Source organism: Sphingomonas sp. STIS6.2, assembly GCF_000732685.2.
GTDB lineage: Bacteria > Pseudomonadota > Alphaproteobacteria > Sphingomonadales > Sphingomonadaceae > Sphingomonas > Sphingomonas aerolata.
In genome coordinates this window covers 1-48,270 of the sequence record NZ_JPDP02000126.1, presented here as the reverse complement: position 1 = coordinate 48,270, position 48,270 = coordinate 1, and the positions used below count along the sequence as shown (strand labels likewise).

Annotated in this window: 45 protein-coding genes and 2 pseudogenes; 25 read left to right on the top strand and 22 right to left on the bottom strand. The window is 68.4% G+C overall.

Annotated features, from left to right (window positions below; all coding sequences use genetic code 11):
- From sphst_RS14035 to sphst_RS14020, 4 genes and pseudogenes are all read left to right on the top strand, one after another.
- A pseudogene (locus tag sphst_RS14035) lies at positions 1–479 on the top strand (polysaccharide biosynthesis C-terminal domain-containing protein); the annotation flags it as partial.
- Positions 472–1,542, top strand: a complete 1,071-nt coding sequence (locus sphst_RS14030; RefSeq protein WP_031396238.1) for a hypothetical protein — start codon at positions 472–474, stop codon at positions 1,540–1,542. The pseudogene sphst_RS14035 and the gene sphst_RS14030, both read left to right, overlap by 8 nt.
- 296 nt (positions 1,543–1,838) lie before the next feature.
- On the top strand, positions 1,839–2,081 hold the full coding sequence (locus tag sphst_RS14025; RefSeq protein WP_031396237.1) for an XrtV sorting system accessory protein: 243 nt from the start codon (positions 1,839–1,841) through the stop codon (positions 2,079–2,081).
- 150 nt (positions 2,082–2,231) lie between these two features.
- Positions 2,232–2,636 (top strand): hypothetical protein, encoded by a 405-nt coding sequence (locus sphst_RS14020; RefSeq protein WP_031396236.1) that lies wholly within the window; start codon positions 2,232–2,234, stop codon positions 2,634–2,636.
- Positions 2,637–2,702: 66 nt separating this feature from the next.
- On the opposite strand, the gene sphst_RS14015 is transcribed toward sphst_RS14020, so the two are convergent.
- Both sphst_RS14015 and sphst_RS14010 read right to left on the bottom strand, forming a co-directional pair.
- Positions 2,703–4,004 (bottom strand): UDP-glucose dehydrogenase family protein, encoded by a 1,302-nt coding sequence (locus sphst_RS14015; RefSeq protein WP_031396235.1) that lies wholly within the window; start codon positions 4,002–4,004, stop codon positions 2,703–2,705.
- 223 nt (positions 4,005–4,227) lie between these two features.
- Positions 4,228–5,382: a GumK N-terminal domain-containing glycosyltransferase gene (locus tag sphst_RS14010; protein WP_031394406.1), complete on the bottom strand. Its 1,155-nt coding sequence runs from the start codon at positions 5,380–5,382 to the stop codon at positions 4,228–4,230.
- A gap of 84 nt (positions 5,383–5,466) precedes the next feature.
- On the opposite strand from sphst_RS14010, the gene sphst_RS14005 reads away from it, so the two are divergent.
- A complete protein-coding gene (locus sphst_RS14005; RefSeq protein ID WP_031394407.1) occupies positions 5,467–6,597 on the top strand; it encodes a glycosyltransferase family 4 protein in 1,131 nt (376 codons plus the stop codon).
- A gap of 287 nt (positions 6,598–6,884) precedes the next feature.
- On the opposite strand, the gene sphst_RS20665 is transcribed toward sphst_RS14005, so the two are convergent.
- From sphst_RS20665 to sphst_RS13995, 4 genes are all read right to left on the bottom strand, one after another.
- Positions 6,885–7,025, bottom strand: coding sequence for a hypothetical protein (locus sphst_RS20665; protein WP_156360375.1), 141 nt, complete (start codon positions 7,023–7,025; stop codon positions 6,885–6,887).
- Positions 7,026–7,227: 202 nt separating this feature from the next.
- Entirely contained in the window at positions 7,228–7,728 is a 501-nt protein-coding gene (locus tag sphst_RS20660; RefSeq protein WP_031394408.1) for a PilZ domain-containing protein, read from the bottom strand.
- A gap of 1 nt (position 7,729) precedes the next feature.
- Positions 7,730–8,053: a hypothetical protein gene (locus sphst_RS20655; RefSeq protein WP_031394409.1), complete on the bottom strand. Its 324-nt coding sequence runs from the start codon at positions 8,051–8,053 to the stop codon at positions 7,730–7,732.
- An 83-nt stretch (positions 8,054–8,136) separates the two neighbouring features.
- A complete protein-coding gene (locus sphst_RS13995; RefSeq protein WP_234387659.1) occupies positions 8,137–9,528 on the bottom strand; it encodes an exopolysaccharide biosynthesis polyprenyl glycosylphosphotransferase in 1,392 nt (463 codons plus the stop codon).
- Between the two features lie 549 nt (positions 9,529–10,077).
- Between sphst_RS13995 and sphst_RS13990 the strand changes: the two genes are divergently transcribed.
- Both sphst_RS13990 and sphst_RS13985 read left to right on the top strand, forming a co-directional pair.
- Complete coding sequence (locus sphst_RS13990) at positions 10,078–11,022, top strand: GGDEF domain-containing protein (protein WP_031394411.1); 945 nt, start codon at positions 10,078–10,080, stop codon at positions 11,020–11,022.
- A 102-nt stretch (positions 11,023–11,124) separates the two neighbouring features.
- Complete coding sequence (locus sphst_RS13985) at positions 11,125–12,006, top strand: polysaccharide deacetylase family protein (RefSeq protein WP_031394412.1); 882 nt, start codon at positions 11,125–11,127, stop codon at positions 12,004–12,006.
- A 12-nt stretch (positions 12,007–12,018) separates the two neighbouring features.
- Here the strand turns inward: sphst_RS13985 and sphst_RS13980 are convergent, their stop codons facing one another.
- From sphst_RS13980 to sphst_RS21680, 4 genes and pseudogenes are all read right to left on the bottom strand, one after another.
- A complete protein-coding gene (locus tag sphst_RS13980; protein ID WP_056673914.1) occupies positions 12,019–13,332 on the bottom strand; it encodes an HlyD family type I secretion periplasmic adaptor subunit in 1,314 nt (437 codons plus the stop codon).
- On the bottom strand, positions 13,329–15,089 hold the full coding sequence (locus sphst_RS13975) for a type I secretion system permease/ATPase (protein WP_107045711.1): 1,761 nt from the start codon (positions 15,087–15,089) through the stop codon (positions 13,329–13,331). The genes sphst_RS13980 and sphst_RS13975 overlap by 4 nt, the downstream gene beginning before the upstream one ends.
- Before the next feature lie 3 nt (positions 15,090–15,092).
- The gene (locus tag sphst_RS13970; protein WP_051916407.1) at positions 15,093–16,568 is read right to left on the bottom strand and encodes a calcium-binding protein; all 1,476 of its coding nucleotides are present in this window, start codon (positions 16,566–16,568) and stop codon (positions 15,093–15,095) included.
- Between the two features lie 24 nt (positions 16,569–16,592).
- Positions 16,593–16,790: pseudogene (locus tag sphst_RS21680) on the bottom strand (calcium-binding protein); the annotation flags it as partial.
- A 522-nt stretch (positions 16,791–17,312) separates the two neighbouring features.
- Here sphst_RS21680 and sphst_RS13965 point away from each other — a divergent pair.
- From sphst_RS13965 to sphst_RS13945, 5 genes are all read left to right on the top strand, one after another.
- Complete coding sequence (locus tag sphst_RS13965; protein ID WP_159043642.1) at positions 17,313–18,770, top strand: sensor histidine kinase; 1,458 nt, start codon at positions 17,313–17,315, stop codon at positions 18,768–18,770.
- The gene (locus tag sphst_RS13960; RefSeq protein ID WP_031394609.1) at positions 18,760–19,362 is read left to right on the top strand and encodes a response regulator transcription factor; all 603 of its coding nucleotides are present in this window, start codon (positions 18,760–18,762) and stop codon (positions 19,360–19,362) included. Before sphst_RS13965 ends, sphst_RS13960 begins: the two co-directional genes overlap by 11 nt.
- A gap of 68 nt (positions 19,363–19,430) precedes the next feature.
- The gene (locus sphst_RS13955) at positions 19,431–19,799 is read left to right on the top strand and encodes a phosphonate transporter (protein ID WP_031394610.1); all 369 of its coding nucleotides are present in this window, start codon (positions 19,431–19,433) and stop codon (positions 19,797–19,799) included.
- Positions 19,800–19,808: 9 nt separating this feature from the next.
- A complete protein-coding gene (locus tag sphst_RS13950; RefSeq protein WP_107045709.1) occupies positions 19,809–21,098 on the top strand; it encodes a sensor domain-containing diguanylate cyclase in 1,290 nt (429 codons plus the stop codon).
- Entirely contained in the window at positions 21,095–22,264 is a 1,170-nt protein-coding gene (locus sphst_RS13945; RefSeq protein ID WP_107045708.1) for an AMP-binding protein, read from the top strand. Before sphst_RS13950 ends, sphst_RS13945 begins: the two co-directional genes overlap by 4 nt.
- A gap of 17 nt (positions 22,265–22,281) precedes the next feature.
- Here sphst_RS13945 and sphst_RS20650 read toward each other — a convergent pair whose 3' ends face one another.
- Entirely contained in the window at positions 22,282–22,449 is a 168-nt protein-coding gene (locus sphst_RS20650; RefSeq protein WP_156360373.1) for a hypothetical protein, read from the bottom strand.
- Positions 22,450–23,291: 842 nt separating this feature from the next.
- Here sphst_RS20650 and sphst_RS13940 point away from each other — a divergent pair.
- Entirely contained in the window at positions 23,292–24,251 is a 960-nt protein-coding gene (locus tag sphst_RS13940; protein ID WP_107045707.1) for an alpha/beta hydrolase, read from the top strand.
- 9 nt (positions 24,252–24,260) lie between these two features.
- Here the strand turns inward: sphst_RS13940 and sphst_RS21575 are convergent, their stop codons facing one another.
- The 3 genes from sphst_RS21575 to sphst_RS13930 are packed head-to-tail and all read right to left on the bottom strand — an operon-like array spanning position 24,261 to position 26,045.
- Entirely contained in the window at positions 24,261–24,563 is a 303-nt protein-coding gene (locus sphst_RS21575; protein ID WP_325049490.1) for an alpha/beta fold hydrolase, read from the bottom strand.
- Positions 24,530–25,273: an alpha/beta fold hydrolase gene (locus sphst_RS13935; RefSeq protein WP_325049489.1), complete on the bottom strand. Its 744-nt coding sequence runs from the start codon at positions 25,271–25,273 to the stop codon at positions 24,530–24,532. The genes sphst_RS21575 and sphst_RS13935 overlap by 34 nt, the downstream gene beginning before the upstream one ends.
- A 37-nt stretch (positions 25,274–25,310) precedes the next feature.
- Positions 25,311–26,045 carry a hypothetical protein gene (locus tag sphst_RS13930; protein ID WP_159043641.1) on the bottom strand — a complete coding sequence of 245 codons (735 nt, stop codon included), beginning with the start codon at positions 26,043–26,045 and terminating at the stop codon, positions 25,311–25,313.
- A gap of 202 nt (positions 26,046–26,247) precedes the next feature.
- Between sphst_RS13930 and sphst_RS13925 the strand changes: the two genes are divergently transcribed.
- The 8 genes from sphst_RS13925 to sphst_RS13890 all read left to right on the top strand — a co-directional run bounded on the left by sphst_RS13925 (position 26,248) and on the right by sphst_RS13890 (position 34,850).
- Entirely contained in the window at positions 26,248–27,606 is a 1,359-nt protein-coding gene (locus sphst_RS13925) for an alpha/beta hydrolase (RefSeq protein ID WP_199848982.1), read from the top strand.
- Positions 27,603–29,141 carry a GMC family oxidoreductase gene (locus sphst_RS13920; protein ID WP_107045714.1) on the top strand — a complete coding sequence of 513 codons (1,539 nt, stop codon included), beginning with the start codon at positions 27,603–27,605 and terminating at the stop codon, positions 29,139–29,141. The genes sphst_RS13925 and sphst_RS13920 overlap by 4 nt, the downstream gene beginning before the upstream one ends.
- A 10-nt stretch (positions 29,142–29,151) precedes the next feature.
- Complete coding sequence (locus sphst_RS13915) at positions 29,152–29,955, top strand: SDR family NAD(P)-dependent oxidoreductase (protein WP_031395313.1); 804 nt, start codon at positions 29,152–29,154, stop codon at positions 29,953–29,955.
- Positions 29,952–30,464 carry a peptide-methionine (S)-S-oxide reductase gene (locus tag sphst_RS13910; protein WP_031395312.1) on the top strand — a complete coding sequence of 171 codons (513 nt, stop codon included), beginning with the start codon at positions 29,952–29,954 and terminating at the stop codon, positions 30,462–30,464. The genes sphst_RS13915 and sphst_RS13910 overlap by 4 nt, the downstream gene beginning before the upstream one ends.
- The gene (locus sphst_RS13905; protein WP_031395311.1) at positions 30,461–30,958 is read left to right on the top strand and encodes a metallophosphoesterase family protein; all 498 of its coding nucleotides are present in this window, start codon (positions 30,461–30,463) and stop codon (positions 30,956–30,958) included. Before sphst_RS13910 ends, sphst_RS13905 begins: the two co-directional genes overlap by 4 nt.
- 31 nt (positions 30,959–30,989) lie before the next feature.
- Positions 30,990–31,331, top strand: a complete 342-nt coding sequence (locus sphst_RS13900) for an HNH endonuclease (protein ID WP_031395310.1) — start codon at positions 30,990–30,992, stop codon at positions 31,329–31,331.
- Between the two features lie 132 nt (positions 31,332–31,463).
- Positions 31,464–34,334, top strand: a complete 2,871-nt coding sequence (locus sphst_RS13895) for a TonB-dependent receptor domain-containing protein (RefSeq protein WP_325049488.1) — start codon at positions 31,464–31,466, stop codon at positions 34,332–34,334.
- A 150-nt stretch (positions 34,335–34,484) separates the two neighbouring features.
- Entirely contained in the window at positions 34,485–34,850 is a 366-nt protein-coding gene (locus sphst_RS13890; protein ID WP_031395307.1) for a DUF4440 domain-containing protein, read from the top strand.
- A 38-nt stretch (positions 34,851–34,888) separates the two neighbouring features.
- Here sphst_RS13890 and sphst_RS13885 read toward each other — a convergent pair whose 3' ends face one another.
- From sphst_RS13885 to sphst_RS13875, 3 genes are read right to left on the bottom strand one after another with little or no spacing between them, the layout of a single operon-like run.
- Positions 34,889–37,108 (bottom strand): molybdopterin cofactor-binding domain-containing protein, encoded by a 2,220-nt coding sequence (locus sphst_RS13885; protein ID WP_107045704.1) that lies wholly within the window; start codon positions 37,106–37,108, stop codon positions 34,889–34,891.
- Complete coding sequence (locus sphst_RS13880; RefSeq protein WP_107045703.1) at positions 37,105–37,596, bottom strand: (2Fe-2S)-binding protein; 492 nt, start codon at positions 37,594–37,596, stop codon at positions 37,105–37,107. Before sphst_RS13880 ends, sphst_RS13885 begins: the two co-directional genes overlap by 4 nt.
- Positions 37,593–38,882 carry a cytochrome c gene (locus sphst_RS13875; RefSeq protein WP_107045702.1) on the bottom strand — a complete coding sequence of 430 codons (1,290 nt, stop codon included), beginning with the start codon at positions 38,880–38,882 and terminating at the stop codon, positions 37,593–37,595. Before sphst_RS13875 ends, sphst_RS13880 begins: the two co-directional genes overlap by 4 nt.
- A gap of 210 nt (positions 38,883–39,092) precedes the next feature.
- Between sphst_RS13875 and sphst_RS13870 the strand changes: the two genes are divergently transcribed.
- On the top strand, positions 39,093–40,097 hold the full coding sequence (locus tag sphst_RS13870; protein WP_051916311.1) for an alpha/beta hydrolase: 1,005 nt from the start codon (positions 39,093–39,095) through the stop codon (positions 40,095–40,097).
- Here the strand turns inward: sphst_RS13870 and sphst_RS13865 are convergent.
- Complete coding sequence (locus tag sphst_RS13865; RefSeq protein WP_043156658.1) at positions 40,063–41,004, bottom strand: 3-keto-disaccharide hydrolase; 942 nt, start codon at positions 41,002–41,004, stop codon at positions 40,063–40,065. The two genes, sphst_RS13870 and sphst_RS13865, sit on opposite strands and share 35 nt — an antisense overlap.
- Before the next feature lie 105 nt (positions 41,005–41,109).
- Between sphst_RS13865 and sphst_RS13860 the strand changes: the two genes are divergently transcribed.
- Positions 41,110–41,904: a ThuA domain-containing protein gene (locus sphst_RS13860; protein ID WP_031393643.1), complete on the top strand. Its 795-nt coding sequence runs from the start codon at positions 41,110–41,112 to the stop codon at positions 41,902–41,904.
- Between the two features lie 2 nt (positions 41,905–41,906).
- Here sphst_RS13860 and sphst_RS13855 read toward each other — a convergent pair whose 3' ends face one another.
- Complete coding sequence (locus sphst_RS13855) at positions 41,907–42,578, bottom strand: DUF6445 family protein (protein WP_107045701.1); 672 nt, start codon at positions 42,576–42,578, stop codon at positions 41,907–41,909.
- A gap of 113 nt (positions 42,579–42,691) precedes the next feature.
- On the opposite strand from sphst_RS13855, the gene sphst_RS13850 reads away from it, so the two are divergent.
- Positions 42,692–43,375, top strand: a complete 684-nt coding sequence (locus sphst_RS13850; RefSeq protein ID WP_107045700.1) for an HPP family protein — start codon at positions 42,692–42,694, stop codon at positions 43,373–43,375.
- A 38-nt stretch (positions 43,376–43,413) separates the two neighbouring features.
- On the opposite strand, the gene sphst_RS13845 is transcribed toward sphst_RS13850, so the two are convergent.
- The 3 genes from sphst_RS13845 to sphst_RS13835 are packed head-to-tail and all read right to left on the bottom strand — an operon-like array spanning position 43,414 to position 47,754.
- Positions 43,414–45,234, bottom strand: a complete 1,821-nt coding sequence (locus tag sphst_RS13845) for a methyl-accepting chemotaxis protein (RefSeq protein ID WP_159043640.1) — start codon at positions 45,232–45,234, stop codon at positions 43,414–43,416.
- Entirely contained in the window at positions 45,224–47,263 is a 2,040-nt protein-coding gene (locus tag sphst_RS13840) for a TonB-dependent receptor plug domain-containing protein (protein ID WP_031394851.1), read from the bottom strand. The genes sphst_RS13845 and sphst_RS13840 overlap by 11 nt, the downstream gene beginning before the upstream one ends.
- A gap of 2 nt (positions 47,264–47,265) precedes the next feature.
- The gene (locus tag sphst_RS13835; RefSeq protein ID WP_159043639.1) at positions 47,266–47,754 is read right to left on the bottom strand and encodes a YfiR/HmsC family protein; all 489 of its coding nucleotides are present in this window, start codon (positions 47,752–47,754) and stop codon (positions 47,266–47,268) included.
- Between the two features lie 243 nt (positions 47,755–47,997).
- On the opposite strand from sphst_RS13835, the gene sphst_RS13830 reads away from it, so the two are divergent.
- Positions 47,998–48,270, top strand: a 273-nt coding sequence (locus tag sphst_RS13830; RefSeq protein ID WP_234387658.1) for a Ca2+-dependent phosphoinositide-specific phospholipase C, incomplete at its 3' end; no start/stop codon positions are given.

Here is a 48,270-nt window from a genome sequence, read left to right as displayed (position 1 = left end):
CGATCATCTCGATCATCGCCGGCACCGCCTATCTGACGACGATCGGCCAGTATAATCAGGCGATCATCCTGGTGAAGGACAAGCCGCACTGGCAGACGGTCCTCACCTCGATCTACGCGGTCAGCAACATATCGCTGTTCCTCGTCGTCGTGCGCTATGGTCTCCAGGCGCTCGCGATCGGCTTCACCGTCCGCGCCGTCCTGCTTTACCCGCTCTCGGTCGGCGCGGCCCTCCACCTGCTGAGGATAAAACCGATGGCCTATGCCGCCCGCATAGCACCCTCGCTTGCCGCATCCGCGGTGATGGTCGGGGCGCTGCTTCTGCTGCACCGGACGATCGACGTCCCCTCCCCGCTGCTCGCGCTGGTCATCCACGTCGCGGTCGGCGCGGTCGTCTATGCCGCCGCGCTGTTCGTGATCGGCCGCCGCGACATGCTCGCGCTCATCCGCTTCGCGCGGACGGCGGTGGCCCGTGGCTGATCCGCTGCGCATCCTCGCCTGGCCCGCCGGTGATCCGAGCGACCTCAACCCCTATGTCCGCCGCATGTACGGCGCGTTCCGCGCGCCCGCGGCCTCGGTCACCGCGTTCCGTCCGCTGATGCGGCGCATCCCCGCCGCGGACATCTTCCATATCCACTGGCCCGAGGGGATCTTCGAAGGCTCGGGCAGCAACAACCCGGCGATCGTCGCAGCCAAGGCCGCGCGCGTGCTGAACGCGGCGCGGGGGATCCGTCGATCGGGCGGCAAGCTCGTAGTCACCGCGCACAATGTCGCGCCGCACCGCGACCTGACCGGCTGGCGGCACCGGGTCTGGCACGCCTATCAAGCACGGCTTCTCGGCCAGATCGATCACCTGATCGGCCTGTCCGCCGCCTCGCTCGAGCGCTATCGCGCCGCGCATCCGGCGATCGCCGCGGTCGCGGGGACGATCATTCCTCACCCGCATTATCGTGAGGACTATCCGGCGATCCCTCGTGCCGAAGCGCGCGCGGCCTGGGCGATTCCCGACGGTATCTGGGTGCTCGGCATGATCGGGTCGCTCCGCCCCAGCAAGAACCTCGTCGAGGCCGCCGAGGCGTTCCTCGCGATCCGCCGGCCCGATGAGATGCTGCTGATCGCCGGCGATGCGGGCAATGACGACATCGCCGCGCAGTTGGCCGGCGTCGCGGCGCGATCCGACGGGACGATCCGTATCGTGACGGGTCCGCTCGACGACACGCGCTTCGCCTCGGCGATCGCCGCCTGCGACGCCTGTATGATGAACCAGATTTCGACGCTCAATTCGGGCACCGCGCTTGTCACGCTGTCGCTCGACCGCCCGCTGCTGGCCCCGGCGGTCGGCACGCTGCCCAGCCTGGCGGCGGAGATCGCCGGCGGCTGGGTCACGCTGTTCGATCCTCCGCTCGCGCCGCCGGCGCTGCGCGCGAACATCGACACGCTTCGCACCAGCCCACCGCGCGGCCGCCCCGATCTGGAGCCGCTCGACCCGATGCGGCTGTCCGAGGCGATGCTCGCGCGGTTCGGGGATCTGGCGTCGGGCTGACCTTGGGCGCGAGGCCTTTCGCACAGTCGATCTTTGCCGCCTTGCACAGCACCGCCTGACGCTCGCTGATTCCCGATTGCAGCTACTCGGTCGCGAGCGAGCCAGGCCTCGACGTCGCGCCCGTTCTCGGTCTGGCGCAGCGCCGCGGTCGTCGTCAGGGCAGTCCCACCGCGAGAGCGGGGGCAAGATACTGCATTTGCCCGAGACGATGAGAAAATCTAGAAGGACCGGGCATAGGGATCGCCTCTGACGGAATGTGGCGCCGGCCGGGTTCCGGGCGGCTTGGGAAGTATATCATGGAAACAATTTACGATTGGCTGAGCGTCGCGGTATTTGCGGGCCTGGCGCTGCTCTATCTGCAACGCTCGATGGAGGATGAGCCGGTCGATACGGTGTGGCATTATCTGCCGCCCGCGATCGCCTGTGCGCTGAGCAACTGGCTCGGCAACGAAGGCTATGCGATCCCCGCCGTGCTCGTGCTTGCGGCCAGTGTCGGCTATATCATCTACGTGCTGCGCCCATCCCTGCCCGGGCGCTGATCCGGCCGGCCGGACGCGCCGGCCCCGGCAGCAGCGGTCGATCATGGTAGAACAGGATCTCCATTACCCTAAACCCGCCGCTAACCAGGTTTGAAGAGACCTCCTTTGCATCGGCCGAGTGAAGGATCGGGTGCCAACGGAGAATTTCCAATGCCCCTGATCCACGACGCGCATCGCGCCGTCGCGTCCGCCGCGACGGCCCCGGCCGCTCGCCCGCATGCCCTGAACCGTGTCCTGACGGACTCTCTTTATGATGGTGGCCGACCCGCGCGCGCCGGCGCTGCCCTGCGCGGCATGGTCGGCATCGCAGCGCTGGCGATGCTCGCCGCCTGCGGATCCGCGGTCGAAGCGCCCGAGCAGGCGGGGATCGTCGTCGTCAGATCGGGGGCCGGACCGAGCGAGTCCGCTCTTGCGGTTGCAGCAGCGGCATCGCCTGCAGCGGCGACCGGCGCCGACGCGGGCACACCGGCCACCAGCGATACCGACGATGCGGTCATCCCTCCCGACACGATGCGGGACCCGGATCATATGCAATATGCCAGCCTGGTCGAATAACCGGACTGGCCCTTGGCTTGATTAGACAGGCGGCGCACCGATCGGCGCGCCGCCTGTCCCGGTCGATCAGCGGCCGACCGCGTGATAGGTCAGCCCGGCCTTCTCGACCATGTCGCGCGGATAGATGTTGCGCAGGTCGACAAGCACCGGCGATGCCAGCAACGACTTGACGCGCTTGAAGTCGAGCGCGCGGAAGATGTCCCATTCGGTCACGATGACAAGCGCCTCGGCGCCCTCCATCGTCTCATAGGGACCGGTGCAATAGGTCACATCCTTGATGACCGCCTTCGCCTGCTCATGACCCTCGGGATCATAGACGTTGATCGTCGCGCCGGCATCCTGCAGCGTCTGGATCAGCGCGATCGCCGGGCTGTCGCGCATGTCGTCGGTGTTCGGCTTGAACGTCAGGCCGAGCACCGCGATCGTCTTGCCGCGAACGTCGCCACCGACGGCGGCGATGACCTTGCGGCCCATTGCGCGCTTGCGATTGTCGTTCACCGCTACGACCGCCTCGACGATGCGCTGCGGCGCGTCGTGATCCTGCGCGGTCTTGAGCAGCGCGAGCGTGTCCTTGGGGAAGCACGAACCGCCATAGCCGGGGCCGGCATGCAGGAACTTGGAGCCGATACGGTTGTCGAGGCCGATGCCGCGCGCAACGTCCTGCACGTCCGCGCCGACCTTCTCGCACAGATCGGCGATCTCGTTGATGAAGGTGATCTTGGTCGCAAGGAACGCGTTGCCGGCATATTTCGTCAGCTCGGCGGCACGGCGGCTCATCTCGACGAGCGGCGAACGACCGAGGGCGAGCGGACGGTAGATCTCGCGCATGACCGCAAGACCCTTCTCGTCGTCGCTGCCGATCACGACGCGGTCGGGACGCTTGAAATCGTCGATCGCGGCGCCTTCGCGCAGGAATTCGGGGTTCGACACGACCGCGAAATCGGCATCCGGATTGACCCGGCGGATGATCCGCTCGACCTCGTCGCCAGTGCCGACCGGGACCGTTGACTTGTCGACGATCGCGGTGAAGCCGTCGATCGCACCGGCAATTTCCTCGGCGGCGGCATAGACATAGGACAGGTCGGCATGACCGTCACCGCGCCGCGACGGCGTGCCGACGGCGATGAAGACCGCGTCGACGCCCTTCACGCTCGCGGCAAGATCGGTACCGAAGCGCAACCGCCCGGCCTCGACGCCGCGCGCCACCAGTGCATCGAGACCGGGCTCGTAGATCGGCATGATGCCGTTTTCGAGCGCCGCGATCTTGCCGGCATCCTTGTCGATGCAGATCACGTCATGTCCGAAATCGGCGAAACATGCGCCCGACACCAAACCAACGTAACCCGATCCCACCATCGCTATGCGCATTATAATCCCTCAGACGATGTTGGTCCCTACGATCGTCGTACGGACATTGATATTCGGCGGAACTCCTAGAAGATGAACCGCCGGCCATCAATAAGGTGGTTCACCTGATGCGGCGGGCCGGTACGCTGCTCCAGCGATCCGTGCCGATACCGATCAAACGCCGATATCCGAGAGGGTTGGCGGGCCGGCCCGCGCCCGCGGGCGACGCGCCGGCCCCGCCGATTTAGTCCGCGACGATGCGGGCGTCAGGGTAGTTTTCGGGACGAAGCACGCGGTCGGCGACCTCTGTCCAGGTCGAGAAATGCCGCGCGGGCACCTGCCCCGCCAGCGCCAGCGCCTTTTCGGTCGCCGCGATCATCGACGCCGGATCGTTCGACACATAGCCCGCGCGGAACGGGTTCGTCCCGACCGCGAAATCGGGGCAGACCGCGGGGATCTGCAGATATTCATATTGTCCCAATTTCAGACTCGACTCGGCAAGATACTCGACCCCCGGCGCCAGCCGGTAGGGGGCGATGCCAATGCTCGCATGCTTGATATAGGGCAGCGTGGCGCGGAACGGCATTTCCTTGTGGACGAACACGTTGTCGGGCCCCTTGAAGCTCTTCCCGCAGCCGATCACGTGGAAATGCACATCGGGAAACTGCGGCGCGACCGCATGGAAGAAGCTTTCGTCGAACAGCATCGACCCGACCGCGACGGCATTGCGCTGCGCGGTATAGGGCGACGGCCCGACGGTCTCGAAGTCGGCGGGATCGATCCCGAATTCGGCACGGTACAGGCGATCCTTCGCCCACAGGAAATCCGACACCATCTTGGTCGACCGCAGGCAGACATGGTCGATATGCCGCGCGTTCTTCACCAGATGGCGGCGGACATAGGGATGCGCGCCGACGGTATCGAGCCGGTCGGTGGCGTAATAGATGATCTTGGCGGTCGGGTTGAGCCGCTTGATCCGGTCGATGAAGATCGCTGCGACGCTCGATTCGATGACGATAAAGTCCGCCGCCTGGAACGCGCCGTCGATATCGGCATTGGGCAGCCTGGCGAACAGCGGAAACAGCTTCGCCATCACCGCATCGGCGACCGCGTTGTTGGTCGCAAAGGGATGCAGCGGCGTCCGCCACAGATAGCAATTGACGCCGTCCACCTTGTGCCAGGCATTGGCCTGGTCCCACAGGAACAGGCGCGAATCGCCCTTCTTCTTCGAGATCAGGCTGAACCGCGTCGAGATGAACGACACGTCGCAGCCATCCTGCGCCAGCGCATGCGCGACCTGGTGGATGCTGGCGCGCTTGGGCGTCCGGTAATCCTGAAATGCCGACAGGATGACGACACGGGAACGCTTTGGCTGCGCCGGCGCTGGCTTATCGGACATGCATGACACTCCATCGACTTTGGGCTGGACGGTTGGCCGTAATCAGACAAAGGGGCTGGCAATCTGGATCACGTTGGGAAGCCGATGCACGTTCTTCACGTCGTTCGTCAATTTTATCCGGCCATTGGCGGGCTGGAAGACGCCGTCAGCAATCTCGCGGTCGCGCTCAAGCGGGACTGCGGAATCACGACGTCGGTGGTCACGCTCGACCGGCAGTTTTCGCGTCTCGACGCGACGCTGCCGCCGCGCGACACCTATCAGGGCGTGCCCGTGCAGCGGATCCCGTTCCGCGGCTCGACGCGCTATCCGCTCGCACCCACCGTACTGCAGCATCTCGGCCAAGCGGACATCGTCCATGTCCATGCGATCGATTCGTTCTTCGACGGCATGGCGCTCACCCGCCCGCTCCACCGCCGGCCGATGGTCGCCTCGACGCATGGCGGTTTCTTCCACACGGATTTCGCCAGCCGGCTGAAGCTCGCCTATTTCGCCAGCGTCACGCGCGCGTCGTCGCTCGCCTATGACCGGATCATCGCCTCGAGCGAAAGCGACGCCGCCCGGTTCAACGAGATCGCCGCGAGCAAGACGGTGACGATCGAGAATGGCGTCAATATCGGCAAGTGGCAGGGTGCAGGGTCGCCGCAGCCGACGCGGACGATGATCTATATCGGCCGCTTTTCCTCGAACAAGAACATCACCGGCCTGATCGACCTCGTCGCTGCGCTCGGCCGGCTTCACGGCGACTGGCGGCTGATCATCGCGGGCGGCCCGGCCGACGTCACGCCTGCGCAGATCGAGGAGCATATGCGCCGGACCGGTACCGAACGAGCGGTCACGCTCGTGCCCTCGCCCAGCGACGAGGGTATCAAGGCGTTGATCGGCGAGGCCAGCTATATCGGCTCGGCGTCACGCTACGAAGGCTTCGGGCTGAGCGTGGTCGAAGGCCTGTCCGCAGGCCTGACCCCGATCGTCAGCGACATCCCGCCCTTCCGCCGGCTGGTCCGCTCGTCCGGCAGCGGCATCCTCTTCGACATTGACGATGTCGAGGCTGGTGCGGGCCGGATCGAAGCCGCGCACCGCGATTCAAGCGCCGCCTATGAGTCGAACCGTGCGAATAACATCGCCGCGAGTCTGGCCTATGACTGGCGTAGCGTCGCGCGGCAGTTCGCCGATGTGTATCAAGATGTCCTGCGGAAACGCGGCGCGCGGGGCTGACAACGCCGGGGTGCCGCGCCCCGTATTCCGGGGCGATTCGGCAAGGAGAAGCGTATCGTCGCTCGGGATCGATCACGATGCCCGCATCGCCCAAGCCGAGTTTACCGCGAGCGTACAGGCCCTGTTGCTTCAAGCGGGTCGGGCGAACGCTCAAGCCTGAGGATCACCGCAGCCCTACGGCGAAGGCGCATCGCCATATCCCGGGCGCCCAAACACTTTGGCGATCCGACGGCCGGGATCGTCAGACACAGGCGGACGCGAAATAGCGACCGCCCATGTGCTTGAAATCAGGCCAGGAAAAACGCCATCAGGACGATCAATGCCCAGAGCGCAACGCTGACCGCGAGGCCAGTGATAAGACCGAGCACGGCCGAGGGGATTTCGGGATAGGATGGGGCCTGGATAGCCGGGCCGGGAAGCGCAGTCATGAACACTCTCCTCAGCGGTCGTTTCAACCGTCTTGTCTCAACATGGGACAGGGGTCATAAATAATCAATACTAATATCTAGACTAGCGCAAAATTAGCTAAGATCCTGAAAATCTTGTGCGTTCAGCGGGTCGGCAAGGCCGGCAAACGCCCCCGGAGCAGGCCTGCACCTCGCAGACCACTACACCGGCGTCAGCGTCGGTTCAGAACGATGCAAGTCCGCGCAGGAGCAGCGTCGCCAGGGCCCAGCATGCGCAGCTCGCCACGACCAGCAGGATAAGCCGCACCGGCGCTGCAAAGCGCTGCGGCGGCGCCAGTGCCGCACCCGCGGCGGGCATGGACACCACCGCGCTGTCGGGGATCAACGACAGGACCGCAGACTCGCAGATCGTGTGCGTGAAGGCCGACTGGATCTGGTCGTTCGTCAGCAGGGGCTGGAATGCGCAGCCATGCGCTTCGCCGTCGCGCCATGCGATCCGCGCGGTCGCCTGCCCCGCACCGGCCAGGCCGACGCGGATATGGGCACCGACCGGCAGGACGCTGGCGCTGGAAAAACGGAAACCGCCTTCGGACAGGTCCTCGACACGGACGTCGATCGCCCGTGCATCGGCCGCACGGACCGTGCTCGCGCGCGCTATTGCCGCACGACTCGGCTTTCGCCGGCGCTCGGCCACCGGCTCGATCACCGTCATCTCCGCACGCACGCTAGATGATCCAGGCAAGGACACCAGCGAGCGCCGCGGCGAAGACCGCCACGCCGGCGATGGTCGAACCGGCCCGGATCGCGCGTTCACCCAGCGAGGCGGGCTCGACCGGAAGGAGCCAGTTCTCGTAGTCGATCCGGTCGCCGGCCAACGGGTTGGCGGCACGCGGGTCGACGACCTGAAGCTCGGCCGCGAGCGGGTCTGCGACGGAACGCGCCCCGTCGAACGAATCCGTCGTAGCGCCGGAAAGCGGATCGCCGCCACGAAACGCCGCATGTGGCGATACGGGGTCAGCCAGGTTAGCAAGAGGTGCGTGAAGGGGCATGACGACACCATGCCATACTGGTGGTTAAGAAAGCGTATGTTAAATTGCTGTCGCGGCATTTTTTGTACGTGTTTTACGGTGTACTAGAACGCGTTGCGGTGCACAACGACCCGTACCGTAGACACGAGAATGCCAAAGTCGCGCCATACGGACCAGCCCAGGATATACTCCAGATCGGCCTGAAGGCGCTGCGTCAGATCGTCGCGGCGATGCGTCGCACCCCGGAATCCGCGCACCTGCGCGAGACCGGTGATCCCCGGCTTGAGCGCGTGACGGTGCCAATAGCGTTCATCGACCTCCCAGAACAGCTGCTGTCCCGCCAGCGACCCAAGTGCATGCGGTCGCGGCCCGACGATGCTCATCGATCCGAGCAGCACGTTCAGCAGCTGGGGCAGCTCGTCGACGCTGGTCGCGCGGATCACGCGACCGACGCGCGTGATCCGGTCGTCGGTGCGCGACGCCGAAACGCTGCCGCTGGCGTCCGACTGCTCGACCCGCATCGACCGGAACTTGAACACCTTGAACAGCGCGTTGCCGCGGCCGACGCGATCCTGCCGGAAGAAGACCGGTCCGCGGCTGTCGATCTTGATCGCCGCGGCGGTGATCAGCAGCAGCGGCAGCACGACGATCAGCGCGGGCACCGCGAAGGCCAGGTCGAACGTCCGCTTGATCATCCGGTTACGCGTGCTCAGCGGTCCGACCGCCACGACCAGCGTCGACCGCCCGACGAAAGTGTCGAGCCCGATCGCGCCGACCTGGTCGATTTCGTTCGAAATAATCTCGCCGCGAATGCCCGCGCCCTTCAGCAGCATCGCCCATTCGCGCTCCTTGTCGGGCCGGCAGGCGATCACGACGCGGTCGACACCGCGCAATTGGCGCGCGAGTCGATCGAGCATCATCGGATCCTGCATGTTCGGGCGAAGGTTCGCGGCCCGCGTCTCGACGACTTTGCAATGTGCAGGCACCGCGAATTCGACGTCGTCCAAGATCACCAGATCGGTGGTCACGTTGCCGCCAATCGTCAGGCGGACAAACCGATCGATGACCAATCGAAAGACTGCGAGAAGCACGAAGCTGCCGAGCATTCCGATGCTGATGACGCCACGGGATTCCGCCTGCACCGCCCGGAAATAGTAGGAGATGAACAAAAAGCTTGAAAAGGCTAGTAAAAGCGCTGTCGCCGAGCGCATGATGCCGGCCCGGGCCTTGCGCAGCACGTCGATCGAGTAGGCGCCATTATTGAACGCCGTCAGCACATATATCGGCGCCGTGACGATGACGACGTTCATATGCGACGTAACAGCAAAACGGCCATATTTTGCAAATATACCGAGCTCGAATGCAGCAACCACCGCGAGCAGATCAGCAAACACCAACAGGATATAAAGCGCGATGCGCAGTTGGTGACGATGCGAGGTCGAGCCAAAACGATCGAACACTGCACCGCGCGTGCCGGTAACTTTAGTATTTTCCACAGTGCCAGCTCCCTGCCCGCCACAATCTCGACTTATGCTCAGCAGGGCCAAGGCTCTGCCATAGGCGGTTTGAAGAAACCAGAGCCGAGATGCGCGGCTCACCCCATCGGAGCGCCACCCGGTCGGCACGCACCGCGCCGCGTGCGCAATGCCGCCCGCCGCAGCTATGCCACCGCCACCACCTTGCCGTCGCCGCAGCACCCCCAGCATGCGCGCAGCAGCGTCCAGCAGCCCGGTGCGGCTATTCCGGCAATGGACTGAAACCGGTACGACCGGACTCTCCCCTTGGCGCAACATATCCCTCTATAGCGGACAACCGGCGCCGGCGGGCCGTCCCATCCCGGAACATGCCCCCCATCATAAGAAAAACCGCGCCGCTGCCGCCCGCGATCAGCCGCCACCCGTCGCAGCGACACGCCCCCGAACGCGGAACCGATCGCCGCGCAAGGATTGATCGCGCGCTCTTTCGCGCTAGGGGGCGTCGGAATGAAACAGACGCGCGCGATCCCGCGTTGTACAATCCAGTACATAAAAAGGTTCGAGACAAGCATGCCAGAGGCTTTTCGTGCGGCGCGCGACGCGCTCGCCTTTCTCGAGGCACATCGTCTCGCACCGGTTGCTGAAAATTATACCTTCGCGCTTGCCGTGGTCGCCGATCCCGGATCGGACCTGGCGCGCGCCGTGGCGGCCGAGACGGATGGCGGCCTGAGGCTGACCGCACGCGCGCTCGAAACGCTCAGCGAACGCCATCTTGCGATCAAGCGCGACACGACCGCCGAACGCGACAGCGCGGTCACCGCACGCGCGAACCAGCTCGGCGCGCTGACCACCGATGCGCAGACGCTGACGCGGTCGCTTAGCCACGACGTCAGCGCGATGGCGAGCGAGGCGGAGAACTGGCCCGATGCGACACTGCTCGTGACGCGACTGGCCGATGCCGAACGCGAGCTGGCCGAGCTGCGCCGCGACGTCGCCCGGCTCCAGTCCGACCTCGGCTCGCTCGGTACGGCGCGGCACGATCCGATGCGCGACGCAGCCACCGGCGCGCTGACGTCCGAGGGCGCGCGGCCGATCTTCGCACAACTCGCCGAACAGGCGCGAAGCTATGTCCTCATGATCTTCAGCGTCGCCGATCTGGCCGGGGTCAATCAGCGCTTCGGCCACGCCGTCGGCGACAATGTGCTGAGCGCCTTTGTCGCGAACCTGCGACGGGTGTTTCCCGACGAGGAGATCATTCGCTGGACCGGCAATGAATTCGTCGTGGTCGTGACCGACGTCGCCCTGACGGCGGCCCGCGATCTCGCCGACGAAGCCATCGCCGCCTTCGAAACCCGCCGCCTCAAGCTGCGCGGCAGCGGCGCATGGATCGGCCCGGTCCGCGCGCTCGCGGGACTGGTCGTCGGCCAGGGCGACGACCAGGACGCCGCCCTGAGCCAGGCCCGCGCCGATCTGTACCGTGCCACCGTCGAGGGTTTCGCCCCTGTGGACGGCTGAGCGGGTCGGATTCGACGGTTCGCTTGCTCCGGCCGCGATCATGGATTCGATAAGTATCTGCATTATGGCGTTTCTATCCCGCGATCCACGCGTTCCAGCGCGATGAGCATCTCGCACCATGGCCGCTACGCCTATCGCCCGATCGTCGACCGCCCGGACTATGACTGGCCCGACGGCCGCCGCCTCGCCATCTATTTCGGGGTGAATTACGAGGTGTTCGATTTCGGCGGCGGGCTGGGTCCGGAACTGGCCCCCGCGCAGACCGACCCGGACGTGATGAACTATGCCTGGCGCGATTATGGCAACCGGGTCGGGGCGTGGCGATTGTTCGATCTGTTCGATCGGCTGGGCCTGCGCACCACCGCGCTGCTCAACGCCGACGTCCTCGATCGCTGCCCCGGACTGGCCGAGGCATGCCGCGACCGCGGCGACGAGATCGCGGCGCATGGCGGCACCAACGCGACCGCGCAAGGATCCCTTGCGCACCCGCGCGAGACCCAGATGATCGCCGACGTGACCGAGCGGCTGGCGACACTCGGCGTACGTCCCACCGGCTGGCTGGGGCCGTGGATATCGGAGAGCGACATCACGCCGGACCTGCTCGCCGAAAATGGCTATCGCTATGTCCTCGACTGGGCGCATGACGACCAGCCGACCCGGCTCGCCACCCCTCATGGCGGACTGCTCTCCATCCCCTATTCCCAGGAAATCAACGACCTGCCCGCGATCATCGCGCGCAAGCAGGAGGCGGTGACGTTCGCCGCCATGATCCGCGACGGCGTCGAACAGCTGCTGTCCGAATGCGACCGGCGTCCACTCGTCCTCGGCATCGCGCTCCATCCCTATATCATGGGACAGGCACACCGCGTCCCCGCACTGGCCCGCGTGTTGACTGACCTCCGCGCGGCGAACGATCCACGCATCTGGTGGACCACCGCCGGCGACATCGCCACGCATGTCGAGGCGAACGGGCTGGCCGCCTGACCCCGCACTCACTCAGGCTTCACGACCGCCGCGCCACAGGCTCTCCTTCAACGGGCCGATCAGATAGTCGAGCGCAGACCGTTTCCGGAGGGGCACGAGGATCTCGGCGGGCATGCCCGGCGTCAGTGCGCCGGGCCCCTTCAGCGCGACGAGCGTCCGATAGCTTTCCGGCAGCAACGACGCCTCCGCCCGGAAGAAGCGGTTGCCGGTCCGCTCCTCGGTGAAGCTGTCCGCCGACACCGTGTCGATCCGGGCGTCGAGCGCGGGCATCGCGCGGTCGTGAAAGCCGGTGAAGCGGACCTGTGTCGTCTGGCCGGGGCGCATGTCGTCGGCATCGTCGGGCGAAACCTGCACCTCGATGACCAGCGCCCTGCGATCGGGGACGATCTCCATGAGCGTCTGCCCCGGCGAGACCACGCCGCCGATGGTGTAGATCGTCGGGCCGACGATCGTGCCGGCCACCGGCGCGCGCACCATCGAGCGGGCGAGCTGTTCGCGCGCCGCGAGCAATTTGGGCTGCAGCTCGTTCATCCGCACCAGCAGATCGCGCAGGCTCCCCTCCACCTCCTCGATCTGGCGACGATCAACGCCCGCGGCCGAGAGTTCGGCTTCCCCGATCGCATCGCGCGTCTGGAGGATCTGCGCGCCCAGTGCGCCATGCTCGCCGTCGAGCGCGGCCTGCGTACGCTCGAGCGCGCGGATCCGGTTGATCGAGGCAAAGCCCTTGGCGGCGATGACCCTCATCCCCGTCAGCTCGTCGTCGAGCAGCGCGCGTTGCCGGCGGTTCGCCGCGATCTGTTCGCCGAACCCGCCAATCTGTTCGGCATTGGCGTGGGCACGCCGCATCCACACCGCCTTCTCGGTCTGCGCGGTCCGCAGCCGCGCCGCCAGCAGCAACCGCTGCCCGCGCAGGGCATCCTCCGCCAGCACCCGGTCCGCCGCCGGCAGCGCGCGGAATTCGACCGGCTCGGCCATCACCGCGCGCCGGTCGCGTTCGGCGAGCAGGCGTTCGCGCTGCGCAAACAGCATCATCAGCTCGGCGGTCATCCCGCGTTCGAGCGCGTGCAGGTCCGCCGATGCGATTTCGAGCAGCACCTGCCCGCGCGCGACCTTCTGGCCTTCGACGGCGCGCAATGCCGTGACGATGCCGCCGTCGCGATTCTGCACCGCCTGCCGCTTGCCCGACACGATCACCGCGCCGCGGGCATAGACGCCGGCGTCGAGCGGCATCATCGACGCGCCCCCCAGCAGCCCGATGAAGAACAGCGCCGCGACGCGCAGGCCGCGCCGGATCTCCACCCGCGCCGAATCGTCGATCATGCTCATGACACCGCCCCCTTCAGTCCGACGACATTGCCGCGGCTTCCACCGGCGCGGCGCGCCAGCTCGGCCAGAACCTCCTCAGCCGGACCTTCGCAGTCGACCGACCCGGCGTTGAGGACGAGCAGCCGATCCGCGGCGGCCAGCACGCTGGTGCGATGCGCCGCGATCACGATCGTCGCGCCGCGCTGGCGACTGGTCTCCAGCGCGCGCATCAGCGCCGCCTCGCCCTCCGCGTCCAGCGCGGCATTGGGTTCGTCGAGCAGAAGGATCGGTGGGTCGTCGAACATCGCCCGCGCCAGCGCGATCCGCTGCCGCTGCCCCGCCGACAGCGCCAGGCCGCCGCGCCCGATCGGACAGTCATAGCCGCCGGGCAGCGACAGGATCAGCGCATGGCACCCCGCGACCTTGGCCGCGTCGATCACCCGCCGGTCGAACGAGACCGGGTCCACCGCGTTCGGATCGGCGAACCGGGCGATGTTCTGCGCCACCGTGCCCGTCAGGAAGCCGGGCTCCTGCGGCACATAACCGCGGTACCGCGCGAGCCGCTGCGCATCCCAGAGGATCGAGTCCGCGCCATCGAGCAGCACCTGTCCGGCCTCGGGCGCGATCCCACCGGCGAGGATGCGGATCAGCGTCGTCTTGCCCGCCCCCGATGCCCCGACGATGCCCAGCATCTGCCCCGCCTGCAGGTCGAAGCTCACCCCTTTCAGCAGCATCGCCGCGCCATCGGCGCTGCGCGTGGTGACCTTGCGCGCGGTGATCCGGCCGAGCGGCGCCGGCAGGACGGTCGCGGGCGCCGCCGCCGCGTCCGTGTCGAACAGCTGCTTCAGCGATTTCAGCGCCTCGTTCGCGCTCTGCAGGTTCGACCAACCGCCGATCAGCAACTCGACCGGTTGCAGCGCGCGGCTGAGCAGCACCGAGGCGGCGATGATCGATCCGACCGAGATCTGCCGCTCGACCGCGAGGACCGCGGCGAGCCCGAGCGCCAGCGACTGGAGGAACAGCCGCATGAACTTGGCGATCGCGGCATAGCGCGCGGTCGCCATCTGCGCCGCAGCCAGCGCCGCCTGCCCGTCGCCGCGTTCGACGATCTGCCGGTCGACCATCGCCCGGCCCATGCCCAGCGCGCGGACGAGCTCGGCCTGCTGGGCGATATCCTCCTGGACGATCGCCGACCGGGCATTGGCGGTGTGCGCGACGGTCATCAGCCCGCGCGTCCCCCGCTCGGACATCCATGTCAGCACCGCGAGGCACGCGCCCGCGGCGATGATGAACAGCCCCAGCAGCGGATGGATCAGCACCGCGGCCAGGACATAGATCGGCGTCCAGGGCGCATCGAAGATCCCGACCAGCGTCGGCGCGGTGATCACCTGCCGCAGCGTGTCGAACTCGCGCATCGCCTGTGCGGTCGTCGGGTCGCGCTGCCGGGTGTGGCCGCGCTCGATCAGCCGCGCCAGGATCGCCCGGGACACGCGCTGGTCGAGCCGCAGCGACACCTTGACCATCAGCCGCGACCGCAGGGACTCCAGCACCCCGATCGTGGCGATCGCCGCCCCCAGCACCAGCGTCAGGATCACCAAGGTGACGACGCCCCCGGTCGGCACCACCCGGTCATAGACCTGCATCATGTACAGCGTCGGCGCGAGGTACAGGATGTTGACCAGCGCGCTGAACAGCAGAGCGGCCACCACATGCGACCGGCAGTGCCTGACCGCGTCACGTACCGGCAGTGGCAGCCGGTCCTCGAACATCTGCATCATCGATCAGAACCCGAAATCGCTGTGGTCGATCGTCGTCGCGTTCACCCCGGTGAGCGTGATCGTCTGCGTGCCGATCGTGATCACCGTGTTGACGCCGACCTGCGAGATCAGCACCTGCGCCCCGAAATTGGCGGCGGTGATGCCGCAACCCGAAACATCGAGCAGGTCCTGTCCCCCGGCCGCATCGAAGTCGAAATCGACCACCGTGTCATTGCCCTGCCCGGTCACGAACACGAACACGTCGTCGCCCGTGCCCCCAGTCAGCCGGTCGCTGCCCGTGCCGCCGACGAGCCGGTCCTGACCCGCGCCGCCCAGCAGCTGGTCATTGCCCCCCAGCCCCTGCAACAGGTCGTCGCCGTCGAACCCGGACAGGATATTGCCCGCGCTATTGCCCGTCAGTGCGTTCGCGCCGGCATTGCCGTTGCCGTGCACCCCGGAAGTGCCCGTCAGCGTCAGGTTTTCGAGCCCGTCGGCCAGCGTGAAGGTGATGCTGCTGGTGACGAGATCGACGCCGTCCCCGTCGGTCTCGTCGACGCTGTCGCCCAGAGTGTCGACGATGTAGATATCGTCGCCCAGGCCACCCGCCATCACGTCCGCGCCGGTGCCGCCGTCGAGCGTGTCGGCGCCGCCACCGCCGAACAGCTGATCATTACCGGCCATCCCTCGCAGGGTGTCGGCCCCCTCCATGCCCGACAGGATGTTGACGCCGGCATTGCCCGTCAGGATGTTGGCGTCCGCGCTGCCCGTCGCATCGATCGCCGCCACCCCGCTCAGCGTCAGACGCTCGACCCCCGCCCCCAGCGTGAAGGACACGCTGCTCGTGACCGTATCGAGGCCGTCGCCGCCGGTCTCGTCGACGACGTCGCCGATATCGTCGACGATATAGCTGTCATTGCCGCGCCCGCCGGACATCACGTCCTGGCCCGTGCCGCCGTCGAGCGTATCCGTGCCCGCGCCGCCGAACAGCTGGTCGTTGCCGGCAAAGCCCGACAGCGCGTTGGCGCCATCATTGCCGGTGATGACGTTATCGGCGGCATTACCCCGCCCCGCGATTCCCCCCGTCCCGGTCAGGGTGAGGCGTTCGACGCCGGCGCCGAGCGTGTAGGTGATGCTGCTGGTGACGGTGTCGATACCGTCGCTGCCGGTCTCGTCGACGATGTCGCCGGTCGTGTCGACGCTATAGAGATCGTCGCCGTTGCCGCCCGTCATGGTGTCCGAGCCGGTGCCGCCGTTCAGGATGTCCGCCCCCGCACCGCCGTTCAGCCGGTCGTTGCCCGACAGCCCGATCAGCGTGTCGTCGCCGTCGAGACCCGTCAGCGTGTTCGCCGCACCATTGCCCGTCAGGATGTTGGCAGCGGCGTTGCCCGTGGCGCTCGGCGAACCGCTCCCCGTCAGCGTCAGATTCTCGACACCGGCGGCGAGCGTGAAGGTCACGCTGCTCTTGACCAGGTCGACGCCGTCGCCATCACTCTCGTCCACGACGTCGCCGACACTGTCGACCGTATAGATGTCGTCACCCGTGCCGCCGGACAGGCTGTCCGCACCGGTACCACCATCGAGGTCGTCCGCCCCGCCCCCGCCGAACAGCTGGTCGTTCCCCGCAAGCCCGCGCAGAGTGTCCGCGCCGTCGAGCCCGGACAGCCGGTTTACCCCGGCATTGCCCGTCAGGACATTGGCATCGGCATTGCCCGTCGCGTTGATCGCCGCACTGCCCGTCAGCGTGGCCGTTCAGAACATCGGTATTGATGACGGCGAGCTTGGTGCAGTGCGCCCTCAGGAGATGCGCCTGGACGCTGCTCCAGTTCGATGTCGTCAGAACCGTATCGGCTAGATGCTGCTGGCTGAGAATGCTCGATATGGCGTAGCGGAATATTTCGGCATTGCTTGCGACAATAGCGTTGGATCTATCCAATTCATCATTGCGAATGATCTGCTCATTCATGACGCCCCTCCATTGGATGTTTTTGTAATATTACGCGATAATCTTACCAAAGCTGCCTAGACCATTGGCCGAGGCTGCGACCACGCCGGGTCTTAGGCAAGTCCGTACGGATACGGACCCCAGACAGTCTGTTCAGGCTTGGCACACCATGACCGCCACACCGGCTTTGCTTCAATTTGAGACGGTTGCACTGCACGAAGACCCCGGCCGGTGTCTGGAAACCCCTATGCGGAAAGCGTAGCATTTTGGTTCTTTCCGGCGGATTCGAATTTGGAGCGATCGTGCAGCGGCTATGGGCCATCGTCGACCAGCAGGAGACCGCGTCCGACTGGCGCTGGAACCTGCTGCAGGGCGTCGGTTTCGGCAGCGCCGCGCTGGTTGCCACGGCGCTCGGCCGCCACCTGTTCGGAATCGACCTGCCCTTCACCTTCGCGCTGGCGGCGATCGCGATCGGCGCTGTCCTCGGGGGTGCGCTGACCGCGTGCGTGGGCGCCGCGACGACGATTCCCACCGCACTGGTGTTCAGCGCGCACCATCCGCTCGTGACGCCGCTGAACACGCTGGTCGTGACCGGTTTTGCGATCATTCTCGCGCTGTTCGGCGGTCGCATGACCCTGCTGCGCCAGCGCGCCGGCCTCGCGCAGGGCCGGTCGCACCAGCGCGAACTCTGTCTCCACTCGATCTTCAACACCACCCCCGCGGCGATGCTCATCGTCGACGCGGGGGGCGACGTGCTCGCGATCAACCGGAGCGCGCGCGGCATCCTGGGGATTGCCGACCCCGATACCGGACGCCTGCGGCTCGCGGACCTGCTCCCCGGCCTGCCCGACCTGTCCGGCGACACCCCGACCGCGCACGAGCTGTGCCGCGCCGATGGCACGCGTCTCGCGCTGTCGCTGTCGAGCGGGCCGCTGCCGTTCGCCGCGACCGGGCTGCGCACGCTCCATCTCCGTGACGAGACCGAACAGGTCGCCGCTGCCGAACGGCTCGCGCTGTTGCAGGCGGAGCTCCATCAGCTCGCACGCGCCACCGCGCTCGGCCAGCTTGGATCGGCGATCGCGCATGAACTGAACCAGCCGCTGGCGACCGCCGCGAACTTCGCCACCGTCGCGCAGGCGGCGCTAGCGCGCGGCCGCGATGTAGGCGAGGTCGGCGCGGCGCTCGACGGCGCGGTCCAGGAGATCTTCCGGGCGGCCGCCGTGCTCAAAAGGCTGCGCCGGTTCGTCGAGCGCGGCCCGCTGCAGGCGCAATGGGTCGATGCGCGCGACATCATCGCGGAGGGGGCGACGCTCGGCATGCTCGCGGTCCGTCAGGCCGGAGCGGAGCTGAAGGTCAGTATCGCGCCCGATCTCGGCGAATTGTGGATCGATGCGATCCAGATCCAGCAGGTCCTGCTCAACCTGATCGCCAATGCGGCCGATGCGGTGTCCGACACGGCGGTCCGCGTGATTGATCTGCGCGCCGTCTCGGGGCCGGACGGGCAGTGCACGATCACCGTCTCGGACACCGGCCCCGGCATCGCACCCGGCCAGGAACAGGCGATCTTCGCCCCATTCCGGACCAGCAAGCCCCACGGTCTCGGTGTCGGGCTCGCCATCTGCCGCGCGATCGTCGACGCGCATGAGGGGACGATCACCGCCGCGACGAACAGCGGCGGCGGCGCGACCTTCCGCGTCTCGTTGCCACAACGTCCTGGTATTGTTGGGTCCAGTGGAGAAATGGTCGCCCATGCCGCGTGACCGGCCGATCTACATCATCGATGACGAGCCCCAGATGTGCCGCTCGCTCGAAATGCTCCTCGCGCTGGAGGATTTCGAGACCCGGTCCTTCCCCAGCGTCGAGGCGTTCATCCGCGACCTTCCGCGTCTTCCGCCCGGGATCATCCTCAGCGACGTCGCGCTGGGCGGCCTCAGCGGGCTCGAGCTGTTGCAGACCCTCCCATCGCTCGATCGGTCGGACCCGGTGATCCTCGTCACCGGTCATGCGGATATCCCGATGGCGGTAGCGGCGATGAAATCGGGCGCCGCCGACCTGCTCGAAAAGCCGTTCGAGGCGCAGCGGCTGCTCGGCGCGGTGGCGGCGGTCCGCGACCGGATCCTGCAATCGACCCTGCTCGAGCAGCGCCTCGCCTCGCTCTCGCACCGCGAACGCCAGGTCCTGCGCCAGATCGTCGAGGGGCTGACCGCGAAACAGATCGCGACGCGGCTGGATATCAGTCCGCGCACGGTGGAAACCTACCGCGAGCATCTCATGCGCAAGACGGGCGCAACCAGCCTGGCGCAGCTCGTCCGGTTCGCGGTCGAGGCGCGCGTCACGTGCGTGCCGTTGTAAGAAACAGGTGATCTTAGGCTATGCTTAACCCCGCCGCCCCATAGCGCTGTCGCAGGGAGACCGTGGCTATGGTACTGGAACAATACAGTTTTGATAATGTCGCGCTGCCCGAGCTCGACACGATGCGCGTCGAGGACCGCGACACCCTGCCGTTCGGGGTGGTCGGGTTCGAAGCCGACACGCTCGTCCAGGTCTATAACGCGACCGAGGCGCGGATGTCGGGCCTTGATCCCGCGACCGTGATGGGCGTGCCGTTCTTCGATGCGGTGGCGCAGTGCATGAACAATTTCATGGTCGCGCAGCGGTTCGAGGACGAGCCCGAGATCGACGACATCGTCCCCTATGTCCTCACGCTGCGGATGCGCCCGACCAGGGTCCGGCTGCGTCTGCTCGCGGCACCCGGCATTGCGCGCCGCTATATCCTCATCGAACGCTAAGCCGCTTCGATGAGCGATAGGTCGAGCGAGGAAGAGCTTCTCGAGTTTCTGTACGCCTGCCCCGTCGGCCTGATCGAGTGCGACAGCAGCGGCGCGATCGCGATGATGAACCCGCACGCGATGCAGCATCTCCTGCCGCTCGCCGGGCCGCGCGATCCCGGTAACCTGTTTGCCGCGCTCGAACATCATGCGCCCGAATTGCGCAGCATCGTCGCGGCCTATGCGCCGGCGACGGGCCGGATCTGCGACGGCCACCGGATCTTCGTCGATCTCGCCACGCGTCGCCGCGGTACCGCGCCCAAGGTGCTGGCGTGCACCCTGGTCAAGCTCGGCCCCGATCGACTGATGGCGACGCTGTCCGATATCAGCGAACAGGTCGCCCAGGAGGCGCGGCTGCGTCAGGCGGATACCTGGTTTGCCACCCTGCTCGACAGCGTCAGCCATTATGCCGCGCTGACGATCACGCCCAGCGGCGAGATCCAGTCCGCCGACGCCTGCTTCGCCCGCCAGACCGGACACGCCGCCGCCGATGTCATCGGACGCCACCTCGCCGAGATCGGCGGGAGCGAGGCGAGCGGCGGCGATCTTCGGCTGGACGAGCAGCTGCTGATCGCCGCGCGCGAAGGCTGGCATCTCCAGGAGGGATGGCAGCAGCGCGCGGATGGCGAGCGCTACTGGTGCCAGCGGCTCGTCGTCGCGCGGTCCGAACGGGGCGAGCCCCGCGCCTCCGGCTTCTCGGTCATCCTGCGCGACGTGCCGCGGCGTGGCGAGGCGGCGGAGGACATGCGCCGCCTGTTGAACCATGATCACCTGACGGGCGCCGCCAACCGACGGCATTTCGGCGAGGTGCTGAAACGCGAACAGCGGCACTGGCGCGAGCTGCGGCAATCGCTGTCGCTGATCGTTCTCGACCTGGATCATTTCAAGGCGGTCAACGACACGCATGGCCACCCGGTCGGCGACACGCTGCTCCGCCGCGTTACCGACGTGTGTACCGCGCTGCTCCCGCCCTGCGGGATATTCGCGCGGCTCGGGGGCGAGGAGTTCGGCGTCCTGCTGCCGCGCTATGACGAGGATCAGGCGGCGGCGCTCGCCGAGGCGATGCGCGCGGCGATCGCCGGAATCGCGGTCGACACGCCGCGCGGTGGCTTGCACGTCACCGCCAGCCTGGGCTGCGCCACGCTGAACGAAACCGACGGTTCGATCGAAGCGCTGCTCGCGCTGGCGGATGATCGCCTCTACGCCGCCAAGCATGCCGGTCGGAACCGGGTCCGCTCGCGCGAGACCGCGACCGCGTGACCCGGCCCGGACTGTCGCGTGCCGCGGTGCACCGCATCGCCGGCGCGGTCGTCGCGACCGAGATGGCGCGGCTGCGCGATCCGGCGCCGCCGGCCGCGACACGCGGCGACTGGCCCGAGGCCATGCCGATCGGCGACGAGGGCCTCGGGCTCGATTCGATGGAGCAGCTCGGCGCGCTGGGCGCGCTGGCCGAGGCGTTCGACCTCGACGACGACACGCTCGGCGAGGGTCCGCCGCAGACGGTCGGCGCCTGGACCGACTGGATCCTGCGCACGCACGCTACGGGCCCCGGCCGGATCGCGGTGCGGACGTCCGGCTCGACCGGCAGCCCGCGCCTCTGTATCCACGCCGTCGCCGACCTGCTCGAAGAGGCGGCCTTCTTAGCGACACGGTTCGCCGACCGGCGCCGGGTCGTCGCCCTGGTCCCCGCCGATCATCTCTACGGGCTGGTCTGGACCGCGCTGCTGCCCGACGCGCTGGGCGTTCCCGTCGTCGTGCGGACGGTCGGCGCACCGCTGTCGCTCGAGGCGGGCGATCTCGTCGTCGCGGTGCCCGATCAGTGGCGCGCGCTGTCACGGATGACGCGCCGCTGGCCGGGGGATGTCGTCGGCGTCAGTTCGGCCGGGCCGCTCGACGACACCGTCGCCGCCGTGCTGCTCGCGGCGGGGCTTGCCGGGCTGGTCGATATCTACGGCGCCTCCGAAACCGGCGGTATCGCGATCCGCGCGCTGCCCGCGCTCGATTATGACCTGCTGCCCCGCTGGCAGCTCACCGCCGCCGACCCGGATGACTGGCGGCTCGTCGACCGCGACGGCGGACACCACGATCTGCCCGACCATGTCGCGCGTCTCGGCGAGCGCGTCATTCGCCCGGTCGGCCGGCGCGACGGGGCGGTCCAAGTCGCCGGGCACAATGTCTGGCCAGGGCGCGTCGCCGGCGTGCTGCGGACGGTGGAGGGTGTCGCGGACGTCGCGGTGCGGCTGCACGGCAATGGCCGGTTGAAGGCGTTCGTCGTGCCGCACCCCGGTCAGGACCCCGCCCGGCTGTCCGCGCGGATCGAGCAGTTGGCGGCGAACCGGCTCACCGATCCCGAGCGTCCGAAGGCCTATCGCTTCGGCACGGCGGTGCCGCGCACGGCCATGGGAAAGCTCGAAGACTGGGGCTGATGCCGCCCCGCCGGCGTCTAGCGCCCAGTCAGCGCATAGCCGCGGGTCTTCTCGCCGAGCGCGGCGTAGATCGCGGCCTGATCGAGGAGCAGGTGACGCTGTTCGTCGGTCTCCGCAGCCGCGGCCGCGGCCAGCGCGTCGATCGTCAGCCGCTCATAGTCGGGGGTCGGGTCTTGGTCTGGCATGGGCCTGCCGTTCATTCCTCTTCACGATGTCCCGTGACGATAAATGGCCTGCCTCCGGCCGCAACCTGCTTAAAACGCTGCGTAACCGGCCAGAGAGGTTGCGCACCTCCGGGCGCCGTCGCACGGCTGCGGATACTATTCCGGCATCGCCATCGCGGATTCCCGCCGTCACGGTCGCCGTCACGGCCGGGTAATCTGAGTTAAGATTCTGACCCATATAGACGCGTGACAACAAACCCATCCTGCCACATCGCGCGCAGCACTGGATCGCGAATCTCGTCATAGGGGCAAAGCGCGAGATGGGCGACCGGATCGCTCGTGGCGATACGGCCGTCATTTCTGGCTTTCAAACAGTCTCTTGCGAAATCCGGCATTCTGCGGCCCCACTGCTGTCGTCGCGTCGTCCGCCCCATGCTCAGATCCTTACAAAAGGGGCAATGGCTTGTCCCAAACCGACACAGCGCCCCGCGCCGCACGGAGACGCGGTTCGCCACGCAGCTATCGCAGCAGCCTTTGCCATCACTACAGCAGCGACGATCGTGGCCGACGCTCTACGCAAGTACAGCCGGACCAGCGATACTCACCCGATGCCCGGATGCGGCAGATGAACCAGCAACGCCTGCCATCGCTCGTAAGGATGTTCGCCAAAGATTTGAGTCTTTACGTTCTTCGACGTTGCCGCACTGCAGCAAAGTCTTTGCGCATTGCAGCGGTGATTTATTACGCCCACCTTTCACCTTCCCCACAACCGCCGATCGCAAGGAAAAACCGTCCGGCCACCATTGTGCAGTGATAGCGCTATCGATATCATCCCGAAAACAGTCAAAAACGGGAGAGCGGATATGCGCATCGGATGCCGCGGCAACGAAGTCGTTCGAGGGGCGAGACATCGTCTTGCATGGCTCGTCGGCCTGACGATCGCGGTCGCCCCGCCCGCGCTGGCGCAGTCCTCCGACACCATGGCGTCGATCGCCATCCCCGCGCAGCCCGGCGCAATCGACCTCGGTACCGGGAAGCTCCCCGGGGCGACCGCCCCCGAAGCCTGGCACAGCCAATATGGTAGCGTGTTCGCGCGCAACGTCACGGTCGCGACGCTGACCCCCGTCCTGCCCGATCCCGCCAAGGCCAACGGCACCGCGGTGATCGTCGCGCCCGGCGGTGGATTCCGCACGCTGTCGATGGAGAATGAGGGCTGGGACGTGGCACGCGCGCTCGCCGCGCGGGGCGTCGCGGCGTTCGTGCTCAAATACCGGCTGAACCAGACGCCGGCGGATCTCGAAACCTTCGCGCGTCCCGCCCCCGCGGGTGCCCCCGCTGGCGCAACCCCGCCACGCCGGGACCCCGCGGCGATGATGGCAGGCCTCGCGCCGCAGATCGCCGATGCGCGCGCGGCGTTCGCGCTCGTCCGCAAGCGGGCGGGCGAATGGCACGTCGATCCGGCCCGCATCGGCATGGTCGGCTTTTCGGCGGGCGCGATGCTGACGATGGCGACGACCATCGCTGGCCAGGACGCGAAGCCCGCATTCATCGGCAACATCTACGGCCCGCTCGCCGCGATGACGGTGCCCGCCGACGCACCGCCGATGTTCGTCGCACTGGCGGCGGACGATCCGCTGTTCGGCAATGCCGGCTACGGGCTGATCGACAGCTGGCGCACCGCCAAACGCCCGGTCGAGTTCCACCTGTACGAACAGGGCGGGCACGGCTTCGGCATGTATCCAAAGACCACCACGAGCACCGGCTGGTTCGACGAATTCGCGCGCTGGATGGCGATGCACGGCTGGATCAAGCCGGCGCAGTAACCGCGCGCCTCACGACGCGATCGCCGCCTCCAGCGTCTGCAGGAACCGCGCCGGCGCCTCGACCTGCGGCGCATGACCCAGCCCCTCGAGGCGGATCAGCCGCGCGTCGGGGATGCGTCGTGCCGCGGTCACCGCCGCCTGCGGCACGGTCTGCACCTGTGCCCGCCGGTCGGGTGCGGCGCGGTTCGCCCGGAACGCGGTGAGATCACGGTCGCCGATGATCAGCCGCACGGGCATCGCCAGCCGCGGCAGTTCGGCGGCGACCGGCTGGGTCTGGATCATGTCCGACAGCCGCGCCTGCGCATCGCGCACGACATCGCCGTCGGGACCGGCATATTGCCCCGCCAGCATCGCCACCCAGCGATCATAGGCCGGGCGCCATTCCCCGTGGTAATAGTTGCGCAGCTGATACGCCTTGATCGACGGGCATCGGTCTTCGCCTCCTCGGCGCGCAGCGCGCCGAGATCAGTATAGGGCACGCCCTGCGCCAGCGTATCGTTCAGCCCGAGCGGATTGACGAGCACCAGCCGCGCCACGCGCTCGGGATGGAGCAGCGCGAACCGCGTCGCGAGGATCCCGCCGGTCGAATGGCCGACCAGGATGACCTTGCCCGCCCCGGCCCGGTCGAGCAGCCCGCGGGTCAGCTCGGCCATCGCATTGAAGCTGTATTGATAGCCCTTGGGCTTGGACGATTTGCAGAAGCCGACCTGATCGGGCGCGATCACCCGGTAGCCTGCACCCGCAAGCCCGCGCGCGGTCTCGTCCCAGGTCGCGGCACAGAAATTCTTGCCGTGCAGCAGCACAACCGTCGTGCCGTTCTCGCGCGCGGTCGGTGCGAGGTCGAGATACGCCATCCGCACCGCCTGCCCCTGCGACGATCCGTCATACCAGCGCAGCGACGCGGGATAGGCAAAGCGCTCGAGATTGGCGCCGAGCGGCACGGTCTGGGCGAGGCCCGGCGTGGCGGAGACGGCGAAGGCAGCGACGGCGCCGATCGCGGCGGGGATTTTGAAACGGATCATCCGCCTCTAACGACCGGCCGCGGCGAGGTGTCCCGTCCTACAGGCCCGGGCCGTCCGCGTCATATTTGAGTTCGAGATACCGCCCCTGGATCGCGATCTCGTCGAGGCTGCTCCGCCCAAGGCACTCGCCGGCGCGCGCGAGCTCGGCATCGATCAGGCGCAGACCGTTGATCAGGTGATCGTCGGGCGTCCGGCCATCCGCCTGCACCTCGCGTCGCGCCGAAATGCCGACCATCCGCCAGCTGTCGACCAGCGCGGGCAGCTCGACCGCGACCAGCTTGCGGATCGACGCCGCGGCCGGGCTGCGCGGATCGAGCCGGGCAAGGCGCGGCGCCAGCGCCTCGAACCGGCCGCCCAGGGCATCGGCAAGCCGCAGCGCGGGCAGCGGCATCCCGCGGCGTTGCGCGGCGAGCCAGATCCCCGCCTGCTCGGCGAGCCCAGCCAGCCCGGCCTCCACCAGCGCCTCGCGTCCCGGCGCGCGCGGATCGGCCTGCGCGACGATCACGATCACCAGCAGCAGCATCAGCGCCGCGGCGACGGCAAGCGCCAGCATCGCCGGCAGGACCGCGGCGAGCGCCGCGCCGCCGAGCAGCGACACGATCGCCGCGAAGACCAGTCGGACCATCAGCCGCTTCTGCCGACGCGCCCGCGCCTCGCGCTCGCGCCGCGCCTGCTCGCGGCCTTCGGGCGACAGCCGCCGGAGCAGCTCTTCGGCCTGGGTGAGCCCGACATCGGCAAACCCTGCCGCGACGCTGCGGGCACGGTCGATCATCGGGGCGCGCTGACCGCTATTGTCGTCCATCGCGCGAGGATGCCGGTCTTTGCGCGCCCGGTCCAGGCCCGCGCGGCGCGACAGACGCACCCAAAGTGGTCGCAGATCGCCACCAAATTGATCTATGTCAATTACGACGGCCGGTGCGATGGAACGGTTCCGCGCCTGCATCGTCCGGTAGGGGTCAGTTTCGCGAGGCCCCATGACCCCACCCACCTTGTTGTTTTTACACGCCCTCGGCGCCAGCGCGCGCGAGTGGCGGCAGGTCGCCGATCACCTGTCCGACCATGATTGCGTCGCGCTCGACCTGCCGGGGTTCGGCGACGCGGCCGATGCGGGGCATGCCGATGTCGGGACGATGACCGACTGGCTGGCGCAGGAAATCCGCGCCCGCGACCTCACCGCCTGCATGCTCGTCGGGCACAGCATGGGGGGCAAGATCGCAACGCTCGTCGCCGCGCGCGCCGCCGCGGGCGAACCGGGTCTCGCGAACGTTCTCGGCGTCGTACTTGTTGCCGCCTCGCCCCCCTCGCCCGAACCGATGGACGAAAAACGCCGGGCGGAGATGATCGGGTGGTTCGCCGATGGCCAGGCCTCGCGCGACGATGCGGAAATCTTCGTCGATGCCAACAGCGCCGAGACGCTCCCGGAGGCCCTGCGCGATCAGGCGATCGACGACGTGCGACGCTCGAACCGCGCGGCCTGGCTCGGCTGGCTCAAACGCGGCAGCCGCGAGGACTGGGCTGCCGCGGTCGGACAGCTCGCGCTCCCCGCGCTGATCATTGCCGGGACCGAAGACGGCGATCTCGGCGAGGATGCGCAGCGCCGGCTCAACCTGCCGCATTATGCCAATGCCCGGATGCGCGTCGTCCAGGGCGCCGCGCACCTCATCCCCTATGAACAGCCCCGCGCGCTCGCCGCGCTGATCCGCGAGCACGCGGCACTGGCGACGACGGCCGCGCTGCCCGAGGATTTCGCCCGGCTGCTCGACTCCGATCGCGTCAGCAGCGGGACGCGCGCCGCGATGCTCGACCGGATCTACCCGATGCCCGTCGGTACCGCGTTATGGGACGACGCCGACCATGCGACCGTCGCGGCGCTGGTGGCGCGGATCCTCCCCGATTGCGGCGCCGATCGTGCGCTGGCGGGTCGCATCCTCGACTCGGTCGCGCAGGGTGTCGGCGACGGCTGGCGCTTCGCCGAGCTGCCGGACGACCGTGCGGCATGGTCGCGCGGGCTCGCGACGCTCGATACGGCGACCGGCGGTTTCGTCGCGCTGGCCGATCCCGACCAGGACGGCTGGCTCGATCGCATCGCCGGCGGCACGGTCGGCATCGAAGAGGACGCGACCCGCCTGTCGCCCGTGCAGATGCGGCTCTGGTTCGAGGATGTCCGTGCCGAGACGGTCCGCATCTGGATGGCGCAGCCCGCGACGATGGCGGCGATCGGCTATGACGGCTTTGCGGTCGGCGGCGATGGCCCCCGCAAGCAGGGCTATACCCGCACCGGTGCCGACGACCCCGAAGCGTGGCAGCGCCCGTCGCAGGAGCGCGGGGCGTGACGACGAGGCAGCATGGTGCGAACGACGTCGTCGATGCGGTCGTGATCGGCACCGGCGCGGGCGGTGCGCCGCTCACCGCCCGGCTCGCCCAGGCGGGCCTGTCGGTGGTCGCGCTCGAGGCGGGCCGCGCCTTCGGCCCCGACGAGCATGTCGCCGACGAGGTCGCGGCCGACATCTACTGGATGGAGGAACGGCTGAGCGGCGGATCGACGCCGACCGCGTTCGGGTCGAACAATTCGGGCATGGGCGTCGGCGGCTCGACGCTGCACTGGGGCGCCTTCTGCCCGCGTCCCGATCCCCGCGACCTGCGGCTCAGGACGCTGACCGGCGAAGGCGCCGACTGGCCGATCGATCCTGACGAGCTGACCCGGTACATCGTGGAGGTCGAGGCGTTTACCGGCGTCTCGGGCCCGGCCGACTATCCATGGGACGCCACCCGCCGCTACGCCTATCCCCCGGTCGCGCGCAACGCCGCCGCCGACGCGATGGCGCGCGGCTGTTCGGCGCTTGGCATCACCGCGACCGACGCCCCCGCCGCCCTGGTCTCGCGCGATCGCGACCAGCCGCACTGGGGACAGCGCCAGGCCTGCGTCAATTGCGGCGCCTGTCACCAGGGCTGCCGCAACGCCGCCAAGACGAGCATGGACACGACCTATCTGCCCCTCGCGGTGGCGCATGGGGCCGAGATCCGCGCGGGCGCCCGCGTGGTCGCGTTCGACTATGACGGCCGCGGCCGGATCAGTGCGGTCGTGTACAGCCAGAACGGGCAGGAGCATCGCCAGCTTTGCGCCGCGGTCTTTCTGTGCGCCGGCGGGGTCGAGACGCCGCGGCTGCTGCTCAACCTCGGCATCGCCAATTCGAGCGGTCAGGTCGGGCGCAATTTCATGGCGCATGTCGCGACCCAGATCTGGGGCCGGTTCGACGCCGAGATGCGGATGAACCGCGGCTATCCCTCGTCGCTGATCAGCGAGGACATGATGCGCCCCGGCGATGCCGGCTGCGCGGGCGGCTATCTGATCCAGAGCCTCGGCGTGCTCCCCGTCAACCTCGCCACCGGGCTCGCCCGCGGCGCCGGCCTGTGGGGCGAACGGCTTCAGACGCTCCTGCGCGGCTATAACCGGATGGCGGGGATCGGGATCAACGGCGAATGCCTGCCGCATGCCGACAACCGGCTGACGCTCGCCGACGAGGTCGACGCCTTTGGCCACCGCAAGGCGCGGATCGACTTCAGCTATCACGCCAACGAACAGGCGATCGATCGCCACGCGCGGCGCACGCTTAGCGACATCTGGGCGGCGGCGGGCGCGCAGGACATCTTCGCGGTCGATCGCTCGGCGCATACGATCGGCACCTGCCGCATGGGGCATGACGGCGACACCGCGGTGGTTGATTCCGACGGCCGCAGCTTCGACATTGCGAACCTGCGGATCTGCGACAACTCCATCTTTCCCAGCGCACTGGCGGCTAATCCCGCGCTGACGATCATGGCGCTGTCGCTGCGCACCGCCGACCGTTTTCTCGCATCCGACGATTGAGGAGTTTAACATGGATCTGGGTATCAAGGGGCGTATCGCGCTGATCAGCGGCGCGGATTCCGGCATGGGCAAGGAGACCGCACGGCTGCTGCTCGAGGCGGGCGTGCGCGTCGCGATCACCGATCAGCCGGGCGGCACGCTCGACGCGGCACTCGCCGAACTGTCGCCGCTCGGCGAGGTCGTCGCGGTGACCGGCGACGTGACCAGCCTCGACGATGTCCGCGCGATCTGGGCGGAGGTGCGCGAGCGGCTTGGCGATCCCAACATCTATGTCAACGCCGCGGGTGTGACGGGCGCGACCGGCGACTTTCTCGACGTCGACGATGCCGGCTGGGAGCAGACGCTCGACATCAACCTCATGGGCGCGGTGCGCATGTGCCGCGAGGCGATCCCGGCGATGCGCAAGGGCGGCTGGGGCCGGATCGTGCTGTTCGCGTCGGAAGACGCGGTGCAGCCCTATGTCGACGAACTCGCCTATTGCGCGTCGAAGGCGGGGATCCTCGCGCTCGCGAAAGGGCTGTCCAAGGCCTATGGCGGCGACAATGTCCTTGTGAACACCGTCTCGCCCGCGTTCATCGCGACGCCGATGACCGATAAGATGATGCGCAAGCGTGCCGAGGAGCGCGGCGAGAGCTTCGACGCGGCGATCGACAGCTTCCTCGAGGAGGAACGCCCGGGCATGGTGCTCAAGCGCCGTGGCAAGGCCGAGGAGGTCGCCGCCGCCGTCGCCTTCCTCTGCTCGGAGCGCGCGAGCTTCATCAACGGCGCGGGCATCCGCGTCGATTCCGGCTCGGTGTTCACGATCGCCGGATGACGGAACAGCGCGTGCACCGGATCGGGTTCGGCGGCGGGTGCCACTGGTGCACCGAGGGCGTCTTTCAGGCGCTCCTCGGCGTGCAGACGGTCGAGCAGGGCTTCCTCCAGTCCGAGGCGCCGTCGGACGCCTGGGCGGAGGGCGTCATCGTGACGTTCGATCCCGCCGCCATTAGCCTGGCAACGCTGTCCGAGGTCCATCTGCGCACGCATTCGGCGAAATCCGGCTATTCCCCCGCCGGACGCTACCGCAGCGCCATCTATGTCTTCGAGCGGGGCCAGCGCCCCGACGCCGAAGCCGCGATCGCCCGGTTCGCGGCCGAAAGCGCTGAGCCGGCCCGCACGCTGGTCCTGCCGTGCACCGGCTTCCGGCCCTCGGACGCGCGCTTCCAGAATTACTACCGGACCGATCCCGACCGGCCCTTCTGCCGCCGCTACATCGATCCCAAGCTCGACTATATCCGCACCCATTTCGCCGCCGTCGCCCTGCCCGCGGAGCCGCGCGCGTGAGCGTGTTCTTCACCGCCGACACGCATTTCGGCGACCACCGCACGATCAACATCGCGCGCCGGCCGTTCGCCGACACCGCCGCGATGGACGCCGCGCTGATCGAGCGGTGGAACGCGGTCGTCGGGCCGCAGGACGTGGTGTGGCACCTTGGCGACGTCGCGCGTCGCCCCGCGGACGTGGCGGGGCTGCTCGCGCGGCTGCACGGGACCAAGCACCTGCTGCGCGGCAACAACGATCCCGATGCGACGCTGGCGGCACCGGGCTGGGCCAGCGTCGCCGACTATGCGGAGATCACGCTCGACGACCGGCGGCTCGTCCTGTGTCATTACCCATTCCGCAGCTGGAACGGCCAGCACCGCGGCGCGATCAATCTCCACGGGCACAGCCACGGCCGGCTGAAGCCGATGCTCCGCCAGTTCGACGTCGGCGTCGATGTCGAGGGTCACGACTATGCACCGGTCGGGCTCGACAGCCTGCTCGCGCCCCGGCGATAGGTGCGAGGGGATGGGCGGGCGCGTGAAGCGGATGGCCGGACTGGCCGAGGCGGCGGCACGGACCGCGCAGGCTGCGGACGACGCGCCCTGCGCCCTGTGCGGCCGCCCGCTCGGCCACCGCGTCGAGCGCCACCACGTCGTCCCCAAGAGCGAGGGCGGTACACAGACCGTGCCGGTCCATCCGATCTGCCACCGCACCATCCACGCCTTCGTCGCCAACCGCGACCTCGCCACCAGCTATGCGACGATGGACCAGCTCCGTGCGCGCGAGGATATCGCCCGCTACCTGCGCTGGATCGTCGACAAGCCCCCCGACTTCCGCGCCCCCACGCGCAAGCGCAGCGCCCCCCTGAACGGACGCCCGATGGTGTAACCCGCAAGCAACACCCTTTTCGCAATTTACCATTGCTGATCGTAACGGAGCAGCAACATATGGTCATAAAAACCATTTTCGTCGTAACCATGGTGCACCGCCGTAAAACGGGGTGTCACAAGGGGGACAGAAATGCGTTGGACGAAATGGATGATGCGCTCGTCGCGGATGGCGATGGGCGCGGGCCTGCTGATCGCGGCCAATGGCGCCGCGGCGCAACTGGCGACCGATCCCCAGACGCCCACCGCGCCGGCAGCGACCGAGGCCCCCACCGAAGACATCATCGTCACCGGATCGCGCATCCGCCGCGACCCGCTCGATCAGCCATCACCCGTCATCACCGTCGATGAGAACGCGATCGCGCGCACCGGTCTGTCGTCCGTCGCGGACATCCTGCAGCGCCTGCCCGCCTCGTCGGGCGGCCTCAATTCGAAGTTCAACAGCTCGGGCAATTTCGGCAACCCGCCCGATGGCGGCGGCGTCGGTGCCGGCTCCGCGGTGCTCGACCTGCGCTATCTCGGCCCCAAGCGGACGCTCGTGCTCGTCGACGGCCTGCGCTTCGTCAACGGCGCGTCGGCCAGCGGCATCCCGGCGACGGTCGATCTCAACTCGATCCCGTCCTCGATGATCGAACGGATCGAGGTGCTGCAATCGGGCGCCTCGACGCAATACGGGTCCGACGCGATCGCCGGCGTCGTCAACATCATCACCAAGCAGAACCAGAAGGGGTTCAAGGGATCGGCGCAATATGGCCAGTATCTCGGCGACAATGACGGCAAGACGCAGGATTACCAGCTGAGCTACGGCTTTGGCAGCCAGGGCGTGCACGTCGTCGCGGGCGGCTATTACACCAAGCAGGAATCGGTCAGCGCCGCCGATCGCGACATCTCGCAATTCCCCAATCCGGGGCAGACCAGCTGCGCCGAACCCATCGGCGGCTGCTCCAGCTTCACGCCCTTCGGCCGGTTCCTGGTAAACGGCCAGAACATCACGCTGCGCGGCCCCGTCGCCAGCGGCCGGCCGGTCTATGACCCGACGCTCGCCACCGGCGACTTCAAGGCGTTCACCGCCGCCGATCGGTTCAACTTCGCCCCGCTCAACTATTTCCTGACGCCGGTCGAGCGGTTCGGCGGCTTCGTCAACACGCGCGCCGAGTTTTCGGAGGCGCTCAATCTGCGCGTGAAGGCGGTCTATAACCGCCGCAATTCGCAGAACCAGGCGGCGTTCCTCCCGCTCGGCATCGGTCCCGACGTCGGCAACGGCAACATGCTCGACACGCTCTCGGTCGATGCCACCAACCCGTTCAACCCGTTCGGCGTGACGCTCGTCCCCGGGCAGAACTACACCGCGATCTTCCGCCGCCTCGTTGAGGCGGGGCAGCGCACCTACAGCCAGCAGGTCGACACCATGTCGCTGACCGGCACGCTGGACGGCAAGTTCCAGATGTTCGGCCACAACTGGTATTGGGATGCGAGCGCGGTCATCGGCTATAACGATGCCAAGCAGCTGTTCACCGGCAACATCAACGCCGCGCGCCTTGCCCGCGCGATCGGCCCGATCAGCCAGTGCACCGGGGAATGCGTGCCGTTCAACTTCTTCGGCGGGGTCGGCTCGATCACCCCGGCGATGCTCGGCTATATCGGCTTCGACGAACGCGACCGCAGCCGCCAGAAGCTGAACGACTATACCGCCAATATCTCCGGCGAGCTGTTCGACCTGCCCGGCGGGCCGGTCGGCATCGCGATCGGCTATGAGCATCGCTATCAGTTCGGCAGCTTCACGCCCGATCCGATCATCCAGGCGGGCCTCGGCGCGGACATCCCGGCACAGGCGGCGAGCGGCAAGTTCAACGTCGACGAGGTCTATGGCGAAATTCGCCTGCCGCTGCTGCGCGACATTCCCGGCATCGCCTCGCTCGAACTGAACGGCGCGGTCCGCCATTCGAACTATTCGACCTTCGGGGGCAATACGACGCTCAGCGGCGGCGCGCTGTGGAAGCCCGTCAGCGACCTGCTGCTGCGCGCCCAATATGCCGAATCGCTGCGCGCACCGTCGATCGGCGAGCTGTTCGGCGCACAGTCGCGGTTCGACGCCTCGATCGACGATCCCTGCACCAGCGCCGCGGGCGGGCTGTTCCAGTCCAACCCGACCGTCCGCGCGAACTGCGTCGCCAACGGCGTCCCCGCCAGCGGCAGCTACGCCGAACCCTCGGGCCAGCTGCCGGTGCTCACCGGCGGCAACAGCGACCTGCGACCCGAAACCGCCCGGACGCTGTTGTTCGGCGGCGTCTACAGCCCCAGCTGGGCCCGCGGCGGCACGCTCTCGGCGCTCAGCCTCGAGGTCAATTATTACGACATCAAGGTCGACGACTCGATCGCGTCGATCCCGGCTCAGGTGCTGCTCAGCCGCTGCGCCCAGACCGGCGACGCGCTCAGCTGCGCGGCGGTGCGGCGTGCCCCCAGCGGCATCGTCACCGCGATCAACGGCCTGCTGCTCAACACCGGCGGCATCCGTACCAAGGGCATCGACGCGACGCTGACGGTCCGCTCGGGTGAAACGGGCGCCGGGCGCTTCGGCCTCTACGTCTCGGGCAACTATCTGCTCAAGTACAGCGAGCGCACGCCCGCGACTGACGGCTTCGTCACGACCGACTATGTCGGCACCGAACGCGGCTCGCCCGATCAGACCTATCCGCACTTCAAGGGACTGGGGACGATCGACTGGTCGGTGGGGCCGGTCACCGCGAGCGTCACCGGACGCTATATCGACAATGTCGATGAAATCGCTGCGGAGAACCAGATGAAGAGCCGCCTCTACGGCGACGTCCAGCTCCAGTTCCGGCCGGCCTGGCTGGATTCGAAGCTCGCGCTGACCTTCGGCGTGAACAACGTCTTCGACAAGGATCCCCCCGCCTGCTTCAGCTGCAGCCTGAACAACTTCGACCCGACGACCTATGACATCCCCGGCCGGTTCGGCTATCTGCGGCTCTCCTACGGGCTGTAGGACGATGGCTGCCGACCGGCGCGCCGGTCGGCAGCCACACAGGCGTCGGAAACATAGGATGCTCCGATCGCCAAAAGACCCTCGTCTCACCGATTGTGAGGAACGAAGTAGGCCGTCCCCGCGCTCGACCCCGACAGAAGGAGACGAGCAATGGACGACACCAGGGTCTGGGCATTTGAAGAAAGCCTGTGGACGGGCGACGCGGACCAGTATCACACGCTGATCGACGACGAATGCGTGATGGTGCTCCCCGAGCAGCCCTTCGTGATGACCGGCGCGCAGGCGATCGAGGCGGTCGCGGACACGCCGCGCTGGTCGGAGGTCCGGTTCAGCGAACAGCAGATCATGCGCCCGCAGGAAGGTCTGATCGCGATCGCCTACAAGGCCGAGGCGAGCCGCGAAGGCGCAACCGGCTATACCGCCTATTGCACCACCACGATGCGCCGGCTCGAGCATGAGGAATGGCGCGTGGTCCAGCACCAGCAGACGCTCGCCCCGGTCGCCGGCGGCGCCTGAGCCGACCAATATGGCGGTCACCCCGTGACCGCCGATGATCAGGAGCGCGTCGCCAGCCCCCCCGCCAGCGGCATGCTCCTGGTCCTGACCCCCGTTGCCGCCGCCAGCGCATTGGCGAGCGCGGCGGCGGTGGGCCCCTGCGCACATTCGCCCGTGCCGAGAAACGGCGTACCCGGCCGGTCGATGACCTCGACGACGACGCTGTGCGGCACGTCCGCGAACCGCAGAATCGGATAGCCGCTCCAGTCATAATCGGTCCGGCGCGTGCCGTCGTGGCCCGCCGCCTCGTAGGCGGTCCAGCTCAACGACTGGAGCAACCCGCCCTCGACCTGGTTGCGGATGCCGTCGGGATTGACCGCCTCGCCGCTGTCGACCGCCACGACCGCGCGGTGGACGATCAGCCGCCCCTCGTCGGGGATCCGCTCGACATCGAGCGCGACCGCGCAATAGGCGCCGTGATTCTTGTACCGCGCAAAGGCGAAGCCCCGCCCGCGATTGGGCCGGGGCCGGTAGCGGCTCCACCCGAAGCGTGCCGCCGCGCGCCGGATCACGTCTGCGGCGCGCGGATCGTCGAGATGCGCGAGCCGGAACGCGACCGGATCGCGCCCCGCCGCCGCCGCCAGCTCGTCCATCGCACTTTCGAGCGCGAAGATGTTCAGATGCGCGCCCAGCCCGCGCAACGCCGACACCCGCACCGGCATGTCGGGCAGAAAATGGCTGACGATGCTCTGATTGGCAAAGCGATAGAGCGGGATGGCGTTGCGATCGCCGCCGCCATTGGGCTGCGGGATCGGCTTGGGCGGCGTCGGCGCGAACGGCGGCACCACCTCCACGCCCGCGAGAAGGTCGCCCGCCGCGACGGGCCGCGTGCTGTGCGTGTTGCTCCACACCTGATGCCGCCAGTCGACGATCCGCCCCGACGCATCCAGCGTCGCGTCGATCTGCGCGAGCATCGCGGGCCCGAGCGGTTCCCAGCCATGTTCCTGCTCGCGGCTCCATTGCAGCCGGACGGGCACGCCGGGCATCGCGCGCGCGATCAGCGCGGCATCGCCCGCGACGTCGTCCGCCCCATTATGCCCGTAACAACCCGCCCCCTCGCGGTGGACGCAACGGACGCGGTCGGCGGGCATCGCGACCAGCTCGGCGATCGCGGTGCGCAGCGGCTCGACGCCCTGGCTGTGCGTCCACACCGTCAATTGCCCCTCGGCCATCAGCGCCACCGCGCAGGACGGCCCGATCGCGCCATGCATCAGATACGGCCGGTCGTACCGCGCGGACAGCCGCCGCACGCCCGGCGCAGCGGCCGCGTCGCGACGCGTGTCGATCACCGTGCTCTCGCGCCGCATCTCTAGCAATCCCGCGGGCATAGGCGGCAGCGCGGGAACGGCGTCATCGCGTGCCCATGCGCCCTGATTGGCGACGCGCAGCGCCTGTTCGAGCGGCCATTCGCGCGGTCCGACGATCGCCGCGAACCGCCCGACCTGCACGACCCGCGCGACGCCCGGCTGCCGTCTCAGCGCGGCAAGATCGGGCGTCAGCCGCGTCCCCGACGACGGCCCGCGCAGGACGCGCGCATGCACCATGTCCGGCAGCCGCATGTCCTGCACATAGCTCGGCAGGCCGGTCAGCTTGGCGGGCAGGTCGACGCGCGGTACCGGCCGCCCGATCAGCCGCCGCGCCGCCACAGGCTTGCGCGGCACATCGGCGCGTGCACGCACCGCCAGCGACGTCGACGCGGCGAGCTCGGCATAACTCGCACGCCGTCCCTGCCCGTCGAGCACGACGCCGTCGCGCGTGAACAGCGTCGTCGCCGCCACGCCCCAGCGCGCCGCCGCGGCCTCGGCGAGCAGCAGCCGGACACAGGCGGCGGCATTGGCGATCGCGGTACCGCTCTGCTCGAGCGTCTGGCTGCCTGCGGTCACGCCCTCGTTCGGGGTCAGCGCGGTATCCGCGGTGATCAGGTCGACCCGCCCGATCGCGACGTCGAGCTCGTCCGCGGCCAGCTGCGCCATCGCGGTCTTCACGCCGGTGCCAAGCTCGACCTTGCCCGTGAACACCGTCACCCGGCCATCGGCACCGATGCGGATCCATGCGTCGAGATCAGGGAATTTGGCGAGCGTCCCCGGCAAATCGGGCGCGACCGTCGCCGGTCCGCCGCTGCCCTCGCCGCCGCCGGTCTGCGCCAGCGCGGCCGGCGCGAGCGCGAAGGCGACCAGCAGCCCGCCGAGTATGTCGCGCCGCGACGCCTGTCCGCTCACGTCACCGGCTCCGCAGGCTCGACCACCCCGCCGCCGCGCATCACCGCCGCGCGCCGCACCGCGCGCAGGATCCGCATATGCGTCCCGCACCGGCAGAGCGACGGCGCCATCGCGCTGCGCAGCTCGGTTTCGGTCGGCGTGACCGTCGTGCGCAACAGCCCCTCGGCGCGCGCGATCATCCCGGGAATGCAATAGCCGCACTGCGCCGCCTGCTCGTGTAGGAACGCGCGCTGGACGTCGCCCGGCGCCGCGGCGCTGCCCAGTCCCTCGACCGTCGTGACCGTGCGCGTACCGACCGCACCGACGGGCAGCAGGCAGGCAAAGACCGGTCGGTCGTCGACCAGCACGGTGCACGCCCCGCATTGCCCCAGCCCGCACCCGAACTTGGCCGCATGCAGCCGCAAATCGTCCCGCAGCACATAGAGCAGCGGGGTGGCGGGATCGACATCGACGCGCGCGGTCGCCCCGTTGACGGTCAGGTCGATCATTCACCCTCCTTGCGCGCCGCGGCGACGTCTTTCTCGAGGTCCGGCCATGCCGGCCCCGTCCCGTGCCGGGCCTGCAGATAGGCGACGACCTCCGCCACCTGCCGGTCGTCCAGCGCATCGGCAAAGGCGGGCATGTACGGCCCGCGCGCCGCGACCGGTGGTTTCAGCCCCTTGAGGATCACCTGGATCGTATCACGCGGGTTCGCCTCGTGCAGCGGCGTGCCGAGCGGCAGCGCGGGTCGCCCGGCGACCATCATCGCCGCCCCCGGCTCGTGGCAGACCGCGCACGCCCCCGCATACAGCCGCGCGCCCTCGGGATGCCGCTGCCTCGCGAGCGCGCGACGATCGGGCAGCCGCGGCTCGGCCCGCGCGGCAGGCGCAGCGCGCATCTGCCACGCATAATAGGTCGCGAGCGCGCGGACGTCGGCCGGCTTCGCGCGCGCCAGATTATAAGTAACCGGCCCCATCGGCCCCGCGGCCGCGGCATGCGCGGTGCTGAGCCCGGTCCGAAAATAGGCGTCGAGCCGCTCGACGGTCCAGGCGCGGACCGCGGGCGAGCGCGCGTTGATCGGCGGCGCATACCAGCCGCCCGACCAGCCGCCGTCATAGGCCTGGTCGCCGCGCTTCTCCTGCTGCAACAGCCCGCGCGGACTGTGACAGGCGGTACAATGCGCCAGCGTATCGCCGATATAACGCCCCCGGTTCCACGCGGCCGACTGGCGCGGATCGGCGACCACCGGTTGCGGATCGAAGAACAGCAGCTTCCAGCCCGCCAGCAGCGGCCGGAAGCCGAGCGGCGGGATCATCCGGTTCGCGGGCGGCACCGCGCGCACCGCCGGCCGGGTCATCAGGAACGCGTAGAGTGCGTCCACATCGCCGTCCGCCACGCCCGCATAATGCGTATAGGGAAAGGCCGGATAGAGATGGCTGCCGTCGCGCCCGACGCCCTCGCGCATCGCCCGGCGAAACGCGGCCGGCGACCATGATCCGATCCCGGTCACGGCATCGGGCGTGATGTTGCTGCCATAGATCGTCCCGAACGGCGTCTTGATCGGATAGCCGCCCGCATAGGGACGCCCGCCCGCCGCCTGATGACAGCTGACGCAATTGCCCAGCCGCGCCAGATTGCCGCCGCGCGCGACCAGTACGGGATCGAACTGCCGGGGATCTGGGCGCGTCACGCGGGCGATGGCGGGCCGGTATGCGATTGCGGCAAACGCGATCCCGCACAGGCCCAGCAGAACCGCGGCGATGACGACGATGCGCCTGATCCCGGGCCGGCTCATCCTCGCCTAGCCCCTTGCGTCGCCGAACACCGTCATACGCATCGTCTCGTCTCCCCCGTGTGACATCGGACGCACGGGCCGATCGGACAGGGATTGAACGATCCGGATGCCGACAATCTCCCCGCACAGGGAGATAATCCCGCCCCGCCGCATCGATTCGCACCCCGCCCGCGCTGTGCTAGGCTGACCCGACAATATGAGGGGGCGGAGATGCGCGAGATCCTGACGGCGGCGGCCCTGCTGGGCGCCGTGTTGACCGTATCGGTGACAGTTGCGCAGACCCCCGCGCAGACCACACCCCCACCCGCCCCCGCGCAAGCACTCCGGGGAACGCTGGCCGGCCCGTTCGAACTCCGGTCGCAGCGCTTTCCCGGCACGGTGCGGCGCTACTGGGTCTATGTACCACCCGGCTATGATCCGCGTCGTCCGCCCAATCTGCTGCTGTTCCAGGACGGGCAGCGCGCGACGAATCCGGCAGGGTCGCTCAGGGTGCCCGCGGCCCTCGACACGCTGATCCTGCAGCACGCGATCCCGCCGACGCTCGGCATCTTCGTCACCCCCGGTCACCGCGCGGCGCACTATCCCGACACGCTCGGCATGGCCAACCCGGATCACCGGGTGGAGGAATATGACGCGCTGTCCGACGATTATAGCTGGATGACGCTGAACGAACTGCTCCCCGCGGTCGCGGCACGCTGGCGGTTCGCCGATGATCCGAAGCGCCGCGCGATCGGCGGCACGTCGAGCGGCGCGATCGCCTCCTGGACAATCGCCTGGCGGCATCCGGAAGCGTTCGGCAACGTCATCAGCTTCATCGGCAGCTACACGTCGATCGGCCTCACGCTCGGCCCGGACGGCACGCCGCGCACGCTCGGCGGCGACCTCTATCCGGGGCTCATCCGCAAGAGCCCGATCCGCCCGTTGCGCATCGTCCTGCAGGACGGGGCCGCCGATCTCGACAACGAACATGGCAACTGGTTTCTCGCCAACCAGCAGATGGCAAAAAGCCTTGCATGGGCCAATGCGCAGGCCGATGCGGAGCACCGCCCGGGCCCGCGCTACGACGTCAGGACAGCCTGGACGCTTGGTGGCCATTCGGACGCGGACGGCGGCGCGATCCTGCCCGACATGCTCCGCTGGATCTGGCGCGACCAGCCCGCAGCCGCGGACGCCCCGCCCCCTACTTCCCCACGACGATCTTCGGCAGGGTCGTGATCGGTTCGACCGTGATCGCGCGGAACCAGGTCTCGGCGCCTTCGGACTGCAGCTGGATCCGACCATGCGTCAGCGGCTGCCGGCCGTCGGGGCCGATCGTCGCCAGATCATGCACTTCGCCGACCGGGACGCCGTTGACGACATGCACCGCGCGATCGCCGACGACGTAGAGGTCGAGCGTGTTCCACGCGCCGATCGGCCGCTCGGCGTCGGTCGCCGCCTCGACGTTCCAGGTCGGCGTGCCGTTGACGATGTCGATCTCGCGCCCCCCGGCACGGAAGCGGAGATGCGGTTCGACCAGTGACGGGTCGAACGTCACCCCGGTACGGCCGCGCAGCTTGCCGCCGACCGCGACGATCATCCCGGTCGATCCGGTCATGATCTCGAACTCGACCGACGGCCGCCACGTCCCGAACACCTCGCCCGGCGCGCCATGCGTATGATAGAGCAGGCCGTTGTTGCGCGGCTGCGTCGCGCGCGGCGCCCAGGTTTTGGCGCCCCATTTGAACTGCAGCCGCAGGTGATAGTCGCGAAGATCGGCCTGGTGGACCAGGCTGCCCCAGGTCTCGCCCTTCACCCAGATCGCCGGCGCCCCGTCGACGCTACGCACCGCGAAGTCGCCCTTGGTATCCCGGCTCGTGCCGATCGGCGGCATGCCGGGCTTTGCCTGATAGGTGATCGACGGGTCGGGATAGCCGAGCCACGCGGTCCAGCCCGTGAGGCTGCGCCCGTCGAACAGCGCGGTCGACTTCCCCGTCGCCACGGGAACGTCGGTCAGCCTGAGCCGCTGCGGCGCCGCGGCGGGCTCCCCCGCAATCGCCCGCGCCCGGTCCTGTGACGTCTGCGCGGTTGCAGGCGCGGACACCAGCATCAGCGCGACCAGCGCGCGCTTGGATCTTCCAGACATTCGCTCTCAACTCCCCCATCATATTTATGGCCCAGCATAGCGCGTTATCGCTACCAGTTGAACTCCGATGGTCCCGCGCGCTAGGACCGGGTGGGAGATTGCACGATGCTCAAGATGTTGGCGCTGGCCGCCCTGCTCACCACGGCGCAGGCCGCGCCCGATCCGCATTTGCCGAAGGCCACGACCGACACCGTCGCCCCCGTGCTGCCCAAGGGCCTGCAACGCGCGGTGCTGATCGTGTCAAAGACCAATGGCTGGCGGCATATCGAACATATCCCGCATTCGAACCGCGTGCTCGCCGACATCGTGCAGGGAATGGGTCGCACGAGCTACGCGACCGAGAATGCGGCGGTCTTCAACGACGAACAGTTGCGCCACTTCTCCGTCGTCGTGCTCAACAGCGCCAGCGGCGGCTTCCTGACGCCAGACCAGCGCGCGGCCTTCGCCCGCTTCGTCGCGCGCGGCGGTGGCGTCGTCGCGCTGCATGCCGCGGGCGACGACAGCCATACCGACGCCTGGTACAGCGACACGGTGATCGGCACGAAGTTCATCGGCCATCCGGGCGGCGAGGACCAGTTCCAGCGCGCACGGCTCGTCGTCGATCGCCCCGACCATCCGGTCATGGCGGGGGTGCGCCTGCCCTGGACCGCGGTCGACGAATGGTATTCGTTCAACGCCAATCCGGCCGCCCGCGGCATGACCGTGCTCGCAACGCTCGACGAGGCGAGCTACCGTCCGGGCGCGAAGCTCGCGATGGGGACGCACCCCGTCATCTGGACCAACCCGCGCACCAAGGGCCGGGTGGTCTATTCGGCACTCGGCCATTTACCAGAGGCCTATGACGACCCGACCTATCGGCGCGTGCTCGTCAACGCGATCCGCTGGGCGGGCCGGCAATAGCCTCATTCGATCGCGAGGAACGCGGTGATCGTCAGTCGCCCCGCCGCCGGATCCGCCGACAGCACCGCATCGCGCGCGATCGCGCCGCTGTGCAGCACATAGCTGCGGTACAGCAGCGCCCGGTTATAGGCGGCATCGACCAGCGCGGTCCGCTCGAACAACGCGGTATCGTCGGCGATATAGCCGTGCGGCGGCATCGCCGCGACCTCACGGCCGAGCCGTGCGAAGAAGCCGGGCGCGCGCGTCTCGTCGACCGTCTCGAACCCGGTGGCGCGATGACGGAAGAAGGCGGTCCCGTCGCGGTTCGTCGGCGACAGATAATGGATCAACGCGATCCGGTCGCGCGCATAGGCATCGACATGCGGCAGCCTTTGCCGGATCTCGAGCGCGTCGGGCGTCACCGTGACGATCGAGAATTGCGCATCGACGACATGGATGCGGCGGCACGGCCCGAAATCGCGGCCCAGCGCACGGGCGATCCGCGGAAGCTGGTCGGCCAGATAGCGCTCGGGCAGCGCCGCGCGCAGACCGGGATAATGCTCGCCCGCGGATCCGAACGCCGCGTCCGCCGCGGCCTTGCGCAATCCGTCCGGATCCTCGGCAAAGCCGTCGATGATCACCAGCGGCTCCGCCTCCCGGCCGATACGCCGCCTGGTCACATCCCCCAGCATCATGCCTCGCCATCATCCATCTTCACCGTCCTCTAGCGATCCCGGTGACGCGCGACATAGCGAAATGCACGGGCGCAGCGTAGGGGCGGCACGCTCAGCCACACGGACGATCGCTCATGCCCCTGCCCCATGCCAAAGCCTTCTGGGCGAAGGCTTTTCCCGCCGACCGTCTGCTCGGGGGCGTCGGCGCCTGTATCGGCATCGCGCTGACGATGCTCGTCTGCGTCGCGCTGCTCCCCGCCGGCGACGTTCCCCAGATCGTCGCGCCGCTGGGGGCGTCGGCGGTACTCGTCTTCGCGGTCCGGTCGAGCCCGCTGGCGCAGCCCTGGCCGGTCATCGGCGGCAACACGCTGTCCGCCGCGATCGGCGTCGCCGCGTTTCAGCTCATCCCCGACGCCACGCTGGCCGCGGGTGTGGCGGTCGGGGCCGCGATCCTGGCGATGTCGCTGCTCCGCTGCCTGCACCCGCCCGGCGGCGCGGCGGCGTTGACCGCAGTGATCGGCGGGCCCGGCATCCATGCGGCGGGCTATGCCTTCGCGCTCGTCCCCGTCGCGCTCAACTCTGTCGTGCTCGTGCTGGTCGCCGGCCTCTTCTACCGCGTGACGCGGCACCCCTATCCGCATCACGCTACGCTGCCCCCCGCCGCGATCGCGGCCGAACGGCGCGCGGCTGGATTTCACCCCGACGACATCGACTCCGCGCTCGAGGACATGCACGAAAGCTTCGACATCGCCCGCGACGATCTCCACGCGCTGCTCGCCAGGGCCGAACGCCACGCGCAACGCCGCCAGCGCGGCTGAGCGCGAACCGGGTCTCCCGGCGCGTCAGTCCGGCAAGATCACGCGACCTGCCGTTGCTGCCGCTCGGGGCCTGCGTCATCGCCGAGGAAATGGCTGGTAAAGGCATGCGCGTCGTCTGCCAGTGACTGCAGCGTCCGCTTGAGCATCGCGCCGGTCCGCTGGACCTCGTCGACCGAGGCGAGATTGCGGTCGACCGACGATGCGATCTGCTGGCTCGCCTCGGTGAGCATCTGGCTGCGGTCCTCGACCGCCTCGATCCGCCCGTTGAGCTGTTCGATCGCCTGCGCCTGCGCACGCGACATCGCCGCCACCCGGCCCGCACCGTCGTCCATGCCGTTGATCAGCGCCCCCAGACTGCCCGTGCTCGCCACGACCGACCGGATCTGGTCCTGGACCGCCTCGATCTTCGAGCGCACGTCGCCCGCGCTCGCGCCCGTCCGCGTCGCCAGCGACTTGATCTCGGCCGCCACCACCGAAAAGCCCGCACCCGCGGGTCCCGCGCGCGCCGCCTCGATCGTCGCATTGAGCGCGAGCAGGTTGGTCTGCTTGGTGATCGCGCTGATCACGTCGACGATCTGCTCGATGCTGCTGGCCTGTTCCTGCGACAGCGCGACGGTATCGTTGGCACTGCGCGCATGGTCGCTGATCGACCTTGCGGCCAGACTGGTTCCCGCCACCTCCCGGTCGATCTCCTCGAAGGTGTGCGCCAGCAGATGTGTCTCCTTGCCCGCCTCGAGCATCTCGGTCGCGAACAGCTGCGCGATCGCGTCGAGCTCCTGCGCCAGCCGGCGATTGCCCTCGATCGTCTCGTGCAGGCTGACCGCATTCGCCTCGAGCAGCGCCATCGCCTCCTGCGCCTCGCGGATGATGCCGCCGACCTGGCGTTCGAACGCCTCGGCCAGCGCGGCCAGCGTGGCCTCGCGCTCGCGCCGCGCCTGCGCTTCGACCTCGGCGATCGCGCTGGCCTGGCGCGCTTTTTCCTCCTCGGCATGGAGGCGCAGCAGTTCGGCCTGATCCGCAAGGCGTTTCGCATCCTCGCGCTGCGTCTGGAACGTCGTCAGCGCGGTGACGACCAGCCCCAGCTCGTCATGCCGCTTGAGCGTCGACAGATCGATCGCGGCCTCGTGCATCACCGCATCCGTCGCCGCGGCAATGTCGGTGATCGAACCGATGATCGATCGCCCGATCACATAGGCCATCACCAGGCTGCCGCCCGTGCCGACGAGCAGGACGAGCAGCAGGATCGCGATCGTGACATGCGTGACCAGCAGCGCCCCCGATGCCGCCTGCCCGGCGCGGCCGATACCCGCGGCGGTCACGCGCCGGATCCGCGTATCGATCTGCTGCGCATTGGCGCGGAACGGGTCGACCATCGCCGCGGTGCTGGCAAAGTCGACCTCGAGCATCGACGTCAGCACGTCGACGGTCGCGGTATATCGGTCGAGATCGGCGAGCACCGGGCCCAGCTGTGCGCGCTGCCCGGCGTGGCTGCGCCGGTAGCCGACCAGCGCCGTACGGACCCGGGCCAGGTCGCGGTGGATCGCCGCCACCTGCCCGTCGACCGCGATCGTCGGCGTCGCCGCCTTCGTCACCAGCAGGTGATAGACGTTCGCATTGGCGATATCGAACCGCTGCGTGATCGCGTTGAGCTGCTTGATATCGCGCATGTCGCGGTTGACGATGTCGTCGACGCTGCGCCCGGTGATCAGCAGCGCCGCGGTGCTGGCCAGCGCCATCACCACGAACAGCACCAGCATGATGACCGGCGTCGCCGCGACCTTGACCGCGATCGGCCGGTCGGCAAGCGCCAGCCTGCGGTCGAGCCGGTCCGACAGCCGGAAGAACGCGTTAAAGCGCAAGTCGCACCCCTGCGCGCACGCGACGATCCGCCGGGATCGGCGATACCGCGGCGCCGTCGGCCAGCGCCAGATTCTCGCCCGCGACATAGAGTTCGAGCGCGGAGGTCAGCCGCAGCCCCGCCCGCGCATCGAGCGCCACCGCATCGTCGACCCGGTAGAGCAGCAGCTGCGGAGTCGACGAAAAGGCGAATTGCCGCGTCGACGATGTGTAGCGCGCGACCCCCGACAGCGACAGTCGCCCGATGTCATAGCCGAGCGCCAGATTCGCCTTGTGGACCGGCGTCGTCGACTTGGGCGACAGCGCATAGGGGATCGGCAGCGTCAACGACGCCAGCTGCTCGTCGGTGTGCGTCCAGGTATAATTGGCGCGCCATGTGAGCGCACCGACCGCACCCGACGCCGACACCTCGGTGCCATAGGTGGTATAGTCGCCGATCGCCGTGAACCGCGCGACGAGCGAGGGCAGCGGGGTCAGGAACAGCTCGGTCTGCAGGCCGTCGCCCGGCGACGCGATCGCATTGTCCGTCTTCGTCACGAACGCGTTCGCCTCGATCTGCGTGCCGCCGATCGTCCGCGCATAGCCGACCTCGCCGCTCCACACGCCGACCGGATCGATCCGCGGCGACCCTGCCACGAAGATCGGCACCGGCGCCGGGGTGATGATCGGCAGGCGGATCCCGTAATTCACCAGCGACGGCAGCTGGTAGCCGCGACCGCCGTTGATCCGCAGCTGGCCGCGCGCATCGGTCTGGACGAGCAGCGCGACGTTGAAGCTGAACCGGGTGAAGGCCCGATCGAAATCGCTCGCCACGTCATAGCTCGGCTGCGCGATCGCGCCCGCCTGGTGCAGCCAGAGCCGGTCGATCCGCGCCGCCGCGGTGATCGAAATCGCCTCGTCCGGATGCAGGTCGAGCATCGCATTGGCCGATCCGACGTCATAGGAGATCCGCTCGGCGAACTGATAGGCCGAGCGCAGCCGGTTGTTGCGATATTCGCCGCCGAGCCGCAGCGTATCGGTCTTGCCCAGCCGGACCAGCGTCGACGCCTGGGTGACGATGATCCGGTTCTTGAACCCCAGCGGCTCGGTCGCATCCGCCGTAGCGCCGACGCCATATTGCACATCGAGCCAGTTGACATAGCCGCCCAGCGTCACACCGCCCCAGCCCGTGTCGCGCGTGGCCGAGGCATGGACGTTGTCGCTGCGATAGCGCTGGTTCGACAGCAGCTGGCTCGGCAGATACTCGGCCTGCCGATTGGTCGAATGGCCGCCGCCCAGCACCGTCTCCAGTCCGTCGAACGAACCGGTGATGTCGCCCGACACCTGGTCGCTCGCGACGTCGCTGACCATCGCCGGGCGCAGCAGCGTCGCCGGGATGCGACGCTCGTCCTCGCGCGCGCGGACCCCGGCAAGCCGGATCCCGATCGCCGGGGTGACGGGCAGCGTCACCGACCCGGCGAGCCGGCTGATGTCGTGATTGCCAAGCTCGGCGGTCGCGGTGACGGTCGGCGTCTGGCCGACGCGCCGGGTGATGATGTTGACGACGCCGCTGGCGGCGTTGAACCCGAACAGCGCGTTCGCCGGCCCGCGCACCAGCTCGATCTGCTGGATCTCCTCGAGCTGGACCCCCAGGAGATTCCAGTCGGTCATGCCATAATGATCGAGATAGACCTGCCGTCCGTCGACCAGCACGAGCAGCCGCGCATTATAGGTCTGCACGCCGCCGCGCACCGACACGTCGCTCTGCCCCGCGGTCCAGCTGTTCACGTCGATGCCGGCATGCGTCTTCAGCAAACCGGGTACGTCGCGGGCGGGCGACCGGGCGATATCCTCGCGCGTGATGATGATCGCGGACGCGGGCAGTTCGGACGCGCGCTGTGGCTTGCCCGTGACGCTGGTCGTCACCGGCTCGCCGATCGTCTCCTGCAACGCCTGGTAATCGACGGCCTGCGCACCTGCGACGGCCGGACACAGCACTGCACCGGCCGTCAGCATGGCGCGCAATCCGGTGGCGAAAGTCGAAACGGTCATCGTTAAATTTCCTTGATCAGCATCAGGAATGCCGACCCGAATCTGATATTGGCAGCCCGCGCCGCGGCGCGATTGACGGTGATCTGGGTCTTGGGACCCGAGGTGATGCCGACCACGCACCGCGCGGTCTGCACGCAGGCGGGATCCGACGAGATCGTCAGGACCGACGATCTGGCGGCCGCGGCGGCGATGCCGGCATGCTCCGGGCGCAACCCCGTCGTGACGAAGGCGAGCCGGAATCCGGCCAGCGACCCGATCGCGCCGACCGGCACGCGGCGCGCGCGGATCGCGCTGCGTCCGGCGGCCAGTCCCGATCCGATCGCCCGCTCGATCGCCGCCGCCTCGGCCTCCGATGCTGCATTGCCCGGCTCGAACACGATCGCCGCGGCGACCGTCCCCGCCGGACCGGGCTGAAGGAACGACACGACCCGCGCCGCGATCGGCACGTTCAGTTCCGCGGACAACGGCGTCGCGCTGCCCAGCGCGGCCACGCCGCACATCCATATCCAAGGTCTAAACACGCTGTCCCCCACTGAGGGGACAGCGAGTATCACCCGATATTGTCCAATTAGTTAATGGCTTAGAGACCGCGATACACAATCTGCGGCCCCATCGCGCGGGCCGCCGCGCGCCCAATTAAGACGGTCGCGTAACAGAACGGTCGTCCTCGCGTCATCTGGCGCGGCCATAGCCCGCGGACGACGCCGGCCGGGCGCCAACAGGGCAGGACAATCATGCGTATCTCGACGATGCTGCGGGCGACCGCGGCGGTTCTCCCCCTCGCCCTGTTCGCAGGCCCCGCGACCGCGAAGGATGCCGCGCCGCTGCGGATCAACGACATCGCCGTCATCGGCACGCACAACAGCTACAAGCAGCCGATGCCCGCCGCGACGATGGCGAAGGTGCGCGCCGCCGATCCGGCGATGGCCGACGCGCTCGACTATGCGCATCGCAGCCTTGTCGACCAGCTCGACACGGGCGCGCGCCAGCTCGAGATCGACGTGAAC

Excerpts from the sequence above, each read along its gene's own strand:
- sphst_RS13975 (WP_107045711.1), bottom strand. The coding sequence starts at position 15,089 with ATGATGCAGATGTTCGAGGACCGGCTGCCACTGCCGGTACGTGACGCG.
- sphst_RS13860 (WP_031393643.1), top strand. The coding sequence starts at position 41,110 with ATGCTCAAGATGTTGGCGCTGGCCGCCCTGCTCACCACGGCGCAGGCC.
- sphst_RS14020 (WP_031396236.1), top strand. The coding sequence starts at position 2,232 with ATGCCCCTGATCCACGACGCGCATCGCGCCGTCGCGTCCGCCGCGACG.
- sphst_RS20650 (WP_156360373.1), bottom strand. The coding sequence starts at position 22,449 with ATGCCAGACCAAGACCCGACCCCCGACTATGAGCGGCTGACGATCGAC.
- sphst_RS13890 (WP_031395307.1), top strand. The coding sequence starts at position 34,485 with ATGGACGACACCAGGGTCTGGGCATTTGAAGAAAGCCTGTGGACGGGC.
- sphst_RS20655 (WP_031394409.1), bottom strand. The coding sequence starts at position 8,053 with ATGCCCCTTCACGCACCTCTTGCTAACCTGGCTGACCCCGTATCGCCA.
- sphst_RS14015 (WP_031396235.1), bottom strand. The coding sequence starts at position 4,004 with ATGCGCATAGCGATGGTGGGATCGGGTTACGTTGGTTTGGTGTCGGGC.
- sphst_RS13915 (WP_031395313.1), top strand. The coding sequence starts at position 29,152 with ATGGATCTGGGTATCAAGGGGCGTATCGCGCTGATCAGCGGCGCGGAT.
- sphst_RS13980 (WP_056673914.1), bottom strand. The coding sequence starts at position 13,332 with ATGAGCATGATCGACGATTCGGCGCGGGTGGAGATCCGGCGCGGCCTG.
- sphst_RS13900 (WP_031395310.1), top strand. The coding sequence starts at position 30,990 with ATGGCCGGACTGGCCGAGGCGGCGGCACGGACCGCGCAGGCTGCGGAC.
- sphst_RS13930 (WP_159043641.1), bottom strand. The coding sequence starts at position 26,045 with ATGATCGACCGTGCCCGCAGCGTCGCGGCAGGGTTTGCCGATGTCGGG.
- sphst_RS13840 (WP_031394851.1), bottom strand. The coding sequence starts at position 47,263 with ATGACCGTTTCGACTTTCGCCACCGGATTGCGCGCCATGCTGACGGCC.
- sphst_RS13960 (WP_031394609.1), top strand. The coding sequence starts at position 18,760 with ATGCCGCGTGACCGGCCGATCTACATCATCGATGACGAGCCCCAGATG.
- sphst_RS14025 (WP_031396237.1), top strand. The coding sequence starts at position 1,839 with ATGGAAACAATTTACGATTGGCTGAGCGTCGCGGTATTTGCGGGCCTG.
- sphst_RS13865 (WP_043156658.1), bottom strand. The coding sequence starts at position 41,004 with ATGTCTGGAAGATCCAAGCGCGCGCTGGTCGCGCTGATGCTGGTGTCC.
- sphst_RS13985 (WP_031394412.1), top strand. The coding sequence starts at position 11,125 with ATGAGCATCTCGCACCATGGCCGCTACGCCTATCGCCCGATCGTCGAC.
- sphst_RS13870 (WP_051916311.1), top strand. The coding sequence starts at position 39,093 with ATGCGCGAGATCCTGACGGCGGCGGCCCTGCTGGGCGCCGTGTTGACC.
- sphst_RS13895 (WP_325049488.1), top strand. The coding sequence starts at position 31,464 with ATGCGTTGGACGAAATGGATGATGCGCTCGTCGCGGATGGCGATGGGC.
- sphst_RS14010 (WP_031394406.1), bottom strand. The coding sequence starts at position 5,382 with ATGTCCGATAAGCCAGCGCCGGCGCAGCCAAAGCGTTCCCGTGTCGTC.
- sphst_RS13940 (WP_107045707.1), top strand. The coding sequence starts at position 23,292 with ATGCGCATCGGATGCCGCGGCAACGAAGTCGTTCGAGGGGCGAGACAT.
- sphst_RS13875 (WP_107045702.1), bottom strand. The coding sequence starts at position 38,882 with ATGAGCCGGCCCGGGATCAGGCGCATCGTCGTCATCGCCGCGGTTCTG.
- sphst_RS13935 (WP_325049489.1), bottom strand. The coding sequence starts at position 25,273 with ATGATCCGTTTCAAAATCCCCGCCGCGATCGGCGCCGTCGCTGCCTTC.
- sphst_RS13855 (WP_107045701.1), bottom strand. The coding sequence starts at position 42,578 with ATGATGCTGGGGGATGTGACCAGGCGGCGTATCGGCCGGGAGGCGGAG.
- sphst_RS13910 (WP_031395312.1), top strand. The coding sequence starts at position 29,952 with ATGACGGAACAGCGCGTGCACCGGATCGGGTTCGGCGGCGGGTGCCAC.
- sphst_RS13990 (WP_031394411.1), top strand. The coding sequence starts at position 10,078 with ATGCCAGAGGCTTTTCGTGCGGCGCGCGACGCGCTCGCCTTTCTCGAG.
- sphst_RS13880 (WP_107045703.1), bottom strand. The coding sequence starts at position 37,596 with ATGATCGACCTGACCGTCAACGGGGCGACCGCGCGCGTCGATGTCGAT.
- sphst_RS13950 (WP_107045709.1), top strand. The coding sequence starts at position 19,809 with ATGAGCGATAGGTCGAGCGAGGAAGAGCTTCTCGAGTTTCTGTACGCC.
- sphst_RS14005 (WP_031394407.1), top strand. The coding sequence starts at position 5,467 with ATGCACGTTCTTCACGTCGTTCGTCAATTTTATCCGGCCATTGGCGGG.
- sphst_RS20665 (WP_156360375.1), bottom strand. The coding sequence starts at position 7,025 with ATGACTGCGCTTCCCGGCCCGGCTATCCAGGCCCCATCCTATCCCGAA.
- sphst_RS13955 (WP_031394610.1), top strand. The coding sequence starts at position 19,431 with ATGGTACTGGAACAATACAGTTTTGATAATGTCGCGCTGCCCGAGCTC.
- sphst_RS13850 (WP_107045700.1), top strand. The coding sequence starts at position 42,692 with ATGCCCCTGCCCCATGCCAAAGCCTTCTGGGCGAAGGCTTTTCCCGCC.
- sphst_RS13925 (WP_199848982.1), top strand. The coding sequence starts at position 26,248 with ATGACCCCACCCACCTTGTTGTTTTTACACGCCCTCGGCGCCAGCGCG.